41 protein-coding genes and 1 pseudogene (1 of these 42 cut by a window edge) are annotated in these 57671 nt (G+C 70.4%); 6 read left to right on the top strand and 36 right to left on the bottom strand.

The genetic code is table 11. The features are described 5' to 3' along the window. Window positions 1–565, top strand: partial view of a M48 family metallopeptidase gene (locus ACGF2V_RS02895; RefSeq protein WP_362704290.1) — the final stretch only. It extends 569 nt beyond the left edge of the window; the window shows 565 of its 1134 coding nt (coding positions 570–1134); the start codon falls outside the window, past its left edge; its stop codon occupies window positions 563–565. On the opposite strand, the gene ACGF2V_RS02890 is transcribed toward ACGF2V_RS02895, so the two are convergent. The 5 genes from ACGF2V_RS02890 to proB all read right to left on the bottom strand — a co-directional run bounded on the left by ACGF2V_RS02890 (window position 489) and on the right by proB (window position 6129). Further along, window positions 489–1619 (bottom strand): hypothetical protein, encoded by a 1131-nt coding sequence (locus tag ACGF2V_RS02890; protein ID WP_362624465.1) that lies wholly within the window; start codon window positions 1617–1619, stop codon window positions 489–491. The two genes, ACGF2V_RS02895 and ACGF2V_RS02890, sit on opposite strands and share 77 nt — an antisense overlap. A 431-nt stretch (window positions 1620–2050) precedes the next feature. After that, entirely contained in the window at window positions 2051–2605 is a 555-nt protein-coding gene (locus ACGF2V_RS02885) for a hypothetical protein (RefSeq protein ID WP_362704287.1), read from the bottom strand. Window positions 2606–2680: 75 nt separating this feature from the next. After that, the gene (locus ACGF2V_RS02880; protein WP_362704283.1) at window positions 2681–3964 is read right to left on the bottom strand and encodes a glutamate-5-semialdehyde dehydrogenase; all 1284 of its coding nucleotides are present in this window, start codon (window positions 3962–3964) and stop codon (window positions 2681–2683) included. A gap of 407 nt (window positions 3965–4371) precedes the next feature. Then, window positions 4372–4899 carry a hypothetical protein gene (locus ACGF2V_RS02875; RefSeq protein ID WP_362624470.1) on the bottom strand — a complete coding sequence of 176 codons (528 nt, stop codon included), beginning with the start codon at window positions 4897–4899 and terminating at the stop codon, window positions 4372–4374. A gap of 144 nt (window positions 4900–5043) precedes the next feature. Continuing rightward, entirely contained in the window at window positions 5044–6129 is a 1086-nt protein-coding gene (gene proB / locus ACGF2V_RS02870) for a glutamate 5-kinase (RefSeq protein WP_362624538.1), read from the bottom strand. 582 nt (window positions 6130–6711) lie between these two features. Between proB and ACGF2V_RS02865 the strand changes: the two genes are divergently transcribed. Then, complete coding sequence (locus ACGF2V_RS02865) at window positions 6712–8754, top strand: glycosyltransferase family A protein (protein WP_362704280.1); 2043 nt, start codon at window positions 6712–6714, stop codon at window positions 8752–8754. Between the two features lie 186 nt (window positions 8755–8940). Continuing rightward, entirely contained in the window at window positions 8941–9540 is a 600-nt protein-coding gene (rfbC, locus tag ACGF2V_RS02860; protein WP_362624473.1) for a dTDP-4-dehydrorhamnose 3,5-epimerase, read from the top strand. A gap of 199 nt (window positions 9541–9739) precedes the next feature. Here the strand turns inward: rfbC and ACGF2V_RS02855 are convergent, their stop codons facing one another. The 10 genes from ACGF2V_RS02855 to rplU all read right to left on the bottom strand — a co-directional run bounded on the left by ACGF2V_RS02855 (window position 9740) and on the right by rplU (window position 21609). Continuing rightward, window positions 9740–10543: a class I SAM-dependent methyltransferase gene (locus tag ACGF2V_RS02855; protein ID WP_362624475.1), complete on the bottom strand. Its 804-nt coding sequence runs from the start codon at window positions 10541–10543 to the stop codon at window positions 9740–9742. A gap of 188 nt (window positions 10544–10731) precedes the next feature. Then, the gene (rfbD, locus tag ACGF2V_RS02850; RefSeq protein ID WP_389045454.1) at window positions 10732–11580 is read right to left on the bottom strand and encodes a dTDP-4-dehydrorhamnose reductase; all 849 of its coding nucleotides are present in this window, start codon (window positions 11578–11580) and stop codon (window positions 10732–10734) included. Window positions 11581–11612: 32 nt separating this feature from the next. Further along, on the bottom strand, window positions 11613–12596 hold the full coding sequence (gene rfbB, locus ACGF2V_RS02845; RefSeq protein ID WP_362624479.1) for a dTDP-glucose 4,6-dehydratase: 984 nt from the start codon (window positions 12594–12596) through the stop codon (window positions 11613–11615). After that, the gene (locus tag ACGF2V_RS02840) at window positions 12593–13663 is read right to left on the bottom strand and encodes a glucose-1-phosphate thymidylyltransferase (protein WP_362624481.1); all 1071 of its coding nucleotides are present in this window, start codon (window positions 13661–13663) and stop codon (window positions 12593–12595) included. Before ACGF2V_RS02840 ends, rfbB begins: the two co-directional genes overlap by 4 nt. 263 nt (window positions 13664–13926) lie before the next feature. Continuing rightward, window positions 13927–15144 (bottom strand): glycosyltransferase family 2 protein, encoded by a 1218-nt coding sequence (locus ACGF2V_RS02835; RefSeq protein ID WP_362624483.1) that lies wholly within the window; start codon window positions 15142–15144, stop codon window positions 13927–13929. 148 nt (window positions 15145–15292) lie between these two features. Further along, window positions 15293–17338: a hypothetical protein gene (locus ACGF2V_RS02830; RefSeq protein ID WP_362624485.1), complete on the bottom strand. Its 2046-nt coding sequence runs from the start codon at window positions 17336–17338 to the stop codon at window positions 15293–15295. 130 nt (window positions 17339–17468) lie between these two features. Beyond that, on the bottom strand, window positions 17469–18968 hold the full coding sequence (locus tag ACGF2V_RS02825; RefSeq protein WP_362624487.1) for a bifunctional cytidylyltransferase/SDR family oxidoreductase: 1500 nt from the start codon (window positions 18966–18968) through the stop codon (window positions 17469–17471). A 450-nt stretch (window positions 18969–19418) separates the two neighbouring features. Further along, window positions 19419–20855 carry a GTPase ObgE gene (obgE, locus tag ACGF2V_RS02820; RefSeq protein ID WP_362624488.1) on the bottom strand — a complete coding sequence of 479 codons (1437 nt, stop codon included), beginning with the start codon at window positions 20853–20855 and terminating at the stop codon, window positions 19419–19421. A gap of 161 nt (window positions 20856–21016) precedes the next feature. Further along, complete coding sequence (gene rpmA / locus ACGF2V_RS02815; RefSeq protein ID WP_073782955.1) at window positions 21017–21274, bottom strand: 50S ribosomal protein L27; 258 nt, start codon at window positions 21272–21274, stop codon at window positions 21017–21019. 14 nt (window positions 21275–21288) lie between these two features. Continuing rightward, entirely contained in the window at window positions 21289–21609 is a 321-nt protein-coding gene (gene rplU / locus ACGF2V_RS02810) for a 50S ribosomal protein L21 (protein ID WP_045947825.1), read from the bottom strand. 602 nt (window positions 21610–22211) lie between these two features. On the opposite strand from rplU, the gene ACGF2V_RS02805 reads away from it, so the two are divergent. Together ACGF2V_RS02805 and ACGF2V_RS02800 are read left to right on the top strand one after the other, a co-directional pair. Continuing rightward, window positions 22212–23810: a glycosyltransferase gene (locus tag ACGF2V_RS02805; RefSeq protein ID WP_362624491.1), complete on the top strand. Its 1599-nt coding sequence runs from the start codon at window positions 22212–22214 to the stop codon at window positions 23808–23810. After that, window positions 23807–24406: an acyltransferase gene (locus tag ACGF2V_RS02800; RefSeq protein WP_362624493.1), complete on the top strand. Its 600-nt coding sequence runs from the start codon at window positions 23807–23809 to the stop codon at window positions 24404–24406. The genes ACGF2V_RS02805 and ACGF2V_RS02800 overlap by 4 nt, the downstream gene beginning before the upstream one ends. An 84-nt stretch (window positions 24407–24490) precedes the next feature. Here ACGF2V_RS02800 and ACGF2V_RS02795 read toward each other — a convergent pair whose 3' ends face one another. The 21 genes and pseudogenes from ACGF2V_RS02795 to ACGF2V_RS02695 form a co-directional block, all read right to left on the bottom strand. Beyond that, a complete protein-coding gene (locus ACGF2V_RS02795) occupies window positions 24491–25774 on the bottom strand; it encodes a nucleotide sugar dehydrogenase (protein ID WP_362624495.1) in 1284 nt (427 codons plus the stop codon). A 2-nt stretch (window positions 25775–25776) separates the two neighbouring features. Continuing rightward, window positions 25777–27420, bottom strand: a complete 1644-nt coding sequence (locus tag ACGF2V_RS02790; protein WP_362704277.1) for a glycosyltransferase family 2 protein — start codon at window positions 27418–27420, stop codon at window positions 25777–25779. Continuing rightward, window positions 27417–28994 carry a glycosyltransferase family 4 protein gene (locus ACGF2V_RS02785; protein WP_362624499.1) on the bottom strand — a complete coding sequence of 526 codons (1578 nt, stop codon included), beginning with the start codon at window positions 28992–28994 and terminating at the stop codon, window positions 27417–27419. Before ACGF2V_RS02785 ends, ACGF2V_RS02790 begins: the two co-directional genes overlap by 4 nt. Continuing rightward, complete coding sequence (locus tag ACGF2V_RS02780; protein WP_362624501.1) at window positions 28984–30006, bottom strand: Gfo/Idh/MocA family oxidoreductase; 1023 nt, start codon at window positions 30004–30006, stop codon at window positions 28984–28986. Before ACGF2V_RS02780 ends, ACGF2V_RS02785 begins: the two co-directional genes overlap by 11 nt. Then, entirely contained in the window at window positions 30003–31121 is a 1119-nt protein-coding gene (locus ACGF2V_RS02775; protein WP_362624502.1) for a DegT/DnrJ/EryC1/StrS family aminotransferase, read from the bottom strand. Before ACGF2V_RS02775 ends, ACGF2V_RS02780 begins: the two co-directional genes overlap by 4 nt. A 390-nt stretch (window positions 31122–31511) precedes the next feature. Beyond that, window positions 31512–35702, bottom strand: coding sequence for an Rne/Rng family ribonuclease (locus ACGF2V_RS02770; RefSeq protein ID WP_362704275.1), 4191 nt, complete (start codon window positions 35700–35702; stop codon window positions 31512–31514). Between the two features lie 233 nt (window positions 35703–35935). Further along, window positions 35936–36718, bottom strand: a complete 783-nt coding sequence (locus ACGF2V_RS02765) for a TIGR03936 family radical SAM-associated protein (protein ID WP_362624539.1) — start codon at window positions 36716–36718, stop codon at window positions 35936–35938. Between the two features lie 429 nt (window positions 36719–37147). Next, window positions 37148–37798: a hypothetical protein gene (locus ACGF2V_RS02760; protein WP_362704273.1), complete on the bottom strand. Its 651-nt coding sequence runs from the start codon at window positions 37796–37798 to the stop codon at window positions 37148–37150. Between the two features lie 184 nt (window positions 37799–37982). After that, window positions 37983–38855, bottom strand: coding sequence for an aldo/keto reductase (locus tag ACGF2V_RS02755; RefSeq protein WP_362624514.1), 873 nt, complete (start codon window positions 38853–38855; stop codon window positions 37983–37985). Window positions 38856–38884: 29 nt separating this feature from the next. Then, window positions 38885–40007 (bottom strand): annotated as a pseudogene (locus ACGF2V_RS02750) (JmjC domain-containing protein). Between the two features lie 657 nt (window positions 40008–40664). After that, window positions 40665–42590 carry a TIGR03960 family B12-binding radical SAM protein gene (locus tag ACGF2V_RS02745; RefSeq protein WP_362704270.1) on the bottom strand — a complete coding sequence of 642 codons (1926 nt, stop codon included), beginning with the start codon at window positions 42588–42590 and terminating at the stop codon, window positions 40665–40667. A gap of 108 nt (window positions 42591–42698) precedes the next feature. Further along, the gene (locus tag ACGF2V_RS02740) at window positions 42699–44402 is read right to left on the bottom strand and encodes a CYTH and CHAD domain-containing protein (RefSeq protein ID WP_362704267.1); all 1704 of its coding nucleotides are present in this window, start codon (window positions 44400–44402) and stop codon (window positions 42699–42701) included. 51 nt (window positions 44403–44453) lie between these two features. Further along, the gene (gene rodA / locus ACGF2V_RS02735) at window positions 44454–45644 is read right to left on the bottom strand and encodes a rod shape-determining protein RodA (RefSeq protein WP_362704264.1); all 1191 of its coding nucleotides are present in this window, start codon (window positions 45642–45644) and stop codon (window positions 44454–44456) included. Continuing rightward, a complete protein-coding gene (mrdA, locus tag ACGF2V_RS02730; protein WP_362704261.1) occupies window positions 45644–47809 on the bottom strand; it encodes a penicillin-binding protein 2 in 2166 nt (721 codons plus the stop codon). The genes rodA and mrdA overlap by 1 nt, the downstream gene beginning before the upstream one ends. 160 nt (window positions 47810–47969) lie before the next feature. Further along, complete coding sequence (gene mreD, locus ACGF2V_RS02725; RefSeq protein WP_362624526.1) at window positions 47970–48629, bottom strand: rod shape-determining protein MreD; 660 nt, start codon at window positions 48627–48629, stop codon at window positions 47970–47972. Between the two features lie 11 nt (window positions 48630–48640). Next, window positions 48641–49684: a rod shape-determining protein MreC gene (gene mreC, locus ACGF2V_RS02720; protein ID WP_362624528.1), complete on the bottom strand. Its 1044-nt coding sequence runs from the start codon at window positions 49682–49684 to the stop codon at window positions 48641–48643. A 142-nt stretch (window positions 49685–49826) separates the two neighbouring features. Beyond that, window positions 49827–50846 carry a rod shape-determining protein gene (locus tag ACGF2V_RS02715; RefSeq protein WP_362624529.1) on the bottom strand — a complete coding sequence of 340 codons (1020 nt, stop codon included), beginning with the start codon at window positions 50844–50846 and terminating at the stop codon, window positions 49827–49829. Between the two features lie 287 nt (window positions 50847–51133). Then, on the bottom strand, window positions 51134–51547 hold the full coding sequence (gene ndk / locus ACGF2V_RS02710; RefSeq protein WP_362624530.1) for a nucleoside-diphosphate kinase: 414 nt from the start codon (window positions 51545–51547) through the stop codon (window positions 51134–51136). Window positions 51548–51643: 96 nt separating this feature from the next. After that, a complete protein-coding gene (locus ACGF2V_RS02705; RefSeq protein ID WP_362704258.1) occupies window positions 51644–52003 on the bottom strand; it encodes a DUF4233 domain-containing protein in 360 nt (119 codons plus the stop codon). A 3-nt stretch (window positions 52004–52006) separates the two neighbouring features. Beyond that, window positions 52007–53530 (bottom strand): folylpolyglutamate synthase/dihydrofolate synthase family protein, encoded by a 1524-nt coding sequence (locus tag ACGF2V_RS02700; protein WP_362624533.1) that lies wholly within the window; start codon window positions 53528–53530, stop codon window positions 52007–52009. Between the two features lie 214 nt (window positions 53531–53744). Continuing rightward, window positions 53745–56366, bottom strand: a complete 2622-nt coding sequence (locus ACGF2V_RS02695) for a valine--tRNA ligase (protein ID WP_362624534.1) — start codon at window positions 56364–56366, stop codon at window positions 53745–53747. 163 nt (window positions 56367–56529) lie between these two features. On the opposite strand from ACGF2V_RS02695, the gene ACGF2V_RS02690 reads away from it, so the two are divergent. Then, entirely contained in the window at window positions 56530–57528 is a 999-nt protein-coding gene (locus tag ACGF2V_RS02690; RefSeq protein WP_362704255.1) for a hypothetical protein, read from the top strand. The last annotated feature ends 143 nt before the right edge of the window (window positions 57529–57671 follow it).

Genomic DNA, 57671 nt, shown 5'->3' with positions numbered 1-57671 from the left:
GTCGGAGCTGTCGGCCGACCGCGCGGGGCTGCTGGTCGGACAGGATCTGCGGGCGTCGATGCGCGGTCTGATGAAGATCGCGGGCGGCAACCATCTCCACGAGATGAACGTGGATGCCTTCCTCGCGCAGGCCGACGAGTACGAGAAGGGCGGCGACCTGCGCGACTCCGTGCTCAAGATCCTCAACCTGCTGCCCCGCTCGCACCCGTTCACCACGGTGCGCGCGGCCGAGCTGAAGAAGTGGTCCGAGACCCGCGACTACCAGCGGATCATGGACGGTCACTACCCGCGGCGCGAGGAGGACGACGGGACCTCGGTGACGGACTCCTTCCGGCAGTCCGCAGCGCATTACGCGGACGCGGTACGGACCAGCAAGGATCCGCTGATGAAGCTCGTCGGCGACATAGCGGGCGGCGCCGGGGACCTGGGAGGAAAGCTCCGCGACAAGTTCACCGGCCAGGGCGGGGGCACGGCCGGGAAGGGCGGTGCTACGGGTGGATCCCCGGGCTCGGCGCGGCCGGACGAGCCCCGGGATCCCGAGGAGCCGGAGCCGGCGGGGAGCTGACCACGAGAGTTCCGCAGAGCGCCCCCGTAGGCCGGGCCGTGTCGTACGGGTCGGTGCCCGCGGGACTGCGGGGCGTGGCGTGCTGACCGGCGAGCAGGGGCCGCAGGACGCCCGTGGTGTCCGACGGGCACGCCTGCGGCCCGGCCTGGACGTAGCTGGTGCGCAGCTCCAGCCGGTGCAGGCGCAGGTCCTCCCGGTCGAAGCGGAAGTGCAGCTCGCGCCGCACGGTGAAGAGCGAAGCACCGCCCATTCGCTGGGGTCCGGAGTCGGCGGGGCGAAGCGTGTACGTGAAGGTGTGGTCCGACACCACCTCCAGCGTGTCGGCCCCGGCCTCGCTGTAGCTCAGCGTGCCCCGGACGCGGATGTCGGGACTGGCCAGGGCCACCTTCGCCGGGTCGAAGCGGACCAGCCAGCCGGCGGGGGCGTGCTGCCCGTCGTCGTCCGGCCGGTGCATGCTTCGCTCGAACTGAGCCATCTGGTCGGGGTCGAGCAGCATCTCCACGGGCCGCAGCGCGTGACCGGTGAGGACATCGGGGTCGAGCGAGGACGCGACCAGGTAGTCCTTGACGGTGGCCAGGGCCGTGGCCACCTGGTTGTCCGAGAAATTGTCGGTGGCCCTGCTGGGCGGCGGGTTGATGCCCGCCACACCCCTCGCGAACTGTGCGGCGGGACTCCGGGAGAGGAGGTCGGCGGCCGTTCCGCCGGAAACGGGCCCGCGCGGGGCCAGGGGGATGACGGTCGACCTCAGCGCTTCGGCCTTTCGGCCGACGGGCACCTGGTAGGGGTGGCGAAGGCCCATGTACACGGCCGTTCCGAAGGCCAGCGCGATCAGGAGCACCAGGGCGATGGCGGCTCGGGAACCGGCCTTGAATCTCCGGGGAGGGAGACTGCGCACGGCAGGGGTGTGATCGGCGATGCGCTCCTGGGCGGAGAACTCCTTCAGCCGGGCAGCCCGTACGAACGATTCGTCGAAGACGAGTGACCTGTACTCGTCCTCGCCGCCGCCCGGTGTGTCCTCGGGCGTGCCTTCCGGTGGTTCTCCGCGGTGTGCCATGACTTCTCCCGACTCCACGTCACCGACCGAGGTCGAAACGCTTCGCTCTGTCTCGGCCAATGGCTTTGGACAGGACCCGTCCGTCATGGCGCGTATGGCGCCCCATGACCACCCGCGCCCGGACGAGTGAGAAGCCCCCTCGGAGAGAGGGATCACACCTTCAGGGTAGGTCGATTGCGGCCACGGTAAACGCGGAGGCGTGAGAGAACCGTCCGGGGCACGAGACAACCGTCCAGGAGCGGTACGGAAAGCGACCGGCCACGAGGAAGAGGGTGCCGAGCGGCACGGAAAGCGATCCCGAGCCAAGCGGCACGGAAGGCGAACCAGGCACGGCCAACGTGCAGGGGCACGGGGGATCCCGAGGGGCAGCGGCACGGGAAGCGGGCCGGGGTGCGGGAAGGGAGCCCAGGCGGCTCAGGACGTGGCCCCGGTCAGCCGCTGTGGGGAATCGCGGAGGCCGTGGGGCGCATGTGGCCGGCCGATGCCGACGGTATGGCGGTGGGGACCGGCCCGGGGGCCGTGTCCACGCCTGTGGTGGCGCGCGGCGGGACGGGGTTCTGCCGGTTGCCCGACGCGTTGCGGTAGACCGCCCCGAAGGCCAGCGCGACCATGCCGATGCCCATCAGCACGGCGAGGATCCAGGCCACGGGACGGTGCCAGCGCGCCGATCGGCCGTAGGGGCCGCCGTCGGGATCGAACGGGTCGTAGGACGTGTCGTCGGCGTACGGGCCACCGCGGCCATATCCCTCGTCGGAGAAGTCGTCGTCCAGGGGGCCACCGCCCGCCCGGGAACGGGACGCCTCGGCCTCGGCCCGTGCCTGCGCGGCGGCGAGCAGCCGCTCCACGGCCGTGGGTTCATGGATCTCGGCGGCCCGTACGAACTCCTCGTCGAACACCACGGAGGCGAAGTCCTCGTCCGCGCCCCCGCGGTCGTCGTCGGGCTCCCAGCCGTCCGGGAACGGCCTGCCCCCCACGTCGTCCGGCACCGCTCCAGACTAGCCCCGGCGGGTCGTTCTGGGCAGGGAGCCCGCGACATTCACCGCACCCGTACGGTCACCCGGTCACCGTACGTGGCCGTCGCCCGTGACGATGTACTTCGTCGAGGTCAGCTCCGGCAGCCCCATCGGGCCCCTGGCGTGCAGTTTCTGCGTGGAGATACCGATCTCGGCGCCGAAGCCGAACTGGCCGCCGTCGGTGAAGCGAGTCGAGGCGTTCACGGCCACCGTCGTGGAATCGACCAGTTGGGTGAAGCGTCGGGCGGCGGCCTGGGACGTGGTCACGATCGCCTCGGTGTGGCCGGAGGACCAGAGCCGGATGTGCGCGACGGCCGCGTCCAGGGAGTCCACGACGGCTGCGGCGATGTCGTAGGAGAGGTACTCGGTCTCCCAGTCCTCCGGGGTCGCCGCCACCACGGTGGCCTTGGACCCGGCGGCGTGTTCGAGGACCCGCTCGTCGCCGTGCACGGTCACCCCGGCGTCGGCCAGCGCGTCCAGGGCGCGCGGCAGGAATTCCGCGGCGACGTCCTTGTGCACCAGGAGCGTCTCGGCGGCGTTGCAGACGCTCGGGCGCTGCGCCTTGGAATTGACCAGGATCTCGACGGCCATGCCGATGTCGGTCCGCGCGTCCACGTAGACATGGCAATTGCCGGTGCCGGTCTCGATGACCGGAACGGTGGACTCCTCGACCACGGTGCGGATCAGCGAGGCGCCGCCGCGCGGGATGAGGACGTCGACGAGGCCGCGGGCCCGCATCAACTCGCGCACCGATTCACGGCTCTCACCCGGCACCATCTGCACCGAGTCGGCCGGGAGGCCGGAGCCGCCGACCGCGTCGCGGATCACTCGTACGAGTGCGGTGTTGGACGCGTACGCCGAGGACGAGCCGCGCAACAGCACGGCGTTGCCCGACTTCAGGCAGAGCGCGGCAGCGTCGACCGTGACGTTCGGCCGGGCCTCGTAGATGATCCCGACCACGCCGAGCGGCACCCGGACCTGCCGCAGGTCGATGCCGTTGGGCAGGGTGGAGCCCCGGACGACCTCGCCGACCGGGTCGGGCAGCGCCGCCACGTCGCGCACGTCGGCGGCGATGGCGCGGATCCGCTCCGGGGTGAGGGTGAGGCGGTCGATGATCGCCTCACTGGTCCCGGCCTCGCGGGCGCGGGCGACGTCCTCGGCGTTGGCCTCGACGATCTCGCCCGTCCGTACCTCCAGCGCGTCCGCGATCGCGAGCAGCGCGTCGTCCTTCGCCGCGCGCGGCAGCGGCGCGATGTCGGCGGCGGCGGAGCGGGCCCGGTAGGCGGCCTGGGCGACCGGGGACATGTTGTCGTACGGCGAGAGCGTGGTCATGCCCCGCAGCGTAGTGCGCACCCTGCGGGCATCCACCACGTATCCCGTGATGCGAGACGGCTGCCGAGGGCCGGTCATGCCGGAGCATGTGACTGATCGCGTGTGGCGGGGCGTGCCCGGAACCGTGCGACGGGTGGAAAACGCGAACCGGCGACCGATCCACGGACCCACTGGTGGAGCTGCGGCGCGGGCCTGCGCGGGACCATGCGACGGTCGTACGCGAACCGGTGACCGATCGTGCCCGGACCCCCTGGCGGAACTGCGGCGCGGGGCCTGCGCGGGACCATGCTGGAACACCCGTACGGATCGTGCCCGGAACCCGTGGCCGGCACCCACGGCGCCCACGCCGGTCGTGCCGGGGCCCCGGGCGGTCGTGCCCGGGGCCCGTGGCCGGTCGTACCCGGTGCTCAGAAGGGATGCACGCCGACCGGGGCCGCCGGGGGCGGCCCGTACCCCTCGGCGACGCGCTGGTGGTACGTCTCGCGGTCGATGACCTCCAGACCCACGATCTCCCAGGGCGGGAGCCCGGCGGTGGAGCGGTGCTCGCCCCAGAGCCGCAGGGCGACCGCCGCCGCGTCGTGCAGATCGCGGGCCTCCTCCCAGTAGCGGATCTCCGCGTGGTCGTTGGCATACCGGCTGGTCAGCAGGAAGGGATGGTCGTGCGCGAGCTGTTCGAGACCGCGTCTGACCTCTCTGAGCGGGATCTCGGCGCCCGAGACGCTCAACGTGACGTGCCAGAGCCTGGACGGGGTGCGCTCGGAGGCGTGCCCCTCGCCCATCGGCCCCGGCTTCACCGCCACGGGCCCGAACCCGGTGGTCCGGTCGTCCGTACGGTCCGCGGACCGGCTCCCGTCGAAGTCGGCACCTGGTCCGACACTGGTCAGGGCCCGGCCACCCGTTCCTCGGGGCGGCGCCCCCGGGCGCGCTCGTCTCACCGGCGGCCTCCTGTGTATGCGTTTACTGTGCGGTACCCCGCTGTGTCCCCGTAACAAAGTTGACCAGCCCGCGGCCCGGGATGGGGCGGTTTTCATGAAGGTCTCCGTCCTGGGGCCGGACTTTCAACCGTTTCAGGGGGTCTGTCAGCGGTGCAGGACGACAAGATCGTCCCTGTGTACGATCTCGCGCTCGTACGCCGGCCCCAGTTCCCGTGCCAGGTCGCGCGTGGAGCGGCCGAGCAGTTGCGGGATCTCCTTCGCGTCGAAGTTGACGAGCCCGCGGGCCACGGGACGCCCTTCGACGTCGCGCAGTTCCACCGGATCGCCGGCGGTGAACTCGCCCTCGACCGCCAGGATCCCGGCAGGCAGGAGCGAGCCGTGCCGTTCGACGACCGCCCGGACGGCCCCGTCGTCGAGGGTCAGCGAGCCCTGCGGGGTGGAGGCGTGGGCGAGCCAGAGATGCCGGTCGGCGGACCGTCGTCCGGTGCGGTGGAAGTACGTGCCGGTGTCGCGTCCGGCCAGGGCGTCGGCGGCCCGGCTCGCCGAGGTGAGGACGACCGGGACCCCGGCGGCGGTGGCGATCCGGGCGGCCTCGACCTTGGTGACCATGCCGCCGGTGCCGACGCCCGCCTTCCCCGCGCTGCCGATGACGACCCCCGCCAGGTCCTGCGGACCGGTCACCTCGGCGACCCGGGTGGCGCCGGGAGTGCTCGGGTCCCCGTCGTAGAGGCCGTCCACGTCCGAGAGGAGGACCAGCAGGTCGGCACGGACCACATGGGCGACGAGCGCCGCGAGCCGGTCGTTGTCACCGAACCTGATCTCGTCCGTGGCCACGGTGTCGTTCTCGTTGACGATCGGGAACGCGCCCATGTCCAGGAGCTGGTCCAGGGTGCGGCAGGCGTTGCGGTAGTGGGCGCGGCGGCTGGTGTCGTTGCTGGTCAGCAATACCTGCCCGACGCGTACGCCGTAGCGTGCGAAGGAGGCGGTGTAGCGGGCGACGAGCAGCCCCTGGCCGACGCTGGCCGCGGCCTGCTGCCTGGCCAGGTCCTTGGGCCGCCGGTGCAGGCCGAGCGGGGCGAGTCCGGCGGCGATGGCACCGCTGGAGACGAGCACGATCTCGCGTTCCCCGCCGCTGCGCACCTTGGCCAGCACATCGACGAGCGCGTCGACGCGGTCCGCGTCGAGGCCGCCCGCCGCCGTGGTGAGCGAGGAGGAACCGACCTTGACCACGATCCTGTGGGCCTCTGCGACGCCCTGCCTTGCCCCTGACACGTCCATCCCCAATGATTCGTCCTCGCCCAACCCTCGCAATCTACGGGAAAGAGGGGAACACACGCCCGCGCGTTCCGCCCCGTGGACGTACGCGCTCCCGCTCCGGACGGGGCCGCACTCGTTCGTACACGTGTCCGTACACGCAGTACGGCTGCCCCGGATCGGCTCACCGTGTCCCATGCCCGTGCCGTAGTACCTGTGCCTCCTTGTGCGGGTGCCGTACCTGTGTCTTCTTGTGCCAGCGCCGTACCTGTGCCTCCTTGTGCCGGTGCCGTACCTGTGTCTGCTTGTGCCTGCGCAAAACGCACCTGTACCGGACGCATTCGGAACGGCCGTATTCCGGCGCCGCGCGTCCGCGCCTTCGGGGAGTGGGAAATGCCGAAGCGTGCCGAATCCGGCGCAACCATCGGATCACTTCATTCATCTGAGAGCCGATAGGGTGCAATGCGGCGGCCCCTCCCCCGTTCGCTTCGGCAGTGGCAGTGTCGGCCCCGCATCCGCCGCCATCTCCAGAGACCTACCAGACATGGGACAGCAGCGATGCCAGTCAAAGTTAGTGTCGTCATTCCGGTGTACAACCCGGGCAAGTACATCGACCCCTGCATCGACTCGCTCCTGCGGCAGTCATTGCCTCCGGAAGAGTTCGAAGTTCTGTTCGTCAACGACGGGTCGACGGACGACACCCCTGAGCGGCTGGAGAAGCTGGCGGCGGAGCACCCGCATTTCCGGCTGATCACCATCCCCAATTCCGGGTGGCCGGGAAAGCCCCGCAACGTCGGCGTGGATGAGGCGAAGGGCGAGTACGTCCAGTTCGTCGACCAGGACGACCATCTCGCCTCGGACGCCCTGCTCCGTCTGTACGAGATGGGGCACCGCAACGGCTCGGACATCGTCATCGGCAAGGTGGCCAGCAATTTCCGCGGTGTGCCGCACGGCGTGTTCAAGAAGGACCGTGAGAAGTGCACGCTCCACGACGCACCGCTCTACGACAGCCTCACGCCGCACAAGATGTTCCGTACGGCGTTCCTCCGCGAGAACGGCATCGCCTATCCCGAGGGCAAGCGCCGGCTGGAGGACCAGCTCTACATGATGCAGGCGTACTTCCCCGCGAAGGCCGTCTCGATCCTCGGCACCTACACCTGCTACTACTACTCCCGGCGCGACGACGGCAAGAACGCGGGATCGACCAGGATCGTCCCGTCCCAGTACTACGGGAACCTCCGTGAGGTCCTGGACGTCGTCGTCGCCAACACCGAGCCGGGCGCGTTCCGCGATCTGCTGCTGCGCCGCTTCTACCGGGTCGAGATGCTGAGCCGACTCAGCGAACCCGCGGTCGTCAAGTACCAGCCGGACTTCTTCCAGGAGATGGTCGACGCGATCAGGCCGCTGGCCCTCGACTTCATGGGCGACGGCGTGCACCACGGCCTCGGCCCGCTGCTGCGGGTGCGGTCGACGCTCCTGCGCAAGGACGACCGGGAGGGCCTGCTCCGGATCGCCCGGTTCGCAGGGAACGTCAAGGCGGCGGCCCGGCTGGAGGAGTTCGCCTGGCAGCCGGACGGCCGCGTCGCCGTCACCGTCACCGCCCGGCTGGTCCACGGCGACGACCAGGAGCCGGTGAAGCTGCTGCGCCGCGAGGGCCGCTACTTCCTGCACCCGGACACCGTGAACGGACTGCTGCCCGGGGACGAACCGCTGGACGTCACGGACGACATCGACGGCTTCTGCGCCGAGCTGTCGCTGCGCAACCGCGAGACGGCCGTCGAATGGCCCTGCCCCGCCTCGTTCACCACCGACATCGACGACCTCGGCGACGGGGTCTGCGAGGTCGTGCTGCGCGGCAGCGGTCATGTCTCCTCGGAGGCCGTCAAGGGCCGCGGCCGGGTCTCCCGCGGCTTCTGGGACATCTGGGTGCCGCTGCGCGGCCTGGGCCTGGTCCGCAAGGCACGGCTGGGCGCCGACCGCGCGCCGGAGGTGGACGCCGCCTGCCTGCCCGCGTCGCTCGGTTCACCGGCGCGCGCCGTCATCCCCTACTTCACCGACCCGCACGGCAACCTCACGCTCGACGTGAACCGCCGCGGCAAGAAGCTCGCCACCTATCTCGAGGGGCGTCCGGTGCTCCGGGTCCCGGGCCGCCGGTCCGAACTCCGGCTGGACCTCTTCACCACCGGCACCACCGCCCCGTCCGACGCCCGTCTGGTCCTGACCCCGACCGACGGAACCGGTACGGCCGTGCACACGCTGCGCACCACGCTGCACCCGACGAAGGACCGGGCCCACCTCGTCGTCCCCGAACGCGCGCCCGGCCTCGCGGCGGGCGACTGGAACCTCTCCGTCCGGCTGGACGGGGAGAAGAACCCCCCGCTGCCGCTGTGCTCCGTCACGATCGGCGCGGGCGGGCGGATCCAGTTGGACGCGGGTCTGCCCGAGGCCCCGGCCTCGGTCATGGCAGGTGTCGCCGCGCAGCGCCGGAAGGCGACACTGCGCCGGGCGCTGCGCAGCATCGGCGGCCCCGTCGTACGCAAGCTCCCTCCCCAGGGTCGGAAGCGGGCGCGCCGCCTCGCCGAACGGCTTCTCGGCGGCTGATCCCCTCGGCTGCTCCACGGCCGGTCGGCGCCTTCGGCCGGTCCGAGACCACCGGCCTCGTCGGCACCACGGGGCTCCCAGGCACCACCGGCCTCACCGGTGATGTGCCGGTCTCGCCGACGAGCCGACACCACTGCACCACCAGAAACACAAGCATCAGAACACACGGAACGAGGACGTGATCGCATGCGGCAGCTCTCCATCGCAGGGGCCTGGGTACACGAACCCAAGGTCTTCACGGACAGCCGCGGCAGCTTCCACGAGTGGTTCAAGGCGTCGGATCTCGATGAGGCCGTCGGGCACACGCTCAGCCTCGCGCAGGCCAACTTCTCCCTCTCCAGCCGCGGAACTCTGCGCGGTGTCCACTTCGCCGACGTGCCGCCGAGCCAGGCGAAGTACGTCAAGTGCGTGCGCGGCGCGGTGCTCGACGTCATCGTGGACATCCGGGTCGGCTCGCCCACGTACAAGCGGTGGGAGGCCGTCCGGCTCGACGACGTGGACCATCACGCCGTCTACGTCTCCGAGGGGCTCGGTCACGCCTTCATGGCCCTGACCGACGACGCGTCGGTGGTGTACCTGTGCTCCGAGGGCTACGCGCCCACCCGCGAGCACGGCATCGACCCGCTCGACCCGGAGCTGGGCATCGAGTGGCCCGAGGGCATCACGCCCCTGCTGTCCGACAAGGACGCCGCGGCCCCCTCGCTGGCCGAGGCCGAGAAGGCGGGGCTGCTGCCGTCGTACGAGGCATGCGAGGCGTACTACGCGGAGCTGCGCGCCCGGAGCTGAGCCGGGTGGGCGCGGCCGAGCCGGCAGGGAACGACGGAAGCCCCCGTGATCCGTGCGGATCACGGGGGCTTCCGTACGGCCGTCCCCCTCCACTGTCCTGACGGGGACGAGCCCGGCCACGGCCGCGCCCGTTCCGGACCGGTCGCGGTGACGGCGCGGCAGTGGTGACGACCGTGCGCCCGTCACGGCGCGGCAGTGGTTACGGCCGCGCTCCGGTCACGGACTCGATGCTCCGGCGCAGGGGCGCGAACGCCGAGCGTGGGCGGCGCAGGTTACGGGCGCGCACGAGAGCGGGCCAGAAGTCGGCGCGGAGCAGCGCCTCGGGCTGGACGGCGTTCTTCCGTACCAGCACCTCCTCCGGCACCTTCTGCGGATCGGGTACGACGTACTCCTCGATGATCCGGTCGTACGCGTTCTTCAGTATCCGGCTCTCCGGGTCGGCGCCGAACACGACGACCACACCGGTCGGGGCCGTGTCGACCTCGACGACGACCAGGTCGGGGCGGAAGCGGCGGAGCACCTGCACCACCTTGTAGACGTCACCGGTCCAGAACTTGGTGTGACGGTCGCGGGCCGCCTCGTCGACGTCCCGCGGCAGCATGTCGTCGAGCACGATCACGCTCGACCAGCGGGAGTGCTTCTCGACATTCATGAAGTCGCGCAGTGCGTACTCGAAGAGGTGCATGCCGTCGATGAACGAGAGTTCCAGCTTCGGGTCCCCACCGAGCAGATTGAGCGGGTCACGGCGGGCGAGTGCGCGGAACGGGTTCCGGCCGTTGCGCAGGTGCAGGAGCGGATCCTTACGGGCGAAGAACGTGTCGCTCGTCGCCTTGACCAGGTGAACATCGCAGCTGATGTCCGTGATCACCCGGAAAGCAGGGTCGACGGCGACGGAGGGCACTCGTGAAAGGGCCAGGCTCCTGCCGTCGTTGACCCCGATCTCCAGATAGTTCCGGGGACGGTAGATGCGGTGCAAATGACGCAGAAAGTCATGGCGGTTCACGTGGGAGCAGCCCTTCGGAGGCACCAATGGTCCGGTCCCGGTGAAGTTATCGTATTAACGCGCTGTGGCGTAGCGTTCCCCGATTCAAACCTTCGTTTTCACATGTTTGAAATTCGTCCGAAATCAGACCATCGGCACACGCGCCGGAACTCAACCGAAGGCTCAGGCGACGTCCCTCCGCGGCTTGTTCACGATCTTTCCGCCGTGACGAGTTCCGGAAAGGCGGCCACCAGCGCCTCCCGCCAGTCCCGGATCGGTTCGATTCCGGCCATCGACCAGCGCTCGTGCCCCAGCACGCTGTACGCGGGCCGCGGGGCGGGTCGCGCGAAGGCGGCACTGGTCGTCGGGCGGACACGGTCCGGATCGGTGCCGAGCAGCCGGAACATCTCGCGGGTGAGGCCGAACCACGTGGTCTCGCCGCCGCTGGTGCCGTGGTAGACGCCCGCAGGGGCGGTGCCGGCGAGCGCGGCCTGCCCGAGCCGGACCAGACGGTCGGCCAGATCGACGGTCCAGGTGGGCTGTCCCCGCTGATCGTCCACCACGTCGAGGGTGTCCTTCACACCCTCCAGCTTGATCATGGTCCGGACGAAGTTTCCGCCGCCCGCCCCGTACAGCCAGGCCGTGCGCACCACGTAGCCGGTGTCCGGCAGGGTGTCGAGCACCGCCCGCTCACCGGCCAGCTTCGTGCGGCCATAGGCGCTGCGCGGCCCGGTGGCGTCGTCCTCGGCGTACGGCTTTCCGGCGTCACCGGCGAAGACGTAGTCGGTGGAGACCTGGAGGAGGACGGCGCCGTGCTCACGGCAGGCCGCGGCAAGGAGCTCGGGCCCCGTGCCGTTGATCAGCAGCGCGGAGCCCTCCATGGTCTCGGCGTCGTCGACCGCGGTCCAGGCGGCGCAGTTCACCACGACGGCGGGGCGGTGTTCCTCGAAGGCCGCGCGCACCGATCCGGGGTCGGTGACGTCGACGGCCCTGCGGTCCGCGGCGACCGCGGGGACGTCCTCCTCGGCGAGCCGGGCCACGACGTCCCGGCCCAGCATCCCGGCGGCTCCGGTGACCAGCCAGACGGCGCTCACAGGGCGGCCCTCTCCTTCAGCGGCTCCCACCAGGCGCGGTTGTCGCGATACCACTGCACGGTCTCGGCGAGACCGGTGCGGAAGTCCTTGCGGGGCTCGTAGCCGAGTTCCTCGCGGATCTTGCTGCAGTCGACCGAGTAACGGCGGTCGTGCCCCTTGCGGTCCTCGACGTAGGTGACGCTGTCCCAGCCGGCGCCGCACGCCTCCAGCAGCAGAGCGGTCAGTTCCTTGTTGGACAGCTCCGTGCCTCCGCCGATGTTGTAGATCTCACCGGCCCGGCCCTTCGTGCGAACCAGTTCGATGCCCTGGACGTGGTCGTCGATGTGCAGCCAGTCGCGGACGTTGCCGCCGTCGCCGTACAGCGGGACCGTCCCGCCGTCCAGCAGATTGGTGACGAAGAGCGGGACGACCTTCTCGGGGAAGTGGTGATGCCCGTAGTTGTTGGAGCAACGGGTCACGCGCACGTCGAGGCCGTGGGTGCGGTGGTACGAAAGCGCGATCAGGTCGCTGGACGCCTTGGCCGCGGAGTACGGCGAGTTGGGCGCGAGCGGGTCGGTCTCCGGCCAGGAGCCCTCGTCGATCGAGCCGTAGACCTCGTCCGTGGAGATGTGCACGAAGGTCTTGATGCCGGCCTGGTGCGCGGCGTGGATCAGGGTGTGGGTGCCCACGACGTTCGTACGGACGAACTCGGCGCCGCCGTCGATCGAGCGGTCCACATGGGACTCGGCGGCGAAGTGCACCACCTGGTCGTGCTCGGCCATCAGTCCGGCGACCAGTGCGGCGTCGCAGATGTCCCCCTGCACGAACCTGAAGCCGGGGTGATCGCGCACCTCGTCGAGGTTGGCCGGATTGCCCGCGTAGGTGAGCTTGTCGAGCACGGTGACGGCGATGTCGCCGGGGCCCTCGGGGCCGAGCACCGTGCGCACGTAGTGGGAGCCGATGAATCCGGCGCCGCCGGTCACCAGGATGTGGGTGGTCATGAGGAGATCTGCACCTTGCTGTGGTCGCCGAGCACGAGTCGGTGGGCGGACGGGGAACGGGGCGCGGGGGTCACCTCGACGTCGCGGCCGATGAGCGATGCCTCGACGCGGCGGACGCCCGCGAGGGAGGCGCCGCGCAGGACGATGGAGTACTCGATCTCGCTGTCCTCGATGCGGACGTCCTCCGAGACCGAGGTGAACGGGCCCACGTACGCGCCGCTGATCATCGACCGGGCGCCGATGATCACCGGGCCGACGATACGGCTGCCGCTGACCTTGGCGCCGGGTTCGATCCGCACCCGGCCGATGATCTCGCTGTCCTCGTCGACCTCGGCGCCTTCCTGAGCGGGTTCGACGGTCTCCAGGACGGTGCGGTTGACCTCCAGCATGTCGGTGACGTTGCCGGTGTCCTTCCAGTACCCGCGGATCGTGGTGGAGCGGACGTCGCGCTTCTGGTCGATCAGCCACTGGATGGCGTGGGTGATCTCCAGTTCGCCCCGCCAGGAGGGCTCGATCGAGCGGACCGCCTCGTGGATGGCGGGGGTGAAGAGGTAGACGCCGACGAGCGCCAGATCGCTCTTGGGCTCCTTCGGCTTCTCTTCCAGGCCCACCACCCGGCCCTCGGCGTCGAGCTCCGCGACGCCGAAGGAGGTCGGGTCCGGTACCCGGGTCAGCAGGATCTGCGCGTCGGGCCGCTCCGTGCGGAACTCGTCCACCAGACCGGTGATCCCGCCGACGATGAAGTTGTCGCCCAGGTACATGACGAAGTCGTCGTCCCCCAGGAAGTCACGGGCGATCAGGACCGCGTGGGCAAGACCGAGCGGCTGTTCCTGCGGGATGTACGTGACGTCGATGCCGAGCCGGGAGCCGTCGCCGACCGCTTCGCGGATCTCGTCCGCAGTCTCGCCGACGATGATGCCGACCTCGGTGATGCCGGCTTCCGCGATGGCTTCCAGGCCGTAGAACAGCACGGGCTTGTTCGCCACTGGCACCAGTTGTTTGGCCGAGGTGTGCGTGATGGGACGCAGGCGTGTGCCGGCCCCTCCGGACAGTACGAGAGCCTTCACGTGACCAGTCCTCACGGTTGAGGTATCCGACTTGTCGCGGCCGCGACCCGATGGGCGACTTTACTGGGAATCGCCGCGTGTTTCCCGGGTCGTCAACTTCGTGAACGAAACAAGACATTCGTCCGGCCCGGACCGGTCGTAAGTCCGGCGCCGGAACTGCCATGCGCCCGGGGGTCGGGGTCAAAACGGTCATCCGTCCGGGCCCGCCGGCCATGCCTCCGGAGCCGGGCCGGACCTGCGTCCCGGCCCGGGCCGGGCATCGCTCAGCGCCCGCCGATCCGCGACTTCCAGCGCCGTACGTCCCGCCGCATGCGCCGGACGAGACGCCGGGACAGCGACGCCCTGCGCGCCGCCGCCGCGGGCCTCTCGATGCGCTTGCCGTCGTGCCAGTCGGGCACGGTGACCTCGAAGTCCGCTTCGGAGAGTCCGCTCGACCGGTCCCGGAAGTGCGGGTACGCCAGGAAGAGCTTGTCCCCCTTGCGCGAACGCACCACGTCCGGAACGGACTTGTCCCGTACGAAGGTCAGCACGTCCACCAGGACATCGGACCTGCCCCGTGCGACGGCGGCGAGCCGCAACCGCTCGGCGACCTTGATCTGGGCCGCCACCCCGGCGTCCCAGTACGTGTCCATGAGCGGGGCGGCGAGCTCCATCTTGTGCCGCCGGACCTCCTCCGAGTCACGGAGGAAGACCGGGCCGAACTGCTGCAGCATCCCGACCGTGAAGGGGCGGACCATCAGGAAATCGCGCTTCGGCCCGGCGGGTTCGAGGCGGTGGATGAGCTGCATCATGGCGCGCATGGAATCGAAGCGCCATTCGTAGGTGCCGCTCTTGGTGACGTGCTTTCCGTCGTCCCGGCCGACCAGGTAGTAACAGGTGTAATCGGAGATGACGGAAATCCCGGCGCCCCGCAGATACGCCTCCATGGTGAAAAGCGCGTCCTCGCCCGTCTTGAGGCCCTCGTCGAATCTCAGACCGAGACGCTCCAGCAATGCGCGCCGGAAGAGTTTCTGCGCACTGAGCGTGTACACGATCTTGGAGTTGTAGACGTCGACGCGTTCCTTGGTGGCCGTCCACATCGACTTCGGCGCTCCTCTGTTCACGCCGACGACCTTGCCGAGCACCACATCGGTGCCCGCCCGGTCGGCCATCGCGACCATGCGCTCCAGGGCCTCCTCTCCGAAATAGTCGTCGGCGTCGAGGAAGAAGACGTAACGGCCGCGGGCCAGCCCGAGTCCCACATTGCGCGGCCCGCTGGGCCCGCCGGAGTTCGCCTGTCTGACCACCCGGGTCGGTACCGCGGACTGGGCCGCGAACTTCTCCAGGTACTCACCGGTGCCGTCGGTCGAGCCGTCGTCGACCGCCACGATCTCGATCCGGTGGGGGCCGATGGTCTGCGCCTCCACCGATTCGAGGCAGCGCACGAGGTAGGGCATGGCCTCATAGGCACCGACGACCACGGTCACGTCAGGGGTTGGCATGTCGTTCACATCAACAGAAGACAGGCAACATCACACGTTGGTTGCCCTGCACGACACTCCCAAGAGGTGACGCCCATCACAAAAGCCCGGCACAACCCTTTTGGGCTATGCCGGGCCGATGGTTCGTGCTAACGGGGAACGTCGGTTCTCAGCCACTCACGGGTTCGCCGACGCTCCTCGCCACCCGGGCGTTCCGGGCCGCCGACCTGGCCGCGAGTGCCTCGATGGCCCTGTCGAACTGCACGATGGAGGTGGGCTCGTCCGGGCCGAGGAGGTACTCCTTCAGCTCGCGCCGGTCGGTCGCCAGCTCGTCCGCCGCGGGGTCCGATACCGCCGCGAGCAGGGCGTCCAGCTCGGTCGCCTCGTTGGACAGGATGACGGCGGCACGCACCGCGGTGTTCTGCCGCCGGAACTCGTCCTCGCCCAGGGCCGCCGAGTCGGTGACCGCGTACGGCTTCCCACTGGCGATGAAGTCCGACACCACGCTGGAGATGTCCGAGACCATGGCGTCCGACTCGTTGAAGCAGTCGTACAGCCGCATCCGGGCGCCCGTGACGACCTTGTGCTCCCACCAGCCGAGCGCGCGCCAGGATGCCGCGTTCCACTCGTTCCTGAGCCGCGCGATCTCGGCCTCGCGCGCCGGGTCGGCCAGCGAGTCGCGGGACAGTTCGGCCTCGTCCCCGGAGCTCTGCCCGCCGCTCGTCAGCACGTCGAGACGCGCCTCGATACGGGCCAGTGCGGCCCGTGCCTCGGCCCGCACCGACCGGAGCTCCGCGGCCTCCTTCGCCCAGCGGGGGTCGGTGGCACGCTCGGCGGCGGCCTTCTCGATCATCGCGGTGATCCGCTGGTGCGCGGCCTTGGCCGCGGGGCTGCGGGTGCCCGTGAAGGGGTGCGGCTTGTAGAGCAGCCGGACCGGCTTCTCGGCGTTCAGCAGGCGCCGGACGATGTTCTCGCCGGCCAGCAGCAGCGAGGTGTTGCCCGGGTTGTCGTCCCAGCCCTCCCAGGTGGGGGCGTAGAGCACGGTCGGGATCGGGTTCTTCGGCGCGCCGGACCACGGACGGATCGGCGCGAGCTGCGGGCGGCCCACCTCGACGATGTCCTCGTCGCGCACCCCGACGTCCGCCAGTGCGTAGCGGTCGCGGCCGGCCCGGCCCGCGGTCCACACCTCGTCGTACGCCTTGCTGTACGGGTTGACGCTGGCGAGCTTGTCGCTGTCGCCGTGGCCGATGAAGACGTGCTTCATCGTGGGCACCCGGAGCAGGTGGATGTTCTTGCCGACGTTGGCCGCGTACAGCGCGACCCGCACCGACGAGAGGTCCAGGTTCATCAGGTGCACGCCGCCGGGCACGCAGAGCACCGGCACCGACGTCGTGTGCAACTGGGGCACGATGGCGCGCTCGCGCAGCAGGATCAGCGGGCGTCCCTCGACCTGCGCCATGGTCTCCAGCCACATGTTGACCTGGTAGGCCGAGTCCTTGGAGCCGGAGAAGTAGAGCACCACGGTCGGCTGGTACTCACGCAGCCAGGCGTCCACGGCGTCGAGCACCTTGGAGTCGGGGCCCACGATCCGCTTCGGGCGGAGGTACGGAACGAGCACCGCCAGGTAGCAGGCCGCGAGAACCAGGGTCACGGCCAGGCCCGCGTAGGCGATGACGTGCACATCGGTCTCCACCGCGACCAGGACGCCCACCATCGCGAAGACGTCCAGGTGGAGCATCTTCTCCGCGGCCCGGTTCATGAGCAGCGGCCTCGGGGCGTCGGGGATCCGCACCCGCTCCAGGTCGACGTTGCGGGTGACGACCGGGAGCCTGCGCCGGTTCTTGATCAACGTCACTATCGCGCTCTGTGGCGCCTGGAGGGCATAGAAGGCCAGCAGGCAGGCGACGGTCGTGTAGAACAGCGCCTCCTCGCCGTATCCCATGCGGGTGAGCAGCAGGATGAGCAGGAGCTGGCGGACCAGGAAGCGGATCGAGAGCCCCGCGCGGATGGCGGACAGCCGGTTGACCAGATAGCTGCCGCGACGATGCAGGTGCTGGTCGGCCAGGTAGGTCACCGCGGCGGCGCCGGCGAAGAACCAGAGATTGGGGAGCAGGGCCGCGAGCATTATGCATGGGAAACCCAGAGCCATGAGAAGAGCTGCGGCCAGCTCCGAAGCGCTGCCCACCCTGGCCAAGCGCATGGCTTTCGAAATCACGAAGTACCGCTCCCGAGGGTGCCGACTGGTTGCCTTGCGAGGAATTTGTGAAGCTTGAGCTTCACGAATTCGGACCCCTGAATTCGCCCGGGCGACTTCAGGGGTCCGAATGGTGGATTGTCAAGCAGTATTACACATCGGCCTGTCGGTCCAGGACAGCGGCCAGCGCCTGTTCGAAGCCCGATGCCTCGGAGGCGCCGCGGGTCGGGTCCTGCTGCCGTACGTCGATGACGTGGCCGGTCATCTCGGAGAGCAGGACGTCGAGGGAGGTCCTCGCGACCGCCTCGGAGGAGAGCAGGGTGCCCGCGGGCTCCTCGCCGAACGCCTTGGTGCGCATCGGCGTGGCGGTGCGCTCGGGGTTCACGCAGTTCACCCGCACGCCTTCGTTCGCCCACTCGTCCGCGAGCGCCTGGGTGAGGTTGACCATGGCGGCCTTGGTGGACGAGTAGAGGCTGTACTCCGCACGGCCCCGGGTGTAGCTGCTGGAGGTGTAGAGCAGCAGCTGGCCCTTGGTCTCGGCGAGGTACTTGTGGGAGGCGCGGGCGATCTGGACCGGTGCCAGGTAGTTGACGTTCAGCGCTTCCTGGATGGTCGTGTTGTCCGTCTCGGCCAGCTTGCCGATGCGGAGTACACCCGCGGTGTTGACCACGTAGTCGATGCGGCCGGTGTCGGCGTACGCCTTGGAGAGCGCGTCGTCGATGTGCTCAGGGTTCTCCACGTGCGTGCCCGTGGTGGAGCGGCCCAGGGCGTAGACGGTGGCGCCGTAGGACTCGGCGAGCGTCGCGATGTCCGCCCCGATACCGTACGAGCCGCCGAAGACGACCAGGGTCTTGCCGGTGAGCAGATCACGGTAGGCGGCGTCGTCCGTCGGCTGCGGAACGGCCGTGGAGGCCAGCTGGAAGAGCTTGTCCGCGATGAAGACGTCGACCGGCTGGGTGACCTTCATGTTGTACTCGTCGCCCGCGACCACGTAGATCGGCACGTCGGGGAGGTACTTCAGGACGACCGAACAGTCGTCGGTGGCCTGGAAGTTCGGGTCGCCGGCCGCGACCTCGTACGCCCTGCGGATCGTGGACAGCTTGAACGCCTGCGGCGTCTGGCCACGACGCAGCCGGGAGCGGTCGGGCACATCGGTGATGAACTCGCCGTCGCCGCCGTGGGTACGCGTCACGATGATCGTGTCCGCGGACGGGATGGCGACGTCCACCGCCTGGTAGCGCTCCAGGGCGTCGACGCAGTCCTTGATGACGCGCTGCGAGAGCAGGGGGCGCACGGCGTCGTGGAAGAGGACGTTGCGGTCCTCGCCCTCGGCCAGCCCCTCGCCGAGGGCCGCGATGGCCAGCTCGGTGGTCTCGTTGCGAGTGGAACCGCCCTCGATGACCTTGGCGACCTTGGTGAGCCCGGCCTTGGCGACGATCTTCTCCACGTCGGGCACGTACCCGGGAGCCATCAGCACGATGATGTCGTCGATGGAGTCGGCCTGCTCGAAGATCGACAGCGTGTGCTCGATGACCGCCTTGCCCGCGATCTTCAGCAGCTGCTTCGGGATCGACAGCCCCACGCGCTGGCCGGTACCGCCGGCGAGCACGACTGCTGTGGTTCGGGCTTTGGCTATGTGCTGAGCAGACACGGACGACCTACCTTGAGGGCTGGGAGATACAGCGATGGTTGCACTCTCCGTTACCGTCTCGCAAGGTGGACGTAGGCCACCGCACGCCGTGCCGCAACCCTGTGGCGCCCTGCGATCAGGGCAAACACCGGAATTGACGCTTCCTTGACGGGTGACCGACGCCACACGGTTGAGCGGCATGAATCACCCTTGAGCGCGTTCCGCTTGTCGGCCGACTGACGCGGAGTGCTCGCCGAGTCGGCGAACAGACGTACGAAACAGGCGCGTTCGGCACGTGACGGAGCGGCCGGGGCAGCGCCGTCCGCCCGCAGGGCGGGGCCCGCGGCGTCCGGTGCGATGCATCGCAAGGCGGAGGGTCGTCCTCGTACGGGGCGTACGTGGACGATCCCGACGACGTGGCGAGGCGCCGTGCCGGACGCCGCGGGCCAGGCGGGGCTTTCGAAACACGCCCTAGAACGGGTCGAAGTCGTCGAACTCCCGCTGCGCCTCGTCGCGTTCGGCCTCGCGGTCGCGGCGGCGCTGCGCCGCCGGGCGGGGCGCCTCGAAGCGGTGGTCCTCGCCGCGCCGACCGAGCATCTCCGCACCCGTCGCCATGGACGGTTCCCAGTCGAAGACGACCGCGTCGTCCTCGGCGCCGATGGCCACGCCGTCGCCCTCACGGGCACCGGCCTTCAGCAACTCGTCCTCGACCCCGAGGCGGTTGAGCCGGTCCGCCAGGTAACCCACGGCCTCGTCGTTGTTGAAGTCGGTCTGCCGGACCCAGCGTTCCGGCTTGGCGCCGCGCACGCGGTAGAGGCCGTCCTCCTCCTTGGTGACGGTGAAACCGGCATCGTCGACGGCCTTCGGGCGGATGACGACCCGGGTCGCCACCTCCACGGGCCTGGCCGCACGCGCCTCCTCGATGACGCCCGCGAGCGCGTAGGAGAGCTCCTTCAGACCGGTGCGGGCGACGGCCGACACCTCGAAGACGCGGTAGCCGCGCGCCTCCAGGTCCGGGCGGATCATGTCCGCGAGGTCCTTGCCGTCCGGGATGTCGATCTTGTTGAGGACGACGATGCGGGGCCGGTCGTCCAGACCGCCGTACTGCTTCAGCTCCTCCTCGATCACGTCGAGGTCGGAGACCGGGTCACGGTCGGACTCCAGCGTCGCCGTGTCCAGGACGTGCACGAGGACCGAGCAGCGCTCCACGTGCCGCAGGAACTCCAGGCCGAGGCCGCGGCCCTGGCTGGCGCCCGGGATCAGGCCCGGGACGTCGGCGATGGTGTAGACGGTGCTGCCCGCGGTGACCACGCCGAGGTTCGGCACGAGGGTCGTGAACGGGTAGTCGGCGATCTTCGGCCTGGCCGCCGACAGGACGGAGATGAGCGAGGACTTCCCCGCGCTCGGGTAGCCCACCAGCGCGACGTCGGCGACGGTCTTGAGCTCCAGGACGATGTCCCGGGCCTCGCCGGGCTCGCCGAGCAGCGCGAATCCGGGGGCCTTGCGCCGGGCGGAGGCCAGCGCGGCGTTGCCGAGACCACCGCGACCGCCCTGACCGGCCACGAACGTGGTGCCGTGGCCGACGAGGTCGGCCAGCACGTTGCCCTTCTTGTCGAGCACGACCGTGCCGTCGGGCACCGGCAGGACCAGGTCCTGCCCGTCCTTGCCGGAACGGTGGCCGCCCTCGCCGGGCTGGCCGTTGGTGGCCTTGCGGTGCGGGCGGTGGTGGTAGTCGAGGAGCGTGGTGACCGACTGGTCGACGACCAGCGTCACATCGCCGCCGCGTCCGCCGTTGCCGCCGTCCGGCCCGCCCAGCGGCTTGAATTTCTCACGGTGTACGGAGGCGCAGCCGTGGCCTCCGTTACCCGCGGCGACATACAGCTCGACGCGGTCCACGAAGGTGGTCATGGTGGGAACCTCCAGTTACATACGTACAGAAATGTCTCACTCGTGCCGTCCCGCGCAGGAGAAGGCCGTCTCTCATGGGAGAAACACGCGAAAGGCGGACCCGCTTCCCCTGGGGGAAGTGAGGTCCGCCTCCGCTGGAATCGCTCGACGAGCGCCGTCTGTCAGGCGGCGATCGGAACGATGTTCACGACCTTGCGGCCACGGTGCGTACCGAACTGGACCGCACCGGCGGTCAGCGCGAACAGCGTGTCGTCGCCACCGCGACCGACGCCCGTGCCCGGGTGGAAGTGGGTGCCGCGCTGGCGGACCAGGATCTCACCGGCGTTGACGGCCTGACCGCCGAAGCGCTTAACGCCGAGCCGCTGAGCGTTGGAATCGCGACCGTTCCGGGTGGACGATGCGCCCTTCTTGTGTGCCATGTCTCCTCAGTCCCTTACTTCGCAGCCGTGGGGATGCCGGTGACCTTGATCGCCGTGTACTGCTGACGGTGACCCTGGCGACGGCGGTAGCCGGTCTTGTTCTTGTAGCGAAGGATGTCGATCTTCGCACCCTTGTGGTGGTCCACGACCTCGGCCTGGACCTTGATCCCGGCCAGCACCCACGGGTCGCTGGTCACGGCGTCGCCGTCGACCACGAGCAGGGTCGAGAGCTCGACCGTGTCGCCAACCTTGGCAGTGGAAATCTTGTCAACCTCAACGATGTCACCGACAGCAACCTTGTGCTGACGGCCACCGCTGCGCACGATGGCGTACACGCGGATCTCTCTCTCGCTCGGAACGGATCCCCTGATGCCAGCCGCCCGCGCGGGCGCAAGCCCACGGCGGTCCGGAAGGACGAGCGGCCTCTCCCGCCGGACGGACCGCCGGGAGGAATGTGCTCAGGGGTGGGCGCGCATGGAAACACGCCGAAGGTCAAGATTACGGTTGCCCAGGCAAGGGGTCAAACCGGGCCCTGCCGGGGAAGCAGACCGCCCGACCGCGCGCCCGGACCGGACCATGACCGGAACCGAACAAAACGGCCGATCGCGGCCGCGCCCACTCGCCCGTGGCCGCCGCTGACGGCAGGCTCTCCGCGGCAGCCGACGCGACCGGCCGGATCACCTTCGCCGCCGCGCTCTCGCGGTGGATGCCGCGGCGGCGGGGCGGTGTGCCGGGCCCTCGGCCGACGCGGTCGTACCGGCCTCCGCCGCCCAGGCGGCGGAGCATGGGCCGGTCCGGGAGGCCGACCGGCCGGGCGCGCCCGTGCGGGTGCCGGTGACTCTCACAATTCCCTTGGCCACGGAGGTAGTTCGGGATTTTCCCTCACTCGCGATAGGCCGTACGGTCCCAGTTCCTGCCTCAACAGTGGAGCCTCCCCGTGCCAACACCACAGATCCCTGATGAACTTCTGGCCAGAACCGCCCGACGGGCAATCTCCAGACTGGCCCGCACCGACCGTCCGTTCATCGCCGAACGGGTCCTCGGTGTCTGCGCACACCGCGTTCAGGACCGGCGGCTCAAGGCCGAACTGCTCGGGGAGGCGGCCGCCGCACAACTCGGCCGAGGACTCGTCCCGCGCCACCTCGTCCCGGCATACGGGGCCGAACTGGCTTACGCGGACAGCGAATTCAAGGCCGGTCGGGAGAAGGAAGCCACGGCGGCCTTCGTTCGGGCGCTGATGCTGGCGTTCCACCGGGTCCCGCACGTCGACCGGCTCCACTCCCCCCTCTCGGACGACCCGGCGGGCTTCACCGCCCGTCTGCACGCCGGCGCCGTCGCGCGCGCGGTGGCCGCACCCCGCGGCCGGAGCGTGCCCGCGGCCACGCCCCCGTCCGACCGGCCGTTGCGGCTGCTCGTGGTGACCCGGGCCAACGCCAACTTCCTGGGACTGCTCACCGACCACTACGCGAACCACCCCGACGTCGAACTGAGCACCCTCGACCTGGCGGCCGACCCGGACCTGGCGCCGCTGGCCAAGGGCCTGCGGCGGATGGTCGAGGCACCGCTCGGGCTCCAGGACGCGTACGCGGCCCAGGTCGAAGCCGCCCTTCGCCCCCATCTCGACTGGGCGGACACCGTCTTCGTCGAGTGGTGCTCCACCGCCGCCGCGTTCATGACGCTGGTCGACCCCGGGAGCACCCGGGTGGTCGTACGTCTCCACAAGTACGAATCGTTCACGTACTGGCCTCACATCATGGACTTCACCCGGGTCGACGACATCGTGTTCATCGCGGAACACATGCGGGAGATGACCACCGCCGCCGTTCCCCGGCTGCTCGCACCCGACGCACCGCGCCTTCGTTTCCTGCACAACGCGCTGGACCTGCGGCGGTTCGACCGGCCCAAGGGCGAGGACGCCCGGTTCACCGTGGGTCTGGTGGGCATCGGGCAGATCGCCAAGGACCCGCGCTGGGCTCTCGACGTGATCAGGCTGCTGCGCGCCAAGGACGAGCGGTACCGCCTGCTCATGGTCGGCAACGGCATCGACCCCGCGCCGAGTGCGGCGGCCGCCGCCTACCGCGCGGCCCTGGATCGGGATCTGGCCGAGCTGGAGCCGACGGGCGCCGTGCACAGGATCGGCCCGAGCGACGACGTACCCGGCGTACTCACCGGCGTGGGAGTGATCCTCAGCAGTTCGGTCCGCGAGGGCTGCCACGTCGGCCTGATGGAGGGTGCGGCGTCCGGTGCCGTACCGGTGGTCCGGGACTGGCCGTTCGTGGCCGGACGGCCGCACAGCACCCGCACCCTCTTCCCCGAGGACTGGGTGGTCACCACGCCGGAGCAGGCCGCCGAACGCATCCTCGCCGTCACCTCCTGCGAGGAGATCCGGGCCGCGGCCGGGCGCGAGGCGTCCCGTCACGCGCTTGCGGCCTGGGACTGGGGAACCGTCCGGAACGACTACGACCGGCTGCTGCTGGGCGGGCACCAGGACGTATGCTCACCGGGCGAAGTCGCGCTCCGGAAGGCACAGAAGTGAGTTACAGAGTCCAGCCCACCGCCCAGGTCGACCAGACCGCCGAGATCGGCGACGGCAGCAGCGTCTGGGAACTCGCCCAGATCCGCGAACAGGCCCGCCTCGGTGAAGGCTGTGTCGTCGGGCGCGGCGCCTACGTCGGTACGGGCGTCCGGATCGGCGACAACGTCAAGATCCAGAACTACGCGCTGGTGTACGAGCCGGCCGAGCTGGCCGACGGTGTCTTCATCGGCCCCTCGGTGGTCCTCACCAACGACCACAACCCCCGCTCCGTGGATCCCGACGGCAAGCAGAAGCGCGGCGGGGACTGGGAGGCCGTCGGGGTCAAGATCGCCGAGGGTGCGTCGCTGGGCGCCCGTTCGGTCGCCGTCGCCCCGGTCCGGATCGGCCGCTGGGCCATGGTCGCGGCCGGTGCCGTGGTCACCAAGGACGTCCCCGACTTCGCTCTCGTCGTCGGCGTCCCCGCCCGCCGGATCGGCTGGGTCGGACGTGCCGGTGTGAAGCTCGTGGAGAGCGCGGACGAGCAGGGCGTGTGGGAGTGCCCGCAGACCGGTGCGCGCTACCGCGAGACCGACGAGTCCACGCTCCTCGAACTCTGACGGACGAACGGACCGGCCGCGCCGCCGGAACGTGCGAGGGGCCCCGGCCGCACGGCCGGGGCCCCTCGCACGTGCGCGGTGTGATCAGCCGCCGATGACGACGCGGCGCACGCCTTCCCAGCGGGCCGGGTCCGTGGTGCGGCGGCCGTCGACCAGGACGCGGACGTCCGGAAGGTCGGCGGCGGACAGTTCGCGGTACTCCGCGTGGTCGGCCTGGAGGATCGCGGCGGTGACGGTCTGGCCCTCGTGCGGGACGAGCCCGTGCGCGGCCAGTTCCTCGGCCGTGTACATCGGGTCCGAGACGAACGGCACCGCGCCGCGCGCCTTGAGTGCCTCGACGGTCGGGAAGACGCCGGAGAAGGCCGTCTCCTTCACGCCGCCGCGGTACGCCGCGCCCAGCACCAGCACGCCGACCCCGTCCAGGTCGCCGTAGGCGGCGGCGAGCAGGTCGACCGCGTACTCGGGCATGGCGGCGTTGGCCTCGCGCGCCGAGCGCACCACGGTCGCCGAGGGGTCGTTCCACAGGTACATCCGCGGGTAGATCGGGATGCAGTGGCCGCCGACGGCGATGCCCGGCCGGTGGATGTGGCTGTACGGCTGGGAGTTGCAGGCCTCGATGACCTTGAGGACGTCGATGTTCTGCTGGTCGGCGAAGCGGGCGAACTGGTTCGCCAGGCCGATGTTGACGTCCCGGTAGGTCGTCTCGGCGAGCTTGGCCAGCTCGGACGCCTCGGAAGTGCCCAGGTCCCAGACGCCGTTGGGGCGGGGCAGGTCCGCGCGCTCGTCGAAGTCCAGGACCGACTCGTAGAACGAGACGCCGTGCGCGGTCGACGCCTCGTCGATGCCGCCGACCAGTTTCGGGTAGCGGCGCAGGTCCGCGAAGACCCGGCCGGTGAGCACCCGTTCCGGGGAGAACACCAGGTGGAAGTCCTCGCCGGCCTTGAGGCCGGAGCCCTCTTCGAGCATCGGCGCCCAGCGGGTGCGGGTGGTGCCGACCGGCAGCGTGGTCTCGTAGCTGACGAGGGTGCCCGGCTTGAGCCCGGCGGCGATCGCCCGGGTCGCGGAGTCCATCCAGCCGAAGTCGGGGGTGCCCTCGGCGTCCACGAAGAGCGGGACGACGACCACGACGGCCTCGGACTCGGCCACGGCGGCGGCCGTGTCCGTGGTGGCGGTCAGCAGCCCCGCGTCGACGGTCTCCTTGAGCTTGACGTCCAGGTCGTGCTCGCCGGGGAACGGCTCGACACCGGCGTTGACCAGCTCCACGACCTTCTCGTTGACGTCGGCGCCGATCACCCGGTGGCCCTTGGCCGCGAACTGCACGGCGAGCGGCAGGCCGATCTTGCCCAGGGCGACTACACAGATGTTCATGGTCACTTCCTCTTGGAACGCGTGGCCCGGGTCAACCGGGATCGCAGCCGCGATCCCAGCGACTTCCTGGGCGGATGGAGCGGGCCCGTGCTGATCACCACACGCCCCTTGGAGTTGAGCTGTGCCGCGGCCCGGTACGGGTCCTTCTCGCCGTGCCAGCGGCGGGCCAGCGGCATGGGCTGTCCGTCCCCGCGTACGGGGATCTCGTACGTCCCTCCGGCCACGTCCACGAAGACGCGCACCCCGCGCTTGATCCTGCGCGGCTCCAGCGGGATCACGGCCCGCACCAGGGTCGCATCGCCGTCGGGCGCGATTTCGCGGGTGAACTTCCCTTGCGCGGGGGCTAGTTCGTACCCGTCCGGCAGTCGGCGGGCACGTGCCTTGTCTGCGCTCTTGGGCATGGCGCCCTCGACGAGACGGATCACGGCGGAGCCGGTCTCGCCGACGACACCGACACGGACCGTCAGCGCGAGCGCGAGCTCGTCGCCGGTCTGCACCCACCCCGACTCGACCAGCCGGGTCTTGGCTGCCAGGCGTCCGGGGACGATCTCTCCGACGAGTTCGAAGCAGCGGTCCGGGAGATCCAGACCCGCGTCGCGAAACCCGGGGTAGCGAGCGAAGGCCCGGCCGTCCTCCAGGTGGAAGGGGGGCGCCCCGTGCTCGGCCTCTTCGCTGATCGCACGGCAGAGTTCGTCGACGGCGCCGCGCTGCGCGAGCCAGAGCCTGGCGCGCAGCTTGACCGGGAGTCCGTCGCTCAGCGGGTCCGTCAGATAGGCGTCCGCGAGCCGGGTGATGCCGGCGCAGATGTCGCGCTTCGTCTCGTCGTCCAGCGCCACGAAATCGTCCTGGATGAGCTTGGAGAGCTCCCAGGTGAAATGACGCTTGAGGACGGCGTCCCGGTTCGGCCCCTCCTCGATCAGCCGGGCCGCGTGATCCATGATCATGGCGGTGCAGCGCAGCCGGGACAGGTGGTTCGCGCGGTAGGTGATGTTGCTGGCGTCCCCGCGCTTCACCGCGTAGTAGCAGGTGTAGTCGGCGACCACGGATATTCTGCGGGCCCGGACGCACGCCTCGATGGTGAAGGGCTGGTCGCTGCCGACCGGCATGTCCTCGGGGAAGCGCAGTTCGTTCTTCTCGACGAGATCGCGGCGGAAGAGCTTGGTGTTGGCGAGGGCGAACGGCAGCTCGGAGCCGTAGAGGCTGACGTCGGTGTCGTTGGCCTTGTACAGCGACTGGCGCACGTACCGTCCGTTGGTGCCGACCATCTTCCCTATGACGACGTCCGAACCGTTGCGGTCGGCGCAGGACACCATCCGCTCCAGCGCCTCCTCGCCGAGGTAGTCGTCGGAGCCGATGAAGTAGACGTACCGGCCGGTGGCGAGCTCCAGCGCCCGGTTGCTCGGCGCTGCGGGGCCACCGGAGTTGGGCTGGTGGACGACCTTGACCGTACCGGGGTAACGGGCGGCGAACCGGTCGAGCTCGGCGCCGCTGTCGTCCGTCGAACCGTCGTCGACCGCCACGACCTCCAGGCGGTCGAGGCCGATGGACTGCCCCACCAACGAGTTCAGGCACTCGGTGAGATAGGGCATGGTGTTGTAGACGGCGACCACCACGCTGACGTCGGGAACATCCGGTCTGTCGGTCACACGGTCACCTCGGCCGCTTTCTCGACGGATGGACGCCTGCTGTCGGGAAGAAGCCCCGTGTACACCTCGTCGAGCACCGCTGCCTGCGCCTCCCAGGTCCACTCGTCGAGCATTCCGGGCTTGTCGTAGACATCGCGGTACTTCTTCGGGTCCGCCAGGACCGCCTTCACCGCGCGGACGTAGTCCGCCACGTCCTCGGCCTTGAACACCTCGCCCTGTCCGGTCTGCGCGACCATGGCGCCCATCGTCTTCACGTCGCTCACCACGAACGGCAGCCGCGCGTGCGAGTACTCGAAGAACTTCGTGATGAGGGCGATCTCGTGATTCGGCCAGTGGTGGATCGGAATGACACCGAGATCCGCCGCCGAAAGGAAGCGCACGACCTGGTAATGCGGAACGTACGGGAGGATGTGCAGCCGGTCGCCCACGCCGAGTTCCTCGGCACGCTGCGCCAGCCCGGTCATGTACGGCGAAGCCGGGCGCAGCACGATGAACGCCACGTGCACGTCCGGAAGCTGCGGCAGCGACTCGACCATGATGTCCAGACCGCGCTGCGGGGCCGCCGCACCGCTGTAGACGGTCAACGGCACATCGGGACCGATGCCGCACAACTCGCGCAGGTCGGGCACCGGCTCCGCGGCCTGCTCGGGCGAGATCTGCCCGTCTGGCGCGTTCAGCACCACCGCGGGCTTCTTCGCCAGTCCGTGCCGCTCGGCCAGCATGTCCGCGAGGGTCGCCGAGACGGTCGTCACCGCGTCGGCGTGCTTGGAATAGGCGAGCTCGTGCAGGCACTGCGCGACATGCCAGCGCGGGTGCGGGTCCCACGGCTTGATGCCGGGCAGGAACTCGTGCGCGTCCCAGACGAGCTTGACGTTCCGCTTCGCCGCACGGGCACGCAGCACGGCTCGCGCGCCGATCCCCAGCATGCGGAAGTCGTTGGCGTGGATCAGGTCGGGCTTGAGCTCGTCGATCACCTTGCCGAAGGCCAGGTCGAGGTCGAGCAGGTAGGGGTCCAGCTTCCGCCAGGCGCGTCGGCCCATCACCCGCAGCCAGAACGCCGTGGTGAAGCGGTCGAGCGGGGAGTCCATCCGCTTGCGCCGGGCTTCCAGGGCCTGGGTGCGCCGGGCGCGCATCCCGACCCAGCGGCTGGCCGTCTTCGCGAAGATCCGCTGCGGCAGCAGCCAGAGCTTCGCCAACGGCGAACGCCTCTCGGCCGCCTCGATGAGGCGGATGTTGAGGTCGGCCCGCCACGCCTTCATCTTCTGCTTGCGATAGGCGGCGAGCGGGCCGGGGCGGTAGGCGAGCGGAGACCGCAGCCTGGCGCTCCGGTACTCGTGCCTGCGCCGTTGCATGGGCCCGGGCACCTTCAGCAGCCGGACGTTCGCTTCACCGATCTGCCAGTGCTGCTCGGACTTGCCGGGCGACTTGCCGAGAAGGATCACGTCCCAGCCGGCGTCGGCTGCGGAGCGTGCCTCCTTCTGCACACGGGAGTCGCCGTTCACCCCGTTGTCGACGAGCATGACGATCCGGCCGCGGGTGCCGGACCGCGGTGCCGCGGTGTTCTCAAGATCCATGTGATGCGAGTTCTTCCCCGGAGATCGTGACGGTGTGTCCGCTGCTCGCCGACTCCAGCACGGCAGCGGCCACTTCTACCGTTCTGAGCCCTTCCCTCAGCGTGCAGATGTCCTTGGAGACGCCCAGGACGGCGTCCCTGAAGAGCTCGTGCTCGACGAGCAGCGGCTCACGCTTCGGTATGGCGTAACGGATCATGTCGCCCTCGGAGACGCCGCGGAATGCCTGGAGGGCCTCCCATTCGGTGGCCACCGCCGCGTTCGAGTGGAAGGTGAGGTCCGCGGTGAGGGTGTCGGCGATGAAGGTGCCGCGCTCGCCGGTGACGGAGGTGAAACGTTCCTTGAGCGGGCTGAGCCAGTTGACCAGGTGGTTGACCATGGTGCCGTCGGAGAGCCGGCCCACGGCCGAGACCATGTCCTCGTGCGGGCGGCCGGACTTCGAGACGGTGTGGGCGGCGATCGACGTGTAGGTGCTGCCGGTCACCCAGCCGGTCAGGTCGATGTCGTGGGTGGCCAGGTCCTTCACCACGCCGACGTCGGCGATGCGGTGCGGGAACGGGCCCTGGCGGCGGGTGACGACCTGGTACACGTCGCCGAGCTCGCCGGCCTCCAGACGGGCGCGCATCGAGCGGAGCGCCGGGTTGCAGCGTTCGATGTGGCCGACGCCGGCGACCAGGCCGCGCGTCTCGAACGCCTCGACGAGGCGGCGGGCGCCCTCGACGGTGTCGGCGACCGGCTTCTCGATCAGCGCGCAGACCCCGGCCTCGGCGAGCTGGAGGCCGACCGGTTCGTGCAGCGCGGTCGGGCAGGCCACGACGGCGTAGTCGACTCCGAGCGCGATCAGTTCGTCGACCGAGGAGAGCACGGGGGCGCCCTGCGCCCAGCCGTTCTTGTCCCCCATCGGGTCGACGACACCGACCAGCTCCACACCGTCGAGTCCGGCGAGGACGCGGGCGTGGTGGCGGCCCATGGAGCCCAGGCCGACGAGTCCGGCCCTCAGTGTCCTGGCGGTCACAGGTTCTCCCCCAGCTCGTTCACGGCGGCGGCGATGCGCTCCAGGTCGTCCGCCCCGAGGGCCGGGTGCACGGGCAGCGAGACGACCTCGGCCGCGGCCCGCTCGGTCTCGGGCAGGTCCCAGGTACGGCCGGCCTTCTGGTCCGGCTCCCAGTACGGCTTGAGCCGGTGGATCGGGGTCGGGTAGTAGACGGCGTTGCCGATGCCCGCCTCGGTGAGCTTCGCCATCGCGGCGTCGCGGTCACCCCGCACCCGGATCGTGTACTGGTGGTAGACGTGCCGGGCGCCCTCGGAGACCGGCGGCGTCGTGACGTTCGGGGCGGTGATGTGGGCGTCGAGGTACGCGGCGTTGGCGCGGCGCTGCTCGGTCCAGCCGGCCAGCTTGGTCAGCTGTACGCGGCCGACGGCGGCGGCCACGTCCGTCATGCGCATGTTGGCGCCGACGATCTCGTTGGCGTACCGCTGCTCCATGCCCTGGTTGCGCAGCAACCTGAGCGTGCGCGCGACCTCGGCGTCGGCCGTGGTGATCATGCCGCCCTCGAGGGAGTGCATGTTCTTGGTCGGGTAGAAGCTGAACGTTCCGCCGGAGCCGAAGGCGCCGACCGGGGTGCCGCCCAGGGACGCGGCGTGCGCCTGGCAGGCGTCCTCGACCACGGCGAGCTTGTGCTTCTCGGCGATGGGCATGAGCTTGTCCATCGCGGCCGGGTGACCGTACAGGTGCACCGGCATGATCGCCGCGGTGCGCGGCGTGACGGCGGCCTCGACGGCTGCCGGGTCCAGGCCGAAGCTGCCGGGCTCGATGTCGGCGAAGACCACGTCGGCGCCGGTCAGCCGGACGGCGTTGGCGGAAGCGGCGAAGGAGAACGACGGGACGATGACCTCGTCGCCCGGGCCGATGCCGAGGGCGAGCAGCAGCAGGTGGAGCGCGGAGGTCCCGGAGTTGACCGCTACGCAGTGGCGTCCGGCGACCAGCTCGGAGAAGCCCTCCTCGAAGGCCGCGACCTCCGGGCCCTGCACGACGCGACCGCTGCGCATGACGCGTACCACGGCCTCGATCTCTTCGTCACCGATCGCCGGTCGGGCAGCAGGGATCGTCTCCCTGTTGTCGCTCGACATGGACATCCTCCTTGAACACCGCAAGAGCTGTGACCGGCGAAGGTTCGAGGGCATGCGAACGTCGGCATGAGGCCCCGCCGCCTCGGCGCACGGCCGATTCATTGGACAATATATTGCGCTCAAATCACCCGTACGCCCCCGAGGGCAGTGCACTTGGGGTCCGGAGGGTGGTCCGTCCTGCCGGAAACGGGCCGACGCGCCGATGAGCACTCTCAGGAATGACATATCCGGCGTCAGCCGCGTCACATTATCAGGCTTTTCATACCGCGTTTCGTTCAGGTTGGGGCCGCCGGAGCGCCGTCCCCGTGATCCATGTCGAGTCGGCACGCGCCGAAGAGGCGCGGCCCTCATGAGAGGGGCCGCGCCTCTTCGGTGTCGCCCGATGGACGGTCAGCTCTCCGTGTCGGCCGACACGGACGGCCGCTCGGCCGCGACGGTCTTCTTCGCCGCCGCCTTCTTCGCTGTCGTCTTCTTGGCCGTCGTCTTCTTGGCCGTCGTCTTCTTGGCCGTCGTCTTCTTCGCGGCGGTCTTCTTGGCCGTGGTGGTCTTCTTGGCAGCCGTCTTCTCGGTGGCCGCCTTCTTGGCCGCGGCCTTCTTGACGGTCTTGCGGGCCGTCTTCTTGGCCGGAGCCTCGGCCTCCGTGGCGTCGACAGTGCTCTGCGACGCCTCGGCTGCGGACGTCCCGCTCTGCGACGCCTCGGCCGCGAGGGCCGCCGGGGCCTTCGCGGGCTCCGCCGGTAGGGCCTCGGCCTGTGCCACTGCGGTACCCGTCACCACGACGACCTCCGCCGCGTCCGCTCCCGCGGGCGAACCCGCGGGGGCGGTGACCTTACGGGTCACGCGGCGCCGGGGGCGCGGCGGAGCCGGCTCGGCGGCCACCTCCACCGGTGCGGCCTCGGGCTGTGCGGCCTCGGCCACCGGAGCCTGGGCGTCGACCGGAGCCTCGGCGTCGACCGGGGCCACCGTGGTCACGACCTCCTCGATCGGCTCGGCCTGAGCCGGCGAGCCCGCCGGGGCGGTCGCCTTGCGGGTCGCCCGTCGGCGCGTACGCCCCCTCGGAGCCTCGGCCGCGGGAGCCTCCGTCACCACCGGGGCCTCGGCGACGGGCTCCGGCTCCGCCACCGGCTCGGCATCCACGACCACGACCGGCTCCGGCTCGGCCACCACGGCGGGGGCCGTCGCGACCTTCGGGGCCGATGCCTTACGCGTCGTACGGCGTCGGCCACGGCCGCGCGTCGCGGCCGCCTCGGCCTCGGCGGCGCTGCTGTACAGCTCCTCGTCCGGGGCGAACTCCGGCTCGGGCAGCGCCACGGGGGCGGCCACCTCGGCAGCGACCTCGGCCTCGGTCTCGGGCTCGACGGCGGCCTCGGCCGTGGTACCGGCCTCGGTCCCGGCCGTTGCCTCCGTGACGTGCTCGTGGTCGTGACCCGCGCCACCGCGACCGCGCTTCTTGGGACGCTTGCCGTTGCCGCCGCCGATCGAGGCCGGCTGCGGCATGTGCACGATCACGCCGCGCCCGTTGCAGTGGACACAGGATTCGGAGAACGACTCCAGCAGCCCCTGCCCCACCCGCTTACGGGTCATCTGGACCAGGCCCAGGGAGGTCACCTCGGCGACCTGGTGCTTCGTACGGTCGCGTCCCAGGCACTCCAGCAGGCGCCGCAGCACCAGGTCCCGGTTGGACTCCAGCACCATGTCGATGAAGTCGACGACGACGATGCCGCCGAGGTCGCGCAGCCGAAGCTGGCGCACGATCTCCTCGGCCGCCTCCAGGTTGTTCTTGGTGACGGTCTCCTCGAGGTTGCCGCCCTGACCGGTGAACTTGCCGGTGTTGACGTCGACCACGACCATCGCCTCGGTCTTGTCGATCACCAGCGAGCCGCCGCTCGGCAGATAGACCTTCCGGTCCAGCGCCTTCATCAGCTGCTCGTCGATCCGGTAGGTCGCGAAGACGTCGACCTCGGAGGTCCACCGCGACAGGCGGTCCGCGAGGTCCGGCGCCACCTGCGAGACGTATCCGTGGATGGTCTCCCACGCGTCGTCACCACTGACGATGACCTTGGAGAAGTCCTCGTTGAAGATGTCGCGGACGACCCGGACCGTCATGTCCGGCTCGCCGTAGAGCAGCGTCGGCGCGTTGGAGCCGCTGGTGTTCTTGGCCTTCTTCTGGATGTCGGCCCACTGCTGCTGCAGCCGTTCGACGTCGCGGCGCAGCTCGTCCTCGCTCGCGCCCTCCGCGGCGGTGCGGACGATGACGCCCGCGTCCTCGGGGACGATCTTCTTGAGGATGGTCTTCAGCCGGGCCCGCTCGGTGTCGGGCAGCTTGCGGCTGATGCCGGTCATCGAGCCCTCGGGCACGTAGACCAGGTAGCGGCCGGGCAGCGAGACCTGGCTGGTCAGGCGGGCGCCCTTGTGACCGATCGGGTCCTTGGTCACCTGGACGAGGACGGACTGGCCGGACTTCAGCGCGGTCTCGATACGGCGCGGCCCATGGGCCATGCCGAGCGCCTCGAAGTTCACCTCACCGGCGTACAGAACGGCGTTGCGGCCCTTGCCGATGTCGACGAAGGCGGCCTCCATGGACGGCAGTACGTTCTGCACCTTGCCCAGGTAGACGTTGCCGACGTAGCTGGTGGCCTGCTCCTTGTTGACGTAGTGCTCGACGAGCACGTTGTCCTCGAGGACGCCGATCTGGGTGCGCTCGCCGTTCTGGCGGACGACCATCACGCGCTCGACGGCCTCGCGGCGGGCCAGGAACTCGGCCTCAGTGATGATCGGGACGCGGCGGCGGCCCTGCTCACGGCCCTCACGGCGGCGCTGCTTCTTCGCCTCCATACGGGTCGAGCCCTTGATGGACTGGACCTCGTCGAAGCCCGTTCCCGGCTCCCGCTCCTCCTTCTTGCGGGGCTCGCGGACCTTGACGACCGTACGCTCCGGGTCGTCCGCGCCGACCTCGGCGTCGGCGGCGAGGTCCCCGCTGCGACGGCGACGGCGCCGACGACGGCGGCTGCTGCTCGTCCCGGAGGCGGCGGTCTCGTGCTCCTCCTCCGCCTCGGCCTCCTGGGCGTGCTCCCGCTCGTCCTCGGCGTGGTCGACGGCCGCGGCCTCGTCGTCGTGCTGCTCCGGGGCCTCCTCGCCCTCGTGGTTCTCACCACGACGACGGCGGCGGCCTCCGCGACGGCGGCGACGCGTGGGGCGGTCGCCGTACTCGTCCGCCTCTTCGCCCTCGGCCTCGGCCTCGGCCTCGTGCTCGGCCTCGTGCTCGGCCTCGCCTGCTTCCTGCGGCGCGAACTCCTCCTCGGCGGGCTCCTCCGCCGCGGGGGCGGTCTGCTCGGGCTCGACGGCCTCACCGCGACGGCGGCGACGGCGACGCGAACCGGCCGGCGGTGCGGCCTCGGCGGCGGGCTGCTCCTCGACCGCCTCGGCCTCCTCCTCGGCCTCGATCTCCGCGTGACGCGAAGCGGCAGCGGCGGCGGCCGCGGTCTCCGGCGTCTGGAACATGGGCTCGGTGAAGACCGGGGCCTGGAACACGGCCACGGCGGGACGCGTCGCGCGACGGCTCGTGCGTACGGGCTCCTCGTCCTTGCCCGTGTCCTTGCCCGTGAACTCGGGCCGGCCGGCCGGGGCGGTGACGCGGCGGCGACGGCGGCCGTGCGGCGCGGCGTCCTCGGGGGCCGTCTCGGCGGCCGGTGTCTCGGCCACGGCGGGCGTCTCGGCCACGGGCTCGGCCTGGGCGGCGGGCTCGGCCGCCGACGTTCCGGCCACGGGCTCGGACAGGCTCTCGGCGGCGCCGGCGGCGGTCCCGGTGGTCTTGGGCGCGCCCGCCGGGGCGGTCGCCTTGCGGACGGCACGACGACGCGGGCGCGCGGACGGTGCGGCTTCGGCCTCCGGCTGCAGTCCGGCCCCGGTCTCCGTCTCCGTCTCCGTCTCCGGAGCATTGGCGGCCGGGATCGTGTCGGTGGCCTCGGCGGCCGTCTTTGCGGGTACGCGCGCCGCGACGGCCTCGGCGGACTGCGGGGAGCCGGCGGGAGCCGACGCCCTGCGCCGGGTACGTCCACGCGGTGCGGCGGGCGCGGGCTCGGCCGCCGCCGCGGGGGCCGCCTCCTCGACGGTCTCCGCCGTCGCGACGGGCTCGCTGATCTGAACGGGCTCGGCCGTCTTCGGCGAACCCGCCGGGGCGGTCGCCTTGCGGACGGCACGACGACGCGGGCGCGCCGGAGCAGCCTCCACGACCTCGGGCTCGGCCGACCCCTCGGCCCGCGCCTCAGCTGCCTCGACAGGCTCACTCGCCTTCGGCGAACCCGCCGGAGCCGTCGCCTTGCGGACGGCACGACGACGCGGGCGCGCGGGCGGCGCGGCCTCCGCCTCCGGGGCGCTGTCGCTCCCGTCGGCGATGGCGGTGTCGGTCACCAGGACGTCCACGGCCGTTATGGCCGGGGCGTCGACGTCCTGCACCTCTGTCACCGGCGGACCGGCCGGGCGGGACGCGGCACGCCGCCTGCGGCGCGGCGGCAGCTTGTCGCCGGGTGCGTTGTTCTCTTCGATGTTCCCGGTCGTGCCGGGTTCGTTGACCTGGGGCATGCGGGCGTTTCTCCCGTCAGGCTCCCGGGCGCCGCGTCTGGTTCCGGTCCGTCACGGTCCGCGTGATGTGCGCGATACCGTCGTCCGGGGCGCGGGCGCCGCACGGGAGCTCGGTGTTTGGCTCGCCGGTTCCGTACGTGATGTGCGTACGGCCTGGCGAAAGTCTTATTGAGTCATCGCGCGGTCCGACCCAGGTGGCTCCCGAGTCCCAGGACTGCGCTGCAACGACCGCCTTACGCGGAACCTGCACCTTCCGTCGCCGTCGCGACGGCTGTCCCGACGGCCGTGGGTGGAGCGGCCGGGGCTGCCTCGCGGTCGGGCGCGAGCGGGTCGGTCACCGTGCCGGACTCCTCGTCGAAGAGCCCCTGCGCCAGCCTGGTCACCGCTACCGGGACCGGCGGCGCCAGGTCGGCCACAACGCGGAGACCGGACAGGACGTCGTCAGGTCGGACGGCAGGTGTCACGTGCCGAACAACCAGCCGCAGTATCGCACAGGGCCTGTCCTCGGACCCATCAGGCCGAGAATCGAGGACCCGCAGGTCGACCACGGCGGCGCGGGCGTCGAAGGTCCGCACGCCGTTCTTCGCCCGGCGCTGCACCTCGACGCTCTCCGCGCCGTTGAAGGCGTCCACGGCCTCGATCGCCTCCTCGACGGGGACCCCGTCGACACGCAGCTCCCACACGGAGGCGGTCAGCCGCTCGGCGAGACCCGACGTACGGGCCTCCACCGCGTCGACGATGTCGAGGCCGTCCGGCAGCGAGGCGTTGAGCAGTTCACGCAGAACGGCCGGGTCCCGCGCCTCGGTGAGGGCGATCTCCAGGAACTCGGCTTCGCTGCCCGTGCCGGTGGGGGCGGCATTGGCGTACGACACCTTCGGGTGCGGGGTGAACCCTGCCGAGTAGGCCATGGGCACCTCGGAACGGCGCAGTGCCCGCTCGAAGGCGCGCTGGAAGTCGCGGTGACTGGTGAACCGGAGGCGGCCGCGCTTGGTGTAGCGCAGTCGGATGCGCTGCACCGCCGGTGCGGGCGGCGGGCCTTCGGGCTGTCGCTTGCCCAGTGGTTCTTCTCCTCGGTGCGGGGCGGACACGGTGGCATGCCGCCCACGAAATGCGGGTGGCCCGGGGGCCCGTCCGGCTCACGCCCGCTCGGCGGTCTGTCCTCCGAGCGGGGAGATCTCTGGTGCGGGCGCCGCGCTGGGCACAGTCGTTGCAATACCCAGAGTACGCGCAAGGGCGCTCCAGGGTTCCCAGGGCTCGGACGCCCCTGCCCCGCCCGCCCCCGCCGACCACCGCCGCCGGACGTCGGCGACGGGCATCAAGAGCCCCGGAGCCCTTCTCCCCGTGCCCCGCGTCCGGCCCGTTCCGGCTCTCCGGCGGGCAGTCCGTACGACGGGAGCCCCGGCCCGCCCCGCGGCGGGCGGGGGCCGCTGTCATACGCGGGCCTGTCAGCCGCTGACCTCGGAGTGCACCGGAACTGGCGGCCGAACGCCCGTGAGTGACTCCGCCCGCGCCAGTAGACGCGGAGCCAGGTCCGGGTACCAGCCACGGGCTACGGCTTGCAGCATCTCTGCCAGGGCCGCAAGCTCCCCGACTCGGCCGGCTGGGGTGTCCAGGACCGAAGCGAACTCCAGGCGGACTCGGTCCGCCACATCGGGAACGAGCAGGCTGTTCGCGTGGAGAAGGCCCACGTCGTAGCCGTAGGGCACCAGGCCCCACCGCTCCCAGTCCAGCAGGGTCAGGGGCGTGGTCGTGAGGTTACCCCAGTGCAGGTCACCGTGACCGGTCACCCGCTCGACCTTGACCGGGGCAGGGATGCCGAGGAACTGGGGGAAGGCGCGTTCGATCCACCCGTGCCGGACAGTGACCTTCACTCCCTCCGCCCCAGCTAGCAGGGCCAGGGCTCGGCGCAGGTCGGCCCACCACTCGGCAGGCAAGCCGGGGTCGCGGTCCAGGTCGGCGCGCTCGGGGGACACGACGGGGTGTGCCACGTAGTCGAGGACTTCGGCCTCGAAGGCCCACTCCCCGTCAGTCCAGTCGTGCACGTCGTACAGGCGCGGGCGCGGGACCGCATCAGGCACCAGCAGGGAAGCCCCCACGATGCCCTCCCCCTCTTTCCTGCCCGCGTTCCTCCCTGGCCGCCGGCCTACACGTAGCCACCGCTCCCCCGCCTGCCGACCGAGGGTCACACCTTGGAACCCCCAGGCCAGCGGACCCGTACACGTGAGCCCCAGAGCCTTGGCCGCCCTGTCGTGCGCGGCCTCCATCAGGGTCTGTACGTCCTCACTCGGCGGCGAGTTCATCGGTCACCCTCCTCAGTTCCTCGGCCGTCAGGGGCGCAGCCAGAGCCTTCGCCGCATCGTCCCAGTGTTCGCGGGTGCTCGCTGAAGTCAGGACGACATCGAGGCCGGGGCACGATCCGGCAGCCAGCAGGGCAGCGGCTGCGGCCGACAGGCCGGGACGGATGAAGTTCACCAGTTCGGGTGCCATGGCACCCAGCAGTTCGCCCCCGTGCAGAGGGGCAGAGCCGAACGTGATCAGCCCCGCGTCCTTCGCCTGCACCAGCGGTCCGCCGCCGTTGAGTGCCTGCCTGATCAGGTCATCCATGATCAGACTGACGGGCATCTGCAACCCCGTGAAGTGGTGCTCGGCGGAACCCGCCGCCTGTCGGGCGAGCGCAAGCAACTCGGGAACCGTGAACGCTTCGGAGGTCAGGCCCGTCCAGGTGGCGACGCCGTACCCGTCGATCTTGCCCGCATGGGCGAACTCTTCCAGCGCCGTGAAGGCTTCCCGTACACGCCAGTGCAGAGCGGCACGGTCGAGGCCGTGCCCGTGGTGCTCGGGGTTGTGCAGGAACACCAGGTCGACGCGGCCGAGTGTGGCCAACGAACGCTCCGTCTGCCAGCGAACGAAGCCCGGTTCAAGGCTGTGCCGACTGGCCGTCTCTTCCTGGGTGAGCACGCCTTCAGCCAGGGCGGTGCGGCCTTGCTTCTCCGTGAAGAACCCTGTCTTCGTGGCCACCCGAACGGTGGGGTACTCGCCGAGAACCGGGCGCAGCGCCTCGTGTGCTCCGCCGTGGGCGTAGTTGGGTGCCGTATCCACCCAGGGGCTACCAGCAGCCAGGGCGGTGCGTGCCGCCTGACTGACGGCACGCACGCGGTATGTCCCCAGGGAGAGAGCGGCAGTCACAGCGCGGTCCCCACGACCGCGACGGCGTGGCCCTCGATGAGGGCCGAGACCAGCTCGGCCACGTCCTTGATCTCCAATCCGGCGGAGTCGGCCATCTCCCCGAGCGTGGTCGGCTGACCGGTCAGCAGCGTGCCCAGGACGGGAAGGGCCGACTCGGCGAAGTCCCAGGCGGTACCGGCCGCCGAGAACGTGACCGTGCTGTGGGCGGGGTTCGCCGTCAGACGGCCCCGAGGGGCAGTCAGCTTGACCGTGATCTCAGGACGTGCGGGCAGCCCGTCCACGTAGGGCAGCGAGGGAATGGCGTGCCCCAGGTCGGTCGTGTCGATGGACTCCGCCCACCGCTCCACCAACCGGGGATCGGCCAGTTCGCGGGATGTCCTTGCGCAGCGCGAGGGACGACCGGAGCTGATCCACGACCCAGAGCATGAGGTCCGCGCCCGTGTGCGGGACCATGCCGAACGTCAGGTGTAGCGATTCCGTCCCCTGGTCGGCCGTGACCGCGTGCCACCAACCGCGCGGCAGGTAGAGCACATCGCCGGGGGCGAGAACGATGTCCGCCACCGGGTCGCCCTCGGGCCTCTCCGGCGACTCCACGTCCCGGGTCGGAGCCTCACGTGTAGAGCCGTACAAGCGCCACCGCTTCGAGCCGTGGACCTGCACCACCACGACATCGTGGTCGTCCCAGTGCAGGCCGAAGCCCTCCCGATCGGTCCAGGACGCGTACGCGTTGGCCTGCACGGACGTGCCGAGGAACCGTTCAAGACCTTCGGCAGCCGCACCCACGACTGGGTGGGTCTTCTCGACCGCATCGAGGACCAGCGACGCCCCGTCCTTGAGCTGGGCGTGGAAGTCGGTCGGCTGGATGCGCGACCAGGTGACCGCGCGGCGGTTCGTGGTCGGGATCGCGTAGCGGTGAAGGGGGACCATCTCGCCGTCCACTGACAGGCGCAGCCGAGGCGGCTCCAGTCGTTGTGTGGCGATGATTCGGTTCAGGTCGTCCCAGGAGAACAGGCCCGCCGTGTCGGCGGCGCCGGGGAAGCGCGCGTAGGAGCGGTGGTACGTCTGGGCGAGGAACGTGTCCCCGCCCAGACGCCCCGCCCACGAGGCGGCATCAAGCATCGCGGGCAGCCCCGTCAGTCGTTGCCGCCAGAACGCCCGCTACTGACGTCCGACTCCTGCTCGGCACGCGTCCGCGCAGCCACGATCTTGCGCTTCGCGACGAGCAGGCCACCCCCCTCGGGGCCACAGAACCGGTCGAGGACCCGAAGCCCGGCTACGTCGCCGACTGGCCCGACCTCCCGAAGTGGCAGCAAGAGACCGACGCCGACATCTTCGAGGCCATCGAGAACGCTGCCTCCTGATCCTGGCCGCTTGAGACAGCCCCCGGAGCGAGCGGTGCATACCCACCGGACCGGGGGCTGAGCCTTGCCCAGGAGCGCCACGCGGACGCCTGCCGGGCGAACAGCCCCCGAGGGTGGCATCCGACGCGGCGGGGGCGTACAGCCCCTCTCGCAGCCGGTGAGCCCGCCTCACTCAGGACAGGCGAGAGGCGCCCGGCTGTTACTGCCCGGACGCCTCTCGTCAGCTACACCCACTCGACCGCCGAGACGATGCCCGGATCTTGCCGAGGAGCAGGGTGCGGCGTACGCCGCACAGGGCGGGAAGCCTGCTCACGCTCCCTCGTCCCCAGCCCCCGAAGGATCTCGGTACGCTCCGCCTCGCTCATGCCAGCGAGCGTCTCAGCCATCCTCTGGACGGCATCGCCGCTGGTCACGGCTACTTCTTGACCTCAAGCGGCAGCAACTTCTTGCCGGTCGGGCCGATCTGGATGCTGGTGTCCATCTGCGGGCAGACGCCACAGTCGAAGCACGGGGTCCAGCGGCAGTCCTCGACCTCGGTCTCGTCGAGCGCGTCCTGCCAGTCCTCCCAGAGCCAGTCCTTGTCCAGGCCGGAGTCCAGGTGGTCCCAGGGCAGGACCTCCTCGTAACTGCGCTCGCGGGTGGTGTACCAGTCGACGTCCACGCCGTACTCGGGCAGCGTCTTCCCGGCGGCGGTCATCCAGTTGTCGAAGCTGAAGTACTCGCGCCAGCCGTCGAAGCGGCCGCCGGACTCGTAGACCTCGCGGATGACGGAGCCGACGCGGCGGTCGCCGCGTGAGAGCAGGCCCTCGACGATGCCGGGCTTGCCGTCGTGGTAGCGGAAGCCGATGGAACGGCCGTACTTCTTGTCGCCGCGGATCTTGTCGCGGAGCTTGGCCAGCCGGGCGTCGGTCTCCTCGGCGCTCAGCTGCGGGGCCCACTGGAACGGGGTGTGCGGCTTGGGCACGAAACCGCCGATGGAGACCGTGCAGCGGATGTCGTTCTGGCCGGAGACCTCGCGGCCCTTGGCGATCACGTTGACCGCCATGTCGCCGATCTGGAGGACGTCCTCGTCGGTCTCGGTGGGCAGCCCGCACATGAAGTACAGCTTCACCTGGCGCCAGCCGTTGCCGTAGGCGGTGGCGACCGTGCGGATCAGGTCCTCCTCCGAGACCATCTTGTTGATCACCTTGCGCATCCGCTCGGAGCCGCCCTCGGGGGCGAAGGTGAGTCCGGAGCGGCGGCCGTTGCGGGTGAGCTCGTTGGCCAGGTCCACGTTGAACGCGTCGACGCGGGTGGAGGGCAGCGAGAGGCCGATCCTGTCGTCCTCGTACCGGTCGGCGAGGCCCTTGGCGATGTCTCCGATCTCGGTGTGGTCGGCGGAGGACAGCGAGAGCAGCCCGACCTCCTCGAAGCCGGTCGCCCTGAGCCCCTTCTCGACCATCTCGCCGATGCCGGTGATGCTTCGCTCCCGCACGGGGCGCGTGATCATGCCGGCCTGGCAGAAACGGCAGCCGCGGGTGCAGCCGCGGAAGATCTCGACGGACATCCGCTCGTGGACGGTCTCGGCGAGGGGGACGAGGGGCTGCTTCGGGTACGGCCACTCGTCGAGGTCCATCACCGTGTGCTTCGACACCCGCCACGGCACGCCCGACCTGTTGGGTACGACACGGCCGATGCGCCCGTCCGGGAGGTACTCCACGTCGTAGAAGCCCGGGACGTACACGCCGCCGGTCTTCGCGAGACGGAGGAGGATCTCCTCGCGACCGCCGGGACGGCCCTCGGCCTTCCAGGCGCGGATGATGTCGGTGATCTCCAGCACGGCCTGCTCGCCGTCACCGATCACCGCACAGTCGATGAACTCGGCGATCGGCTCCGGGTTGAACGCGGCGTGGCCGCCGGCCAGCACGATCGGGTCGTCGACGGTGCGGTCCCGGGCCTCCAGCGGGATGCCCGCGAGATCCAGCGCGGCGAGCATGTTGGTGTAGCCGAGCTCGGTGGAGAAGCTCAGCCCGAAGACGTCGAACGCCTTGACCGGGCGGTGGCCGTCCACCGTGAACTGCGGGACCCGGTGCTTGCGCATCAGCTCCTCAAGGTCCGGCCACACGCTGTACGTGCGCTCGGCGAGGACGCCCTCGCGCTCGTTGAGCACCTCGTAGAGGATCATGACGCCCTGGTTGGGGAGCCCGACCTCGTACGCGTCCGGGTACATCAGCGCCCAACGGACATCGCATTCGTCCCACGGCTTGACGGTGGAGTTCAGCTCACCGCCGACGTACTGGATGGGCTTCTGCACATGCGGGAGCAGAGCTTCGAGCTGTGGGAAGACCGAATCGACAGACATCGCGAACTTTCGAGAGCCGGCAAGGGTGACCATCCAGCGTACCCCGGCTCCCGGTCTCCCAGCGCCCTGCGGCCGTCCCCTCGCCGATGCCCTCCGCCCGGCCTCCGCTCAGCCTTTGAGCGCCTTGCGCACCTTCGGCTTCGCAGCCCGCCCCCACACCCCCGGAAGCTGCCGCTCCTCCTCGGCGGCCGTCGCTTCCTCCCGCCCGTAGAGCAGTCCCCAGGTGAACCCGGGCTCCCCCGCGGCGTGCGCCTGGGCTGCCAGGGTGCGCAGGGCGTCACGGGCCACCACACTGTCCTGGTGGTCCCCGAGAAGGGTCTGCACCGCCTTCATCCGCGAGGCGAACCGCTGGGCCGGACGGCCCAGCGCCGGGCGAGCCGCGTCCGCCGCGTAACGGGCGCGCTTGGCGGCCTTGCGGGCGTCGTGGAGAGCGAGGTCCCGGTCGTGGCCGGGCGGAAGCTCCAGGGCGCGGCCGACGCGGGCCGCGAGGCGCCCGTACTCCTTGAGCACGGCGCGGGGCAGCGCGCGCCCGGGGGCGTGCGAAGCGGCGGACCGCAGCGGCGGGTCGGCGAGCAGGGCGTCGAGGCGGTTCAGCAGGGCCAGGTACCGATCGTCGTCGAGCACGGCGACGGTGCGGCGCCTGGAGCCGCCCCGACGGGCCCCCGACCAGATCCGCAGCCGGGCGGGGGCGGGGCCGAGGACCAGCGTGCGGGGCAAGGAGTCCAGGCCCGCTCGCAGCCGGGCGTCGAGAACCTCCTGGTCGCGGTCGATCCCCAGCTCGGTGGCCAGCCATTTCAGCTCGTCGCCGATCGGATCGGTGACCCCCCGGTCGAGGATCTTCCGGTACGTCCGCAGCGCGCTGCGGAACCTGCGGGTGGCGACCCGCATCCGGTGCACGGAGTCGGGGAGGTCGCGGCGCACGGCGGGGTCCAGGGCGACGATCGCCTCGGTCTGGGCACGGAGGTACGCGAGCACGTGATCGCCTGCGGTGACGCGTCCTGCCTCCTTTGGGGTGCCCGGCCCGTTTCCCGCGTCCGAGGTGTCCTTGCGGCTGCTCTGGCGCGCGGCCCGCTCGTCCTCGGCCCCTCGTCCGTCCCCGGCCCCTCGTCCGCCGCCGGTCGCCCGCCCGTCCCCCGGCTCCGTCTCGGCGAGCGCACGCGCGACCTTCGACGAGGCCGCGGACGGGCGGAGACCCGCCTCGCGCAGCGGCCTCTCGACGGCGTCGAGGAGGGCGGGGTCGGCGCCGTCGGCCAGTTCCACCTCGACCTCGGTCCAGGCGGCCGTGCCCCCGCTGCCGGGCCGCCGTCCGGCGTCGCCGCCGTCCCCGGGCCGCCGTCCGGTTTCGCCCCCGGCCGGCCGTTCGAGGCCCCCGCCGATCAGCCGTTCGGCGCGCACGGTGTCGACGCAGACCTCGGCGAGCGGCTCCCCGTCGGCGCCGGTCAGGTGGTGGACGTCACGGGCGGTGCGCAGTCGGACGACGGGGACGAGCGCGCCGTCGCGCACCCGGGAGCGGAGCAGGCCGGCCAGGGAGCGCGGCAGGGTGTCGGAGAGCGGTTCACGCAGTTCGTCCCGGATATCGGAGGCGACCGGGAACTTGAGGTGCCAGCCGGCGTCGTCGCCTCCGGTGCGGCGGCGCAGGGTGATGGAAGCGGCCGCGAGCCGGAGGTCCTCGGTGTCGTAGTAGACGGCGTCCAGTTCGCCGACGCCCTGAGGGACGACGGCCGAGACTCCGGCCACCCGGCTCAGATCGGGGAGCCGGGTCTCCTCGGTGGCTTCGTACTTGCGCTCGATCTCACGCTTCGAGTCCGCCATAGACCGAATCTAGTCGGTTTGGTCCGGTCTGGGCAGTGCTGCCGCGGCGGCTCAGGCGCTTATCGGCCGCTGCACCCTGATCGACTGGAGCAGCCCGACGGCGACCCAGACGGCGAACATCGAGGACCCCCCGTACGACACGAACGGCAGCGGGAGTCCGGCGACCGGCATGATGCCGAGCGTCATCCCGATGTTCTCGAACGACTGGAACGCGAACCAGGCGATGATCCCGGCGGCGACGATCGTGCCGTACAGCTCGCTCGTCTCGCGGGCGATCCGGCAGGCGCGCCACAGAACCACGCCGAGCAGCACGAGGATCAGCCCGGCGCCCAGGAAGCCGAGTTCCTCGCCCGCGACGGTGAACACGAAGTCGGTCTGCTGCTCGGGGACGAACTGGCCGGTGGTCTGGGTGCCCTGGAACAGGCCCGTTCCCGTGAGACCTCCGGAGCCGATCGCGATGCGGGCCTGGTTGGTGTTGTAGCCGACGCCGGCCGGGTCGAGCGCGGGGTTGGCGAAGGCCGCGAAGCGGGCGATCTGGTACTCGTCGAGCAGGCCGAGCTGCCAGACCGCGACCGCGCCGGCCACACCCGTACCGAGCAGGCCGAAGACCCAGCGGTTGGAGGCGCCGGAGGCGAGCAGCACCCCGAGCACGATGACGGCCATGACCATCACGGAGCCGAGGTCCGGCATCCCCATCACGATCGCCATCGGCACGGCCGCCAGGCCCAGGGCCTTGGCGACGGTCCGGTGGTCCGGGTGGAGCTGGTCGCCCGCGTCGACGCGCTCGGCGAGCAGCATCGCCATGATCAGGATGATGGTGATCTTGGTGAACTCGGACGGCTGGATGGAGAATCCGCCGCCGATGATGATCCAGGCGTGCGCGCCGTTGACGGTGGCACCGAGCGGGGTGAGGACCGCCAGCACGAAGAGCACCGAGACGCCGTAGAGGATGGGAACGGCGCCGCGCAGGGTGCGGTGGCCGAGCCAGATCGTGCCGACCATCAGGGCGAAGCCGATGCCGGTGTTGAGGGCGTGCCGGAGCAGGAAGTAGTACGGATCGCCGTGGGTGAGCGAGTCCCGTCCCCGGGTCGCGGACCAGACGAGCAGCGAGCCGATGAACGAGAGCGCGAGCGCGGACCCGAGCAGGGGCCAGTCGAGCCGGCGGACGACGGAGTCGCGGGCGACGAGCTTGCCCCAGGCGGAGCGTTCGGGCGTGTAACGCGAGACGGAGAAGCCGGCCATCAGTCGCGCCTCCCCACAATGGCCGCGAGGGTCTGCTCGTCCGCGGGCTTCTGCGAGGCGGGGTTGTAGGGCTTGATCTCCGGGGCGTCGATGGAACCGTCCGCCTGGATCTTCGGCAGGGACTTCTGCGGCGTGGGCAGCAGAGCCTTCTTCAGGTCCTGCTTGCCGGAGTCGTCGAGGCCATAGATGGCGTCGTAGATGTTGCGCACGGCGGGCCCGGACGCGCCGGAGCCGGTGCCGCCCTGGGAGATCGTCATGACGATCGAGTAGTCCTTGGTGTACGTGGCGAACCAGGAGGTCGTCTGCTTGCCGTAGACCTCCGCCGTGCCCGTCTTGGCGTGCATCGGGATCTTGTCCTGCGGCCAGCCGCCGAACCGCCAGGCGGCCGAACCGCGAGTCGCGACCCCGGCGAGGGCCTCGTCCATCTCGTTGCGGGTCTTGCGCGAGAAGGGCAGCTTGCCGTGCGACTTGGGCTTGATCTCCTTGACGGTCCGGCCGTCGCCGCTGACGATCGCCTTGCCGACGGTGGGGTCGTAGAGCGTCCCGCCGTTGGAGATCGCGGCGTAGATGGTGGCCATCTGGATCGGGGTGACGAGGGTGTCGCCCTGCCCGATCGAGTAGTTCACGGAGTCACCGGCGCGCATCTTGTCGCCCTCGAGGCAGTTCTCGTACGCGATCTTCTCGACGTACGAGCCGTCCTTCTTGCCCTGCTTGCACCAGGCGTCCTTGTTCGCCTCGTAGAACTTCTGCTTCCACTGACGGTCGGGGACCCGGCCGCTGACCTCGTTGGGGAGGTCGATGCCGGTCTCCTTGCCGAGGCCGAACTGGTGGGCGGTCTTGTAGAACCAGTCCTTGGGGTTCTTCTTCGGCTTGTTGCCGCCGTCCTTCTGCCACTCCTTGTGCGCGATGCCGTAGTAGACGGTGTCGCAGGAGACCTCCAGGGCGCGGCCGATGGTGATGTCGCCGTAGCCCTGGGACTCGAAGTTCTTGAAGACCTGCCCGCCGACGTTGTACGAGCTGGGGCAGGGGTAGTGGCCGTCGAAGGGGTAGCCGGCGTTGACCGCGGCGGTCGAGGAGATGACTTTGAAGATCGAGCCGGGGGCGGCCTGGCCCTGGATGGCCCGGTTCAGCAGCGGGAAGTTGGACTTGGGGCCGGTGAGCTTGGCGTAGTCCTTGGCGGAGATTCCGCCGACCCAGGAGTTGGGGTCGTAGTTGGGCAGCGAGGCCATCGCCACGACGCGTCCGGTCTTCGCCTCCATGACGACGACGGCGCCGGAGTCGGCCTTGTAGTTCTCGCCGGTGTTCTTGTCGAACGACTGGCGAGCCGTCTTCATGGCCTCGTTGAGCTCGTACTCGGCGACGGCCTGGACCCGGGCGTCGATGGAGGTGACAACGGAGGAGCCGGGCTGCGCCTCGTCGTTCTTCGCCTCGCCGATGACCCGGCCGAGGTTGTCGACCTCGTAGCGGGTGACCCCGGCCTTTCCGCGCAGTTCCTTGTCGTAGGTGCGCTCCAGACCGGAGCGGCCGACCTGGTCGGAACGCAGGTATGGGGAGTCGGTGTCCTGGGCCTTGGTGATCTCCTCGTCGGTGACCGGCGAGAGGTAGCCGAGGACCTGGGCGGTGTTGGACTTCCCGGGCGCGGGGTAGCGGCGCACGGCGGTGGGCTCGGCGGTGATGCCGGGGAAGTCCTCGGCGCGCTCGCGGATCGTGAGGGCCTGCTGGGTGGTGGCCTCGTCGGTGATCGGGATCGGCTGGTAGGGCGACCCGTTCCAGCAGGGCTGGGGCGTCTTCGCGTCGCAGAGCCGCACCTTGTCCATGACTTCCCGGGGCTTCATGTCGAGGACGCCCGCGAGCCGGGTCAGCACGTCCTTGCCCTTGTCCTTTATCTTCATCAGCTCGGTGCGGCTCGCGGAGACGACCAGCCGGGTCTCGTTGTCGGCGAGGGGCACACCGCGCGCGTCGAGGATGGCGCCGCGGACGGCGGGCTGCACGACCTGCTGGACGTGGTTGCTCTTCGCCTCTTCGCTGTACTCCTGGCCGTTGCGGATCTGGAGGTACCAGAGCCGCCCGCCCAGGGTGAACAGCATTGAGAACACGAGGACTTGGATGACGACGAGACGGATCTGGACCCTGGGGGTCCGGCCGGTCTCGGGGATGTTGCTCACGAAGCGCCCCCGATGGTGGTCGGGCGGGAGATACGGAACGGGCCGGGGGTACGGGACGGACCCGGGACACGGAACGGGCCGGGGGTACGGGACGGACCCGGGACACGGGATGCGCCGGAGGTACGGGGCGCGCCCGGGGCGCCCGCCCGGTGGTGCGGCCTCACAGTCGCTTGGCTCCCTTGGTCCGTCCGGCGCGGCCGACCCGGTTGCGTGCGGTCCTGACGCGCAGTCCGCCACGCTGGTCGCCGATCCGCAGCCCGGTGCCCGCGGCCGGCCATCCGGAGGACACGTCGCCGCCGGACGCCTCGGCGACCGGGTCGTTCACGGTCCGTCTGGCGATGGCCATGATCAGGGGCACGGTGAACGGGGCGAGCAGCAGGTCGTAGAGGGCGGCGGTGAACAGCAGGCTGCCGAGGCCCACGTGGCGGGCCGCCGTGTCCCCGACGAGCGCGCCGACGAGCGCGTACAGCAGGGTCGAGCCGACCGCCGCGCCGACGACCGCGATCATCGGTACGGCGGCCGACCTGAGCTGCCCGTTCTCCGGCTTGACCAGTCCGGCGAGGTAACCGATGACGCAGAGGACCAGGGCGTAGCGCCCGGCGGCGTGGTCGGCGGGCGGTGCCAGGTCGGCGAGGAGGCCCGCGCCGAAGCCGATCAACGCGCCACTGGTGTGCCCGTACACGAAGGCCAGCGCGAGGACGACGAGGAGCAGCAGATCGGGGACGGCGCCGGGGAGTTGGAGACGGGCGAGCACCGAGACCTGGACGACGAGCGCCACCACGACCAGGACGGTGGAGAGCAGAATCCGGTTCAGACGCATGGGGATCGGCGCTACCTCTGCTCGTCGTCCGCGGCGGTACGGGCGCCCGGGCTGCCGCTCGGGTCGGGGCCGCCGCTCGGGTCGGGGCTCTCGTGGATGTTGCCGACGACGTTGCCGTCGGTGTCGACGATGTCGCCGTCGGGTGAGATCGTCACGGTGACGGTCGGCGTGGGCTTCGGCTTGGCGGGCTTGGCCGGGGCCTTCGGCAGGACCAGGTCGCGGGGGTCCTCGCGCGGGGCCTGGACGACGATGCCGACGATGTCGAGCTTGCTGAACCCGACGTACGGGCGGACGTAGACGGTACGGGTCAGGGCGCCGCCGGACGGGTCGACACGGACGACCTCGCCGACCGGGACGCCGGGCACGAACGGCTTGCCCTTGCTGGAGCCGAAGGTGACCAGGCGGTCGCCCTTCTTCACCTTGGCCTTGCCGTTGAGGAACTGGACCGACAGCGGGCGGGAGCCCTGGCCGGTGGCGAAGCCCAGTTCGTCGGTCTTCTCCATGCGGGTGCCGACGGTGAAGTCGGGGTCGTTGGCGAGGAGCACCGTGGCGGTCTCCGGGCCGACGGTGGTGACCCGGCCGACGAGCCCGTCGCCGTTGATGACGGTCATGTCGCGCTGGATGCCGTCGCGGGAGCCCGCGTCGATGGTGACCGTCCAGGAGAAGCCCTGGGCGGCTCCTATGGCGATGACCTCGGCGGCCTTGATGCCGTACTGTCCGGCGGCCGACTTCTTCAGCATCTTGTCGAGCTCACGGACCCGGTTGCGGTTGCGGTCATCGCTGCCGAGCGCCGTCTTGAGCGCGGCGTTCTGGCGCTCCAGCTCGGAGATGCGGTCGTGCCGGGTGCCGGAGTCGCGCACCGCTCCTATGGCGTTGCTCACCGGGTCGACGGCGGCCGCGACACCGTTCTCGACCGGGCCGAAGACGGCGGCGGCGGCCCGCCTGGCGCCGTCCACCGGTGATCCCTCGCCGCCCCGGATGTCCACCGTGATCAATGCGAACGCGATGGCGATCAGCAGCACCAGGAGCAGCCGGCTCTCTCGTGTGTCCCTCACGTGCGGCGGCCGTGCCTTCCTCGTCGGAATGTTCGTGCCTGTATATCAGCGATCCGCCGTACGGAACTCGGGGTCCGTACGGCGGACTGCCGGGTTGTCCACCCGCGCGCGCCCGTCCGCCCGCGGGCTCGTGCCCTGCCGTCTACCTGCGGGGCTGGGCGTCCAGCACCTGCTGGAGCGCCTCGAACTCCTCGACGCACTTGCCGGATCCGAGCGCCACCGAGTCCAGCGGGTCCTCGGCGATGTGGATCGGCATGCCCGTCTCGCGGCGCAGCCGCTCGTCCAGCCCGCGCAGCAGCGCGCCGCCGCCGGTGAGGACGATGCCGCGGTCCATGACGTCGCCGGAGAGTTCCGGCGGGCACTTGTCGAGCGTGGTCTTCACGGCGTCGATGATCGCGTTGACCGGCTCCTCGATGGCCCTGCGGACCTCGGCGGCCGAGATGACCACGGTCTTGGGCAGTCCGGAGACCAGGTCGCGGCCCCGGATCTCGGTGTGCTCGTCCTTCTTCAGGTCGTCCGCCGACCCGACGGTGATCTTGATCTGTTCGGCGGAGCGCTCGCCGAGGAGGAGCGAGTACTCCTTCTTGATGTGCTGGATGATCGCGTTGTCCAGTTCGTCACCGGCGACCCGGATCGACTGGGCGGTGACGATCCCGCCGAGCGAGATGACCGCGACCTCGGTGGTGCCGCCGCCGATGTCGACGACCATGTTGCCGGTGGCCTCGTGGACCGGAAGCCCGGAGCCGATGGCCGCCGCCATGGGCTCCTCGATGATGTGGACCTGCCGGGCGCCGGCCTGCGTCGACGCCTCGATGACGGCTCGGCGCTCGACCCCGGTGATGCCGGAGGGCACGCAGACCACGACCCGCGGGCGGGCCAGGTAGCGGCGCTTGTGGATCTTCAGGATGAAGTAGCGGAGCATCCGCTCGGTGATCTCGAAGTCGGCGATCACGCCGTCCTTGAGAGGACGCACCGCAACGATGTTGCCCGGTGTGCGCCCGATCATCTTCTTGGCCTCGGAGCCGACCGCCAGGATGCCGCCGGTGTTGGTGTTGATGGCCACGACGGACGGCTCGTTCAGTACGATGCCGCGCCCCCTGACGTACACCAGCGTGTTGGCAGTCCCGAGGTCGATAGCCATGTCACGACCGATGAACGACATTGAGTTCCCCTTGTTCCCCATGAGGATGCGTCGGGCCTCCCAGGAAAGCGATGATGGCTTGTTCTGGTCGGCGAGGTGGGCGCTGTGGGCGTGGAAGATTCCATCGTAGTGCCGTGTGGACGGACACCGCGCGAGGGTCGCCATTGCGGGGCGGAACGGGGGCCCGTTCCACTCATGGTGACGTTACGTCGGAGTGATGCGTTCCCGCGACCCGGACTCGCATGCCGAAGGGCGACCGAATTAATTCGGTCGCCCCGGGTCATGAGCGCTGTTCGGCTGATTCGAGGTCAGAAAAGCCCGGGGAAGAAAAGCTTCAGTTCCCGTTCGGCGGACTCCTCCGAGTCCGACGCGTGGATGAGGTTCTCGCGGGTGATCGTGCCGAAGTCGCCGCGGATGGATCCGGGCGCGGCGGCGATCGGGTCGGTGGGCCCGGCCAGCGTGCGGATGCCCTCGATGACGCGCTCGCCCTCGGCGACCAGCGCCACGACCGGACCGGACAGCATGAACTCGACGAGCGGCTCGTAGAACGGGCGGCCGACGTGCTCGGCGTAGTGCTGCTCCAGGGTGGCGCGGTCGAGGGTGCGCAGCTCCAGCGCGGTGATCCGCCAGCCGGCCTTGCGCTCGATCCGCCCGACGATCTCGCCGACCAGTCCGCGCCGGACGGCGTCGGGCTTGAGCAGAACGAGGGTGCGCTGGGTCATGGTGTGCGGCTCCTTGCGGGCATGCGAGTGCGGTGAGGCGAGGCTACAGGGGTACGGGAACGGGCCCGCGACCGGGTTTGGCCAAAGGATGCCGGATCAGCCACCGGCGGGAGCCTCGGCCGACTCCTCCGCGGCCGCCCAGCGGGCCTTCGCCTCGTCGACCTTGCGGCCGTAGTGGACGGAGGCCCACCACAGACCGCCGAAGACCACGCCGAGGACGAACATCATCGGGACGAAGAAACCGCTGGCCACCAGGGCGACCTGGAGGGCCCAGCCGAGCTGTATGCCACCGGGGCGGCCGATCATTCCGCAAAGCAGCACGGAGAGCAGCATGCCGATGCCGCAGACCGTCCAGACCGTGGCGGTCGTCAGGTCGTCCGATTTCATCGCGACGAGGCCGGCGAACCCGATCACGAAGAATTCACCGATCAGCGTCGACGCACAGAGCATTCGCACGGGTCAGCGCCTTCCCAGAAGCAGTCGGGCCTCGCCGACCGTGATCACGGAACCGGTCACGAGCACACCGGCACCCGCGAATTCGGCCTCCTCCTCGGCGAGGGTGATCGCCGCCTCCAGCGCGTCGTCGAGACGTGGTTCGACCTGGACGCGTTCGTCGCCGAAGACCTCGACGGCGATGGCGGCCAGGGCGTCGGCGTCCATCGCGCGGGGCGTGGAGTTCTGGGTGACGACGATCTCGGCGAAGATCGGTTCGAAGGCTTCGAGGAGGCCCTTGACGTCCTTGTCGTCGCTGACGCCGACGACCCCGATGAGCCGGGAGAAGCCGAACGACTCGGTGATCCCGTCGGCGGTGGCGCGGGCGCCCGCCGGGTTGTGGGCGGCGTCCAGGACGACGGTGGGGCTGGAGCGGACCACTTCGAGGCGGCCCGGCGAGATCACCGAGGCGAACGCAGCGCGAACCGTGTCGGGGTCGAGCGGGCCGGGCCGCTCGGCGCCGACCCCGAAGAACGCCTCCACGGCGCAGAGCGCCACCACCGCGTTGTGCGCCTGGTGGGCGCCGTACAGCGGGAGGAAGATCTCGTCGTACTCGCCGCCGAGCCCGCGCAGTGTCAGCAACTGGCCGCCGACGGCGACCTCGCGGGAGACCACGCCGAACTCCATGCCCTCGCGGGCGACCGTGGCGTCCACCTCGACGGCCTTCTTCAGCATGACCTGCGCGGCGTCGACCGGCTGCTGCGCGAGGACGACGGTCGCGTCCTGCTTGATGATCCCGGCCTTCTCACCGGCGATCTCGGCGGGCGTGGCGCCCAGCCGGTCGGTGTGGTCCAGCGAGATGGGGGTGATCACGGCGACCGGGGCGTCGATGACGTTCGTCGCGTCCCAGCTCCCGCCCATGCCGACCTCGACGACGGCGACGTCGACCGGCGCGTCGGCGAACGCCGCGTACGCCATGCCCGTCAGCACCTCGAAGAAGGACAGCCGGTAGGGCTGCCGGCCGTCGACCAGTTCCACGTACGGCTGGATGTCCCGGTACGTCTCGATGAACCGCTCAGGGTCCATCGGGGCGCCGTCCAGGCTGATCCGCTCGGTGATCGACTGGACGTGCGGCGAGGTGTAGCGGCCGGTGCGCAGGTCGAAGGCGCCCAGCAGGGCCTCGATCATGCGGGCCGTGCTCGTCTTGCCGTTGGTCCCGGTGATGTGGATCGAGGGGTACGCGCGCTGCGGCTCGCCGAGCACGTCCATCAGCGCGGCGATGCGTGTGACGGAGGGCTCCAGCTTCGTCTCGCCCCAGCGCCCGGCGAGCTCCTGCTCCACCTCGCGCAGCGCCTTGTCCACCTCGGGGTCGGCGGGGCGGCTGGGGACGGCCTGGCCCTGCGGCGGGCCCGAGCGGGTGCGCAGCGTACGGCTCCCGGCCTCGATCACCGCCAGGTCGGGGTCGCGCTGGGTCGCCTCGTCGACGATCTCCTCGAAGGCGTCGTCGGGATCGGAGGCGTCGTGCCGGTCGGAAGGGCGGGGCTCACTCACGGGGCCAGTCTACGGATCGGCGCGGACGACATGCGCGGCGCCCGGCAGCGGGCCGGCCGTGGTTCCGGCGGCACCCGGGGCGTGGCGGGCCCGGTGACACCGGAGTCCCCGGCCGTACGGCTCCCGACGCTCGCGCGTTCGCACGCCCCCGCGGGACGGGGGAGCCCCCGTGGCTCCCGCCGAGGCGGGGCACGGGGGCTCCGTCGAACCGCGCTCAGCCCTGCGGCAGGTTCGCCAGCTGGGCGGTGATCCGCTCGATGTCCGCCTCCGCCTTGGCGAGACGGCCGCGGATCTTGTCGACCACGTTGTCCGGGGCCTTGGCGAGGAACGCCTCGTTGGCCAGCTTGCCGTTGGCCTGGGCCTTCTCCTTCTCGGCGGCGCCCAGGTCCTTCGTCAGGCGCTTGCGCTCGGCCTCGACGTCGATGGTGCCGGACAGGTCGAGGGCGACCGTGGCGCCCGCGACCGGCAGCGACGCGGTGGCGTGGAAGCCGTCACCGGCGGGCTGGAGGCGCAGCAGCTGGCGGATGGCCGCCTCGTGCGGAGCGAGCGCCGTACCGTCGAGGGTGAGTTCGGCCGGGACCTTCTGACCGGGCTGGAGGCCCTGGTCGGAGCGGAACCGGCGGACCTCGGTGACGACCTGCTGGACGAGCGCGATCTCCCGCTCGGCCGCTTCGTCGCGGAAGCCGCGGTCCTTCGGCCAGTCGGCGACGACCACGGACTCCTTGCCGGTGAGCGTGGTCCACAGCGTCTCGGTGACGAACGGGACGACCGGGTGCAGCAGACGCAGCATCACGTCGAGGACCTCGCCGAGGACCCGGCCGGAGACCTTCGCCTGCTCGCCGCCCGCGAAGAACGTGGTCTTGGACAACTCGACGTACCAGTCGAAGACCTCGTCCCACGCGAAGTGGTAGAGCGCCTCGCTGAGCTTGGCGAACTGGAAGTCGTCGTAGAACGCGTCGACCTCCGAGACGGTCTTGCCCAGCCGCGACAGGATCCAGCGGTCGGTCACCGAGAGCTGCTCGACGGGCGGGAGGTCGCCCTCGACCGTGGCGCCGTTCATCAGCGCGAAGCGCGTGGCGTTCCAGATCTTGTTGGCGAAGTTGCGCGAACCCTGGACCCAGTCCTCGCCGATCGGGACGTCGACCCCGGGGTTGGCGCCGCGCGCCAGGGTGAAGCGCAGCGCGTCGGAGCCGTACTTGTCCATCCAGTCCAGCGGGTTGACCGCGTTGCCGAAGGACTTCGACATCTTCTTGCCGAACTCGTCGCGGACCATGCCGTGCAGGACGATGGTGTGGAACGGCGGGACGCCGTCGTTGACGTACAGGCCGAACATCATCATCCGGGCGACCCAGAAGAAGAGGATGTCGTAGCCGGTGACCAGGACGGAGTTCGGGTAGAACTTCGCGAGGCTGTCGGTCTTCTCCGGCCAGCCGAGCGTGGAGAACGGCCAGAGGCCGGAGGAGAACCAGGTGTCCAGGACGTCGCTGTCCTGCGTCCAGCCCTCGCCCGTGGGGATCTCGTCGTCGGGTCCGACACAGACGACCTCGCCGTTCGGGCCGTACCAGACGGGGATGCGGTGGCCCCACCACAACTGCCGCGAGATGCACCAGTCGTGGAGGTTGTCGACCCAGTCGAAGTAGCGCTTCTCCATCTCCTGCGGATGGATCGCGACCTTGCCGTCGCGGACCGCGTCGCCGGCGGCCTTGGCGAGCGGGCCGACCTTGACCCACCACTGGAGCGACAGGCGGGGCTCGATGGTGGTCTTGCAGCGCGAGCAGTGGCCGACGGAGTGGACGTACGGCCGCTTCTCGGCGACGATCCGGCCCTCGGCGCGCAGGGCGCCGACGATCGCCGAGCGGGCCTCCAGACGGTCCAGGCCCTGGAAGGGGCCCGGGGTGGTGATGACGGCGTGCTCGTCCATCACGGAGATGGACGGCAGGTCGTGGCGCTGGCCGATCTCGAAGTCGTTCGGGTCGTGGGCGGGGGTGACCTTGACGGCGCCGGTCCCGAACTCGGGGTCGACGTGCTCGTCCGCGACGACCGGGATGGAACGGTCGGTCAGCGGCAGCTTGATGAGCTTGCCGATCAGGTGCCGGTAGCGCTCGTCCTCGGGATGGACGGCGACGGCCGTGTCACCGAGCATGGTCTCGGCGCGGGTGGTGGCGACGACGATGGCGTCGTCCCCGTCGCCGTACTTCATGGAGACGAGCTCGCCGTCGTCGTCCTGGTACTCGACCTCGATGTCGGAGATGGCGGTCAGACAGCGGGGGCACCAGTTGATGATGCGCTCGGCGCGGTAGATCAGCTCGTCGTCGTAGAGCCGCTTGAAGATGGTCTGGACGGCCTGGGACAGACCCTCGTCCATGGTGAAGCGCTCGCGGGACCAGGCGACGCCGTCACCCAGACGGCGCATCTGGCCGGAGATCTGTCCGCCGGACTCGTTCTTCCACTTCCAGACGCGCTCGACGAAGGCCTCGCGGCCGAGGTCGTGGCGGGACTTGCCCTCCTTGCCCAGCTCGCGCTCGACGACGTTCTGGGTGGCGATGCCGGCGTGGTCCATGCCCGGCTGCCACAGGGTCTCGTGGCCCTGCATGCGCTTGCGACGCGTGAGGGCGTCGATCAGCGTGTGCTCGAAAGCGTGCCCGAGGTGCAGGCTTCCCGTGACGTTCGGCGGGGGGATGACGATGGAGTACGGCGGCTTCTCGCTGTGCTCGTCGGCCTCGAAGTAACCCCGTTCCACCCAGCGCTCATACAGCTTCCCCTCTACCTCGGCCGGTGCGTACTGGGTCGGCAGTTCGGGGTTGCTGGCTGGCGTCTGCTGAGTCTTCTCGGTCACGGGGGACAGTTTACGGCTGTCGCACTCGTGCTCCGAAACCGGTTTGTTCCGTAACGGTGCGCCTTCCGATCGCCCATCTGGGCGCCCTTTCCGTCAAGATGTTCGGAACCCATAAGCAGTCCACAGCACTCCGGTGAGTACTTCCGAACAGGGGACACCGCACATGAGCCACAACCAGCCCGGCCCGTACGGCCAGCAGCCTCCGCAGGGTCAGCCCAACCCCTACGGGGCTCAGCCGGCGCAGGGCCAGCCCGGCCCCTACGGCCAGCAGCCGGGTCCGTACGGGCAGCCCCCGCAGGGCCAGCCCGGTTACGGCTACCCGCAGCAGGCCCCGGGCCCGCAGGGCGTCCCCCCGCAGCCGCCCCAGCAGCCCGGCCCCTACGGCCAGCAGCCGCCCGCTCCCCCCTACGGCCAGGCCCCTTACGGTGGCCAGATGCCGGTGCCGCCGCCCCAGCCGAAGAAGAAGACGGGCCTGGTCGTCGGCGGCATCGTGCTGGCGCTCGCGGTCATCGGCGGCGGGGCGTACTTCGTACTGTGGGGCAGCGGCGGCGCGAGCAACAGCGATGTCGCGGACTCCACCAAGGGATACAAGATCACGCCGCCGGAGTCGGTGGACGACTACAAGAAGGACCCCTCCGACTCGGCACAGGCCGGGGGCCCGCTGACCGGCGAGGCCAAGACCAAGGCGGAGGGTCTGGGCATCAAGAAACCCCAGCAGGTCCTCACTTCGTACCAGTCCGGTTCCGAGAGCGACCTGATGAACATGAAGACCCTGACCTTCTCGGGCATCTGGGGTGAGGTCACCGACCCCGCGAAGGTCATCAACAGCGCCTTCACCGACGCCGAGTCGCTGTACAAGAAGGGCGACGAGGACATGGAGGCCGAGCTCGACGGCAGCCCCAGGGCGGTCACCCCGGCGGGCTTCGAGGGCGCGCTGATGAAGTGCCAGGACATGAAGGTGACCAACAAGAAGGGCGACGGCACCCCCCAGAACGGCCCGAAGGAGTTCACGGTCCCCATCTGCGTCTGGGCCGACTACAGCACGGTCGGCACCGTCGTCGGCATCGACCTGAAGCTCTCCATGGCCGGCAAGGGCATGCCCCAGGACTCACTGGCCGCCCTGACCGCCAAGCTCTACAACACGTCCCGCACCAAGCTCTGACCGCACCACGCGCATAGGTGAGGGGGGGGGGGGGGGGGGGGGGGGGGGGGGGGGGGCGGGGGGGGCGCGGGGGGGCGGCGGGGGGCGGGGGGGGGGGGCCGGCGGGGGGGGGGGGGGGGGCGGGGGGGGGGGGGGGGGGGGGG

The sequence above is a fragment of the Streptomyces sp. NPDC047982 genome (assembly GCF_043204165.1).
GTDB lineage: Bacteria > Actinomycetota > Actinomycetes > Streptomycetales > Streptomycetaceae > Streptomyces.
This window is presented reverse-complemented; position numbering and strand designations above follow the sequence as displayed.

Coding starts and splice junctions, on each gene's coding strand:
- ACGF2V_RS02890 (WP_362624465.1), bottom strand. CDS start 1,619: ATGGCACACCGCGGAGAACCACCGGAAGGCACGCCCGAGGACACACCG.
- ACGF2V_RS02880 (WP_362704283.1), bottom strand. CDS start 3,964: ATGACCACGCTCTCGCCGTACGACAACATGTCCCCGGTCGCCCAGGCC.
- ACGF2V_RS02865 (WP_362704280.1), top strand. CDS start 6,712: ATGCCAGTCAAAGTTAGTGTCGTCATTCCGGTGTACAACCCGGGCAAG.
- rfbC (WP_362624473.1), top strand. CDS start 8,941: ATGCGGCAGCTCTCCATCGCAGGGGCCTGGGTACACGAACCCAAGGTC.
- rfbD (WP_389045454.1), bottom strand. CDS start 11,580: ATGCTGGGCCGGGACGTCGTGGCCCGGCTCGCCGAGGAGGACGTCCCC.
- rfbB (WP_362624479.1), bottom strand. CDS start 12,596: ATGACCACCCACATCCTGGTGACCGGCGGCGCCGGATTCATCGGCTCC.
- ACGF2V_RS02835 (WP_362624483.1), bottom strand. CDS start 15,144: ATGCCAACCCCTGACGTGACCGTGGTCGTCGGTGCCTATGAGGCCATG.
- obgE (WP_362624488.1), bottom strand. CDS start 20,855: ATGACCACCTTCGTGGACCGCGTCGAGCTGTATGTCGCCGCGGGTAAC.
- rpmA (WP_073782955.1), bottom strand. CDS start 21,274: ATGGCACACAAGAAGGGCGCATCGTCCACCCGGAACGGTCGCGATTCC.
- ACGF2V_RS02795 (WP_362624495.1), bottom strand. CDS start 25,774: ATGAACATCTGTGTAGTCGCCCTGGGCAAGATCGGCCTGCCGCTCGCC.
- ACGF2V_RS02785 (WP_362624499.1), bottom strand. CDS start 28,994: ATGGATCTTGAGAACACCGCGGCACCGCGGTCCGGCACCCGCGGCCGG.
- ACGF2V_RS02775 (WP_362624502.1), bottom strand. CDS start 31,121: ATGTCGAGCGACAACAGGGAGACGATCCCTGCTGCCCGACCGGCGATC.
- ACGF2V_RS02770 (WP_362704275.1), bottom strand. CDS start 35,702: ATGCCCCAGGTCAACGAACCCGGCACGACCGGGAACATCGAAGAGAAC.
- ACGF2V_RS02745 (WP_362704270.1), bottom strand. CDS start 42,590: ATGTCTGTCGATTCGGTCTTCCCACAGCTCGAAGCTCTGCTCCCGCAT.
- ACGF2V_RS02740 (WP_362704267.1), bottom strand. CDS start 44,402: ATGGCGGACTCGAAGCGTGAGATCGAGCGCAAGTACGAAGCCACCGAG.
- rodA (WP_362704264.1), bottom strand. CDS start 45,644: ATGGCCGGCTTCTCCGTCTCGCGTTACACGCCCGAACGCTCCGCCTGG.
- mreD (WP_362624526.1), bottom strand. CDS start 48,629: ATGCGTCTGAACCGGATTCTGCTCTCCACCGTCCTGGTCGTGGTGGCG.
- ACGF2V_RS02715 (WP_362624529.1), bottom strand. CDS start 50,846: ATGTCGTTCATCGGTCGTGACATGGCTATCGACCTCGGGACTGCCAAC.
- ndk (WP_362624530.1), bottom strand. CDS start 51,547: ATGACCCAGCGCACCCTCGTTCTGCTCAAGCCCGACGCCGTCCGGCGC.
- ACGF2V_RS02690 (WP_362704255.1), top strand. CDS start 56,530: ATGAGCCACAACCAGCCCGGCCCGTACGGCCAGCAGCCTCCGCAGGGT.